At 44.0% G+C, this 41,194-nt stretch carries 35 protein-coding genes (1 of these 35 running past the window's edge); 22 read left to right on the top strand and 13 right to left on the bottom strand.

Features of this window, described 5'->3' with window-relative positions; genetic code table 11:
* From ACINWC323_RS00680 to ACINWC323_RS00710, 7 genes are all read left to right on the top strand, one after another.
* A partial coding sequence (locus ACINWC323_RS00680; protein ID WP_009509646.1) for an IS5 family transposase occupies positions 1 to 929 on the top strand: 929 nt, incomplete at its 5' end.
* Positions 930 to 1,496: 567 nt separating this feature from the next.
* A complete protein-coding gene (locus ACINWC323_RS00685) occupies positions 1,497 to 2,156 on the top strand; it encodes an amino acid ABC transporter permease (RefSeq protein ID WP_032881787.1) in 660 nt (219 codons plus the stop codon).
* The gene (locus ACINWC323_RS00690) at positions 2,146 to 2,817 is read left to right on the top strand and encodes an amino acid ABC transporter permease (RefSeq protein ID WP_005231252.1); all 672 of its coding nucleotides are present in this window, start codon (positions 2,146 to 2,148) and stop codon (positions 2,815 to 2,817) included. The genes ACINWC323_RS00685 and ACINWC323_RS00690 overlap by 11 nt, the downstream gene beginning before the upstream one ends.
* The gene (locus tag ACINWC323_RS00695) at positions 2,814 to 3,545 is read left to right on the top strand and encodes an amino acid ABC transporter ATP-binding protein (protein ID WP_009516028.1); all 732 of its coding nucleotides are present in this window, start codon (positions 2,814 to 2,816) and stop codon (positions 3,543 to 3,545) included. The genes ACINWC323_RS00690 and ACINWC323_RS00695 overlap by 4 nt, the downstream gene beginning before the upstream one ends.
* Before the next feature lie 84 nt (positions 3,546 to 3,629).
* Positions 3,630 to 4,466 (top strand): transporter substrate-binding domain-containing protein, encoded by an 837-nt coding sequence (locus ACINWC323_RS00700; protein ID WP_009515883.1) that lies wholly within the window; start codon positions 3,630 to 3,632, stop codon positions 4,464 to 4,466.
* A gap of 34 nt (positions 4,467 to 4,500) precedes the next feature.
* The gene (locus ACINWC323_RS00705) at positions 4,501 to 5,367 is read left to right on the top strand and encodes a cysteine ABC transporter substrate-binding protein (protein ID WP_009515876.1); all 867 of its coding nucleotides are present in this window, start codon (positions 4,501 to 4,503) and stop codon (positions 5,365 to 5,367) included.
* 232 nt (positions 5,368 to 5,599) lie between these two features.
* The gene (locus ACINWC323_RS00710; protein WP_009515959.1) at positions 5,600 to 7,006 is read left to right on the top strand and encodes a molybdopterin-binding domain-containing protein; all 1,407 of its coding nucleotides are present in this window, start codon (positions 5,600 to 5,602) and stop codon (positions 7,004 to 7,006) included.
* A 74-nt stretch (positions 7,007 to 7,080) separates the two neighbouring features.
* On the opposite strand, the gene ACINWC323_RS00715 is transcribed toward ACINWC323_RS00710, so the two are convergent.
* A complete protein-coding gene (locus tag ACINWC323_RS00715) occupies positions 7,081 to 8,304 on the bottom strand; it encodes an MFS transporter (RefSeq protein WP_032881785.1) in 1,224 nt (407 codons plus the stop codon).
* A gap of 150 nt (positions 8,305 to 8,454) precedes the next feature.
* Between ACINWC323_RS00715 and ACINWC323_RS00720 the strand changes: the two genes are divergently transcribed.
* Together ACINWC323_RS00720 and ACINWC323_RS00725 are read left to right on the top strand one after the other, a co-directional pair.
* Positions 8,455 to 9,231: an AraC family transcriptional regulator gene (locus tag ACINWC323_RS00720; RefSeq protein ID WP_005287111.1), complete on the top strand. Its 777-nt coding sequence runs from the start codon at positions 8,455 to 8,457 to the stop codon at positions 9,229 to 9,231.
* A gap of 91 nt (positions 9,232 to 9,322) precedes the next feature.
* Positions 9,323 to 10,474 (top strand): winged helix-turn-helix domain-containing protein, encoded by a 1,152-nt coding sequence (locus ACINWC323_RS00725; RefSeq protein WP_009515965.1) that lies wholly within the window; start codon positions 9,323 to 9,325, stop codon positions 10,472 to 10,474.
* Between the two features lie 205 nt (positions 10,475 to 10,679).
* Here the strand turns inward: ACINWC323_RS00725 and ACINWC323_RS00730 are convergent, their stop codons facing one another.
* Together ACINWC323_RS00730 and ACINWC323_RS00735 are read right to left on the bottom strand one after the other, a co-directional pair.
* Positions 10,680 to 11,930 (bottom strand): MFS transporter, encoded by a 1,251-nt coding sequence (locus ACINWC323_RS00730; protein WP_009515880.1) that lies wholly within the window; start codon positions 11,928 to 11,930, stop codon positions 10,680 to 10,682.
* Between the two features lie 63 nt (positions 11,931 to 11,993).
* Positions 11,994 to 13,145 (bottom strand): acyl-CoA dehydrogenase family protein, encoded by a 1,152-nt coding sequence (locus ACINWC323_RS00735; RefSeq protein ID WP_009515953.1) that lies wholly within the window; start codon positions 13,143 to 13,145, stop codon positions 11,994 to 11,996.
* A 329-nt stretch (positions 13,146 to 13,474) separates the two neighbouring features.
* On the opposite strand from ACINWC323_RS00735, the gene ACINWC323_RS00740 reads away from it, so the two are divergent.
* Complete coding sequence (locus ACINWC323_RS00740) at positions 13,475 to 14,692, top strand: CaiB/BaiF CoA transferase family protein (protein ID WP_009515878.1); 1,218 nt, start codon at positions 13,475 to 13,477, stop codon at positions 14,690 to 14,692.
* Positions 14,693 to 14,854: 162 nt separating this feature from the next.
* Complete coding sequence (locus ACINWC323_RS00745; RefSeq protein WP_005231232.1) at positions 14,855 to 15,700, top strand: IclR family transcriptional regulator; 846 nt, start codon at positions 14,855 to 14,857, stop codon at positions 15,698 to 15,700.
* 26 nt (positions 15,701 to 15,726) lie between these two features.
* Here the strand turns inward: ACINWC323_RS00745 and ACINWC323_RS00750 are convergent, their stop codons facing one another.
* The 6 genes from ACINWC323_RS00750 to ACINWC323_RS00775 form a co-directional block, all read right to left on the bottom strand.
* Positions 15,727 to 16,902, bottom strand: a complete 1,176-nt coding sequence (locus tag ACINWC323_RS00750; protein WP_009515925.1) for an MFS transporter — start codon at positions 16,900 to 16,902, stop codon at positions 15,727 to 15,729.
* 69 nt (positions 16,903 to 16,971) lie between these two features.
* Positions 16,972 to 17,814, bottom strand: a complete 843-nt coding sequence (locus tag ACINWC323_RS00755; protein ID WP_009515938.1) for an IclR family transcriptional regulator — start codon at positions 17,812 to 17,814, stop codon at positions 16,972 to 16,974.
* 107 nt (positions 17,815 to 17,921) lie between these two features.
* Entirely contained in the window at positions 17,922 to 19,127 is a 1,206-nt protein-coding gene (locus ACINWC323_RS00760; protein ID WP_009515994.1) for a 3-oxoadipyl-CoA thiolase, read from the bottom strand.
* 14 nt (positions 19,128 to 19,141) lie between these two features.
* Positions 19,142 to 20,665: a 3-hydroxyacyl-CoA dehydrogenase gene (locus ACINWC323_RS00765; protein WP_009515919.1), complete on the bottom strand. Its 1,524-nt coding sequence runs from the start codon at positions 20,663 to 20,665 to the stop codon at positions 19,142 to 19,144.
* Between the two features lie 61 nt (positions 20,666 to 20,726).
* A complete protein-coding gene (locus ACINWC323_RS00770; RefSeq protein WP_009515957.1) occupies positions 20,727 to 21,488 on the bottom strand; it encodes an SDR family oxidoreductase in 762 nt (253 codons plus the stop codon).
* A gap of 29 nt (positions 21,489 to 21,517) precedes the next feature.
* Positions 21,518 to 22,306, bottom strand: coding sequence for an enoyl-CoA hydratase (locus ACINWC323_RS00775; RefSeq protein ID WP_009515929.1), 789 nt, complete (start codon positions 22,304 to 22,306; stop codon positions 21,518 to 21,520).
* A gap of 315 nt (positions 22,307 to 22,621) precedes the next feature.
* On the opposite strand from ACINWC323_RS00775, the gene ACINWC323_RS00780 reads away from it, so the two are divergent.
* The 6 genes from ACINWC323_RS00780 to ACINWC323_RS00805 are packed head-to-tail and all read left to right on the top strand — an operon-like array spanning position 22,622 to position 29,077.
* Positions 22,622 to 23,776, top strand: coding sequence for an acyl-CoA dehydrogenase family protein (locus tag ACINWC323_RS00780; protein ID WP_009516008.1), 1,155 nt, complete (start codon positions 22,622 to 22,624; stop codon positions 23,774 to 23,776).
* Positions 23,777 to 23,834: 58 nt separating this feature from the next.
* On the top strand, positions 23,835 to 25,118 hold the full coding sequence (locus ACINWC323_RS00785) for an MFS transporter (protein WP_199948790.1): 1,284 nt from the start codon (positions 23,835 to 23,837) through the stop codon (positions 25,116 to 25,118).
* A 47-nt stretch (positions 25,119 to 25,165) separates the two neighbouring features.
* Positions 25,166 to 25,834 (top strand): 3-oxoacid CoA-transferase subunit A, encoded by a 669-nt coding sequence (locus ACINWC323_RS00790; protein WP_005287073.1) that lies wholly within the window; start codon positions 25,166 to 25,168, stop codon positions 25,832 to 25,834.
* Positions 25,834 to 26,487 carry a 3-oxoacid CoA-transferase subunit B gene (locus ACINWC323_RS00795; protein WP_009515912.1) on the top strand — a complete coding sequence of 218 codons (654 nt, stop codon included), beginning with the start codon at positions 25,834 to 25,836 and terminating at the stop codon, positions 26,485 to 26,487. The genes ACINWC323_RS00790 and ACINWC323_RS00795 overlap by 1 nt, the downstream gene beginning before the upstream one ends.
* A gap of 39 nt (positions 26,488 to 26,526) precedes the next feature.
* A complete protein-coding gene (dcaP, locus tag ACINWC323_RS00800; protein WP_009515877.1) occupies positions 26,527 to 27,843 on the top strand; it encodes an outer membrane trimeric porin-like protein DcaP in 1,317 nt (438 codons plus the stop codon).
* A 16-nt stretch (positions 27,844 to 27,859) separates the two neighbouring features.
* Positions 27,860 to 29,077, top strand: a complete 1,218-nt coding sequence (locus ACINWC323_RS00805; RefSeq protein WP_009515995.1) for an MFS transporter — start codon at positions 27,860 to 27,862, stop codon at positions 29,075 to 29,077.
* A 15-nt stretch (positions 29,078 to 29,092) separates the two neighbouring features.
* Here ACINWC323_RS00805 and ACINWC323_RS00810 read toward each other — a convergent pair whose 3' ends face one another.
* On the bottom strand, positions 29,093 to 29,530 hold the full coding sequence (locus ACINWC323_RS00810; RefSeq protein WP_009515990.1) for a PaaI family thioesterase: 438 nt from the start codon (positions 29,528 to 29,530) through the stop codon (positions 29,093 to 29,095).
* 326 nt (positions 29,531 to 29,856) lie between these two features.
* Between ACINWC323_RS00810 and ACINWC323_RS00815 the strand changes: the two genes are divergently transcribed.
* The 4 genes from ACINWC323_RS00815 to ACINWC323_RS00830 all read left to right on the top strand — a co-directional run bounded on the left by ACINWC323_RS00815 (position 29,857) and on the right by ACINWC323_RS00830 (position 34,250).
* The gene (locus ACINWC323_RS00815; protein WP_009515980.1) at positions 29,857 to 31,659 is read left to right on the top strand and encodes an acyl-CoA dehydrogenase C-terminal domain-containing protein; all 1,803 of its coding nucleotides are present in this window, start codon (positions 29,857 to 29,859) and stop codon (positions 31,657 to 31,659) included.
* A gap of 44 nt (positions 31,660 to 31,703) precedes the next feature.
* The gene (gene paaG / locus ACINWC323_RS00820; RefSeq protein ID WP_009515952.1) at positions 31,704 to 32,492 is read left to right on the top strand and encodes a 2-(1,2-epoxy-1,2-dihydrophenyl)acetyl-CoA isomerase PaaG; all 789 of its coding nucleotides are present in this window, start codon (positions 31,704 to 31,706) and stop codon (positions 32,490 to 32,492) included.
* A gap of 82 nt (positions 32,493 to 32,574) precedes the next feature.
* The gene (locus tag ACINWC323_RS00825; protein ID WP_009515909.1) at positions 32,575 to 33,330 is read left to right on the top strand and encodes a class II aldolase/adducin family protein; all 756 of its coding nucleotides are present in this window, start codon (positions 32,575 to 32,577) and stop codon (positions 33,328 to 33,330) included.
* Complete coding sequence (locus ACINWC323_RS00830; protein ID WP_009516010.1) at positions 33,327 to 34,250, top strand: 2-hydroxyacid dehydrogenase; 924 nt, start codon at positions 33,327 to 33,329, stop codon at positions 34,248 to 34,250. The genes ACINWC323_RS00825 and ACINWC323_RS00830 overlap by 4 nt, the downstream gene beginning before the upstream one ends.
* A gap of 109 nt (positions 34,251 to 34,359) precedes the next feature.
* Here ACINWC323_RS00830 and ACINWC323_RS00835 read toward each other — a convergent pair whose 3' ends face one another.
* Positions 34,360 to 37,830, bottom strand: a complete 3,471-nt coding sequence (locus tag ACINWC323_RS00835) for an indolepyruvate ferredoxin oxidoreductase family protein (RefSeq protein WP_009515968.1) — start codon at positions 37,828 to 37,830, stop codon at positions 34,360 to 34,362.
* 202 nt (positions 37,831 to 38,032) lie between these two features.
* On the opposite strand from ACINWC323_RS00835, the gene ACINWC323_RS00840 reads away from it, so the two are divergent.
* Positions 38,033 to 38,971, top strand: a complete 939-nt coding sequence (locus tag ACINWC323_RS00840) for a LysR family transcriptional regulator (protein ID WP_032880486.1) — start codon at positions 38,033 to 38,035, stop codon at positions 38,969 to 38,971.
* A gap of 236 nt (positions 38,972 to 39,207) precedes the next feature.
* Here ACINWC323_RS00840 and ACINWC323_RS00845 read toward each other — a convergent pair whose 3' ends face one another.
* Together ACINWC323_RS00845 and ACINWC323_RS00850 are read right to left on the bottom strand one after the other, a co-directional pair.
* The gene (locus ACINWC323_RS00845) at positions 39,208 to 40,110 is read right to left on the bottom strand and encodes a hydroxymethylglutaryl-CoA lyase (protein ID WP_009515910.1); all 903 of its coding nucleotides are present in this window, start codon (positions 40,108 to 40,110) and stop codon (positions 39,208 to 39,210) included.
* Positions 40,107 to 41,194 carry the 3' portion of an acetyl/propionyl/methylcrotonyl-CoA carboxylase subunit alpha gene (locus tag ACINWC323_RS00850; RefSeq protein ID WP_009515977.1) on the bottom strand. The gene runs 904 nt beyond the window's last position, so the window shows 1,088 of its 1,992 coding nt (coding positions 905–1,992); its start codon lies beyond the right edge, outside the window; the stop codon is at positions 40,107 to 40,109. The genes ACINWC323_RS00845 and ACINWC323_RS00850 overlap by 4 nt, the downstream gene beginning before the upstream one ends.

Genomic DNA, 41,194 nt, shown 5'->3' with positions numbered 1-41,194 from the left:
AGAAGCCTACACACAAAATCTACCGCACAACCAATTGGCCCGCATATAACCGAGCACTCATTAATCGCGGAAATATTGCCCTTTGGTTTGATCCTGCTACGCAATGGTATGCTCCATCAAAAGGCAAACAAGGGCGAAATCAAACCTACTCCGACGCAGCCATCCAATGCTGCTTAATGATTAAATCCTTATTCCGTCTATCTTTACGTATGGTCACTGGCTTTGTGCAAAGTCTGATTAAACTTTGCGGATTAAATTGGACCGCACCAGATTACAGTACGCTTTGTAGAAGACAAAAGCATATTGATATTGCAATCAGCTACCAAAAAAGTAGCGATGGGCTGCATCTACTCGTAGACTCTACAGGGATGAAGTTTCTAGGTGAGGGCGAATGGAAACGCAAGAAACATGGAGCTGAATATCGTCGCCAATGGCGTAAACTACATATTGGTATAGATGCCAAAACCCTACAAATACGCGCTATTCAGCTCACAACCAATAATGTCTGTGATTCACAGGTGCTTGGTGATTTACTTAATCAGATTCCACAAGATGAGCAGATTGACTCTGTTTATACCGATGGAGCTTATGACACCAAGCAATGCCGTCAGGTCATTGCAGATCGGCAAGCACATGCGGTGATTCCACCTAGAAAAAATGCGAAACCATGGAAAGATACAAAGAGTAGCTCGCTAGAGCGAAATGAATTACTTCGAACAATTAAACGTTTAGGTAGGACACTATGGAAAAAATGGTCAGGCTATCATCGCCGAAGTTTGGTTGAGACTAAAATGCACTGCATCAAATTATTAAGAGATAAACTCAGTGCAAGGAGCTTTGATAGCCAAGTCAATGAGGTTCATGCACGTGTAGCAGTCCTCAACAGATTTACGGAATTAGGTCGACCACTTACCCAAGTTACGCCTTAAATTTGGCTCAATTAGGGGCGCTTTGCCTTTCAAATCTTTGTGCAACAAAGCCATTTTAAGGCTAAATTTAATGTGTACTTATGTGTTTTTCTTTGTATAGGAGAAATTATATTTTGGTTCTTGTTTTTTAAAATAGGTGGTTCTGATTTCTATAAAAGACCAACTTTTGTTAGTGTGATGATTAGTTCACTTATATTTACTCTAACTTTTCCTCGGTATCTATCATGGTTGCAAAGAATAGATGTCAATAAATGGGTCGCTCCATTTTTTTTAAAACAAGAGCGAATTATCTCTAAGATGTTATCTTGGATAGCAATGGTACTGGGTGGTTTATTTATATTTCTGTTCTATTTGTGTATTTAATTTAATAGTTAAATCTGTAAATTCTTGGAAAATCCCCAGCATTTCTTATAAATTAAATTTTGAGATAACTCATCATTCCAATTTCAGCAAAGCTTAGCAAATAATAATATTTTATGTGAATTTTCAACCAGATTAGACTCATCCAAAGATAAATAACAACAATGTATTTATCAAAAGAATCAATTTTTCATTCGGATGTTTTCTTTGGATTGGCAGTATATACAGAGTGTGCTGCCGCAGTTCTATGCGGCCACCCTCATGACCTTAAAAATCTCCTTTATCGGTATTGTACTCTCTATTCTGCTTGGGCTGATCTGTAGCATCATCAGCACATATCAGGTTCGGATACTCAATAAAATTGTCAAAGTCTATATCGAGGTTTCCCGCAATACCCCTTTGCTCATTCAGCTATTTTTTCTCTACTACGGTTTGCCCAAGATTGGCATCAAACTGGATGGTTTTAGCTGTGGTGTGATTGGCCTGACTTTTCTTGGCGGTAGCTACATGGCAGAAGCTTTCCGTGCGGGTTTACAGTCCGTTGCGCAAGGGCAAATTGATTCGGCCAGAAGTGTAGGATTAAACGCCGTGCAAGTCTTTAAATATGTGGTATTTCCCCAAGCGTTATCGCTGTCCATTCCTGCCATTGGCGCAAACTGTTTATTCCTGATTAAAGAAAGCTCGGTCTTGAGTGCAATAGCAGTGGTAGAACTGCTGTTTGTGACCAAAGACCTCATCGGAATGGATTACAAAACTACCGACGCTTTATTTCTGTTAATCGTGGCTTATCTGATGATTTTGCTACCAGTTTCAGCGCTGACCAGTTATCTGGAATATCGCAGTCGCAAGGTGAGCCATGGGACTTGAGTATTTATTTCAGCCGAGCCATGTCGAACGTTTGCTGTATGGCTTGTTGCAAACCATTGAAATTGCCTTTTTATCGGTATTTTTATCTGCCATTTTCGGTACCATTTTTGGGGTGATCATGACCTCCAGAAATTTGCTGGTCAAGATCCTGTGCCGTTTCTATCTGGAAACCATTCGGATTGTGCCGATTCTGGTACTGTTATTTGTGTTCTATTTTGGTCTGGCGACATGGTTTAACTGGCAGTTGTCATCGTTTTGGGTCTGTATTTTTGTCTTTACCTTATGGGGAACTGCGGAAATGGGAGATCTGGTTCGTGCTTCCATCACTTCGATCGATCAGCATCAACGTGATACAGCTTATGCCGTAGGTCTAAATCATGTACAAACTCTGGTTTATGTGATTTTCCCGCAAAGCCTAAAACGGGTTACCCCGGGCGCACTGAATTTGTTTACTCGAATGATCAAAACCAGCTCTCTGGCAGTATTGATCGGTATGGTGGAAGTCCTGAAAGTGGGGCAGCAGATTATTGAAAATTCATTATTGACGGTTCCTAGCGCATCGTTATGGATCTACGGTTTTATCTTTCTTCTTTATTTCCTGATTTGTTATCCATTATCGCTTTTAGCAGCGCATTTAGAAAAAGTGTGGGAAAACGCATGACTTTGTTATCTATACGGCATTTACATAAATTTTATAAGCAAAGTCAGGTATTGCATGGCATTGATCTGAATGTGCAACAAGGTGAAGTGGTGGTGATTCTGGGGCCATCCGGTTGTGGAAAGAGCACCTTGTTGCGCTGTATCAATGGGCTGGAACCGATTCAGCAGGGAGAAATTCAGCTCAAAGATGTGGGCGTGCTTGGGCAGGACTTGCCTTGGGATCGCGTACGTCAGCAGATTGGCATGGTGTTTCAGAACTATGAACTGTTCAAGCATATGAATGTGATTGATAACATTCTGCTGGGTCCGCTAAAAGCACAAAAACGCCAACGTGAAGAAGTGGAACAACTGGCAGATCAGTTATTGCAGCGCGTGGGCTTACTGGATCGTAAATATGATTATCCATCTAATCTATCAGGTGGGCAGAAACAGCGGATTGCCATTGTCCGTGCCTTGGTAATGCAGCCCAAAGTCATTTTACTGGATGAAATTACTGCGGCCTTAGACCCGGAAATGGTACGCGAAGTACTGGATGTGGTACTGAAACTGGCACAAGAGGGCATGACCATGCTGATTGTTACGCATGAAATGGGCTTTGCCCGCAAAGTGGCAGATCGCATTATTTTTATGGACAAGGGCCAGATTATTGAGCAAAGCACCCCTGAGGATTTTTTTCAGCATCCGCAGACGGAACGGGCCAAAACTTTTTTAAATATTTTGAATTATTAAAAGCAAGCAGAGGACGTGATGAGATTACATTTAGTCGCCGGACGATCTGGCAATACATCGAAAATAAAAACAGTAAGGCTTGGCATGAGCTGTGTGCTGGTGGCAGGCATATTAACAGGGTGTAATCAACCGGCTTCATCAGAACCCAAAACGAGTACAGCAGACAGCTCCTTGGAGCAGATCAAGAAAAATGACGTGCTACGGGTGGGGGTGTTCGCAGATAACCCACCGTTTGGTTATGTGGACAGTGCAGGAAAAAATCAGGGCTTTGATGTCGCCTTGGCGAAGCGTGTGACCAAAGATTTGCTCGGAGATGAAAATAAAATCCAGTTTGTCGTCACAGAGGCAGCCAACCGGGTTGAATTTTTAAAGTCAGACAAAGTCGATGTAGTCTTTGCCAGCTTCTCTGTGACACCCGAACGTCAACAGGTGGTGGATTTTTCCCAACCTTATTTAAAGGCATCACTAGGCATTGTTTCACCTAAAGCCAAAGCCATTACCGATGTAAAAAGTCTGGAAGGTAAAACTTTAATTGTGAATAAAGGTTCAAGCTCGGACAGCTATTTCACTAAAAACTATCCGAAAGTGAATTTGTTGAAGTTTGAACAAAATACCGATGCGTTTAATGCACTCACCGATGGTCGGGGTGATGCGATTTCCCAAGACAGTACCTATGCTTTGGCATGGGCTGCCAAGAATCCGGATTATGTGGTCGGCATTCCACAGATTGGCAATGAAGATTTTATTGCCGCAGGCGTGAAAAAAGGCAATACCCAATTGCTGCACTGGCTCAATGATGAAATCAAACAACTACGCAGCACGGGGGAAGTTCAAAAGATTTATGACCAAACCTTAAAGCCGATATACGGTAAAAAAGTAAATCCTAATATCTTTTTAGATGTCGATTTAGCGAAGCAATAACATAAATGAAAAGGTTAAAAATAGAGGTAACGATATGCAGACAATAACATTCTCAAATATTCAAAAACTGTTGCTGGCTTCTGTATTCAGTCTGGGTCTCACCGCATGTAACAAGACGCCACAGTCAGCAGAAAAATCAGCGGATAGCTCAGCTCAGGTTTCCAGTATCGAACAGATCAAGAAAAATGGTGTGGTACGTATTGGGGTGTTTAGCGATAAGCCGCCTTTTGGTTATCTGGATGCGCAAGGTAAAAACCAGGGTTTTGATGTGGAAATTGCCAAGCATGTGGCCAAGGATTTATTGGGAGATGAAAACAAGGTTCAGTTTGTGCTTACAGAAGCTGCCAATCGTGTTGAATATTTGAAAGCCAATAAAGTCGATATTATTTTTGCCAATTTCACCGTGACCCCTGAACGTAAGCAAGTGGTGGATTTTGCCAAGCCTTATTTAAAAGTCGCCTTAGGTGTGGTGTCTCCAAAAAATAAACCGATTACGGATATTGCTCAATTAAAGGATCAGACTTTATTGGTGAATAAGGGCACCACAGCGGACTCTTTTTTTAGCAAACAACATCCTGAAATTAAGCTGCAAAAATATGAGCAAAATACCGAAACCTTTGATGCGCTAAAAGATGGTCGCGGTGCTGCTCTGGCCCATGACAATCTATTGGTACTGGCCTGGGCGAAAGAAAATCCAAATTACACCGTCGGCATTACCAATCTGGGTGAGCAAGATTTAATTGCACCTGCTGTACAAAAGGGCAATAAAGAATTGCTGGATTGGTTAAACCAGGATTTAGAAAAGTTGGCTAAAGAGGGGGTTATTCATCAAGCTTATGAAAAAACTTTAAAACCTGTTTATGGTGAGGGTATCCCTGCCAAAGATTTGATTATTGAATGATTTAAATTACCTTCAATGCTATAAAAATATATGTTTTAAGTGCTTATATATTAAGCGCCATTTTTTTGGTAAATCATTTAAAATGCCCTGGCTTTTTTGCTGGGGCTTTTTCTTTAATATTTTTTATTCTTCAGTATGAAGGGATAATGATATTTTAAAAAGTTGTCATATTTTTATCATTATAAATAATAGAGTCGTACTCACTTTATCAGTACGCTGCGGAATAATATAGATGTTCAATCGATTGTCTGTACCTGAAAACCTTCCCTGTAGATTAACGGATGCCTTTTACCGCATTCATCAATATTTACCAAAAGGAAATGTAAAACAGCAGGTTAAGCTGGATGATGCGCTTAATCAGATCAATACCGATGATCTGTATGCATTACAGGATTTTCCCCTGCATAATTTTTCTGCCTATGAAGGCTGGGGCATTGATTCGAATATCACTCAGCAGGTTAGTTCAAAAAATCTGGTGATAGAAAGAGATTTGTATTTCTGGACACAGCAGTTATATCACTCTATTAATCCTTATAAACTCGATCTGGACAGATACATAATCAAGATCCCTAAATTTACCAGACTTCCTGAAGGGGTAGATACTATTATTTTAGAACAGGATAAGCGCTTAGATTTCTCTGGTAAGAGCAGCGGTGTAAAAATAAAAAAAACAATTGCGCCGATACAAGGTGTTATTCAACAAGGCAGTGTGTTTAAACAAGGCGATTTAATCCTTGCAAAAAACCAGAAAATTACACCTGAACGCTTAGTCGCACTCAGACGTGCGGGTATTACAGAGCTTTCTATTTGTCGACACCCTAAAATCCTGATTGTTAATATGTTTCCTTTCGATCAAGCGGGGGAAGTCAGTGAAGAATGCTTATACCTCAAAGATTTGTTAAAAACATGGGGGTATGGCGAGGTTGAGATTAAACCGCATAAACCGGCACGTTATGACGGGGCATTTAATTATCATCAAGAAGCTGGGCATCCCGCATTAGATGGAAGCTTGACTTCCGCTTGGGACGAATATCATCAGTTTTTTGATGAGCAAATTCCTGAGTTTGACATTATTTTATGCTGGTCATCTTTAAATCATTATGGTTCTGGATTAGGGCTTTCAAAGCTGGCTAACTTTTATCAAGGCAATGGTGATGGTCCCGTTACGACCTGTTGTGTGCCAGCCAGTGAATTCCGGATTTTTCAGAGTAATGACCGAAGCCCTAGACTCACTCAGGTCGTAAACCGTTATGGTGAACGTGGGCAGTTAAGGGAAATACGTACCGAGATCACTGAAGATCGAACGACAATTATCAGCCTGCCAGGCAAAATGCATGATGTTGCGTTGTTGATGCACGTATTTGTGAAATATATTTTAAATAAGCATGATCCTGATTTTTTTGAGAATTTGTACTTGCAAGGCAGGATCGACCAGCAGCTTGAGCCTGATCCAAAATATAGAACATTATTATGGGGACGCTACCAGTTTGAAGCAGATGGTCAATATTCGCTACAGGTCATTCCACAACAAGCTTTTCAGATTGATGGTTTTGCTGCTGCCAATTGCATTATCATTGTTCCATTTGCAGAGCCGCCGATTCAGTCTGGTGAAGCCGTGTATTTTATTAAAATAGATTAGGTCTGAATCACTTTAATGTTTTACAGGTCAGACAACAGTCGAGAGTGGCTGTTGTCTGATAGGGAAGATAAAAATTACTTTTTAGTGTTGGGTAATAACGCAGTCATAAAGCCTAACAAAGGTAGGAAAGAACAAAGTTTATAGACCCAGACAATGCCATGTGTATCCGCCAAATGGCCTAAACCTGCTGCGCCAATTCCGCCAATGCCAAACATCAGTCCAAACATTAAGCCTGCGACCATGCCCACTCGGCCGGGTACCGCTTCCTGTGCATAGACCACCAACGCAGAGAAAGCAGAAGACATCACTAGACCAATGATAATCACCAGAATGGCAGTTGCCGTTAGGCCGACATAAGGCAGCATCAGGGCAAATGGCGCAATCCCCAGGAAAGACACCCAAACTACAGCTTTACGTCCGATACGGTCACCGACTGGACCACCTGCAAAAGTACCGAGTGCAACAGCACCTAAAAATATAAACAGGTAGAGCTGAGAGGTTTGAATTGAAACATTAAATCTTTCAATGAGGTAAAAGGTAAAATAATTGGTAATGGCTGCGATATAAATAAACTTGGCAAATAGTAAAATACAGATCACTGCCATGGCCTGAATCACCTGTTGACGCGTCAAGGTCGACATAGCACGTTGACTGGCGAGGCGTTGTACTGGTGCTTGTTTAACCAGCCATTTGGTTACGCGTAACAACACGAAAATAGCTAAAGCAGCGACTAAAACAAATAAGCCAATTGCACCTTGTCCGTGAGGAATAATCACGGCAGCAGCGACTAAGGGGCCAAGGGCTGAACCGGTATTTCCGCCAACCTGAAACATGGATTGCGCCGTACCAAAACGGCCACCCGAAGCCGTGCGCGCAATACGAGAAGCTTCAGGGTGAAAGGTGGATGAACCCACCCCAATCAGTGCCGCAGCAAAAAGTAGGCTGTGATAACTGCCTGCTGTTGCCATCAGTCCAATGCCAATGAGCGTGGCAAACATCCCGGCAGGGAGTAAATATGGTTTAGGATGTTTATCGGTATATAGGCCGATCCACGGTTGTAATAATGAGGCCGTGATTTGATAAACCAAAGCAATCCAGCCAATCTGCGCAAAACTCAATGAAAATTCTGCTTTGAGCAGGGGATAACTTGCAGTCACCACCGCCTGAATCGAGTCATTTAAGAGATGGGCAAATGCGACTGCACCGACAATACCTAACACGAATTTTTGTGGTTGATCCTGTGGTGGACATTGCGCTTGTGGACCTGTGTTCTCAAGCGTCCCTGTATGATTTGCCATGCGTGCTCCAACATGCTGTTTTAGCTTAAATCGTGCTATTGAAGAAGGTTTGTTTTTCAGCATTTATATCCTAAACTGAACTGAAAGCGGCCCACAATCATATTTGGGACATATAGTATCGAGTTCAGGCCATTTTGAAGGACCAAGGCAATGCGTAATATTCAGGTCAACGATTTTGAAGATGTCGCCCGTAATGTGATGGCGACGGGCAATGATTATGTGGATGGCCAAATTCTGGCAAGCCATCGTCATGCCCGGGGACAATGCCTGTATGCGATCACAGGGGTATTAACCGTCACGACCAGTAAAGGCAGCTGGGTGGTGCCGCCAAAACGGGCACTCTGGATTCCCGCTGGAATTGACCACGAGGTACACATGGGGGGACTCACCAAAACACGCAGCGCTTATATACTTCCAGACATTGCAAGCAAGGCAGGCTTGCCTGGTGATTGTGCGGTGATCAATGTATCGCCGTTATTACATGAACTGTTATCTAGCGCTGTAGATTTGCCTGCTGAATATGAACTGGGCGGGCGGGATGACTATTTGATGCAACTGATTATTGCAGAAATTGCCTTGATGCCTGAATTGCCGTTGAATGCACCTTTGCCACAAGAGCCACGTCTGGCAGCATTATGTCTGCAACTATTAAAAGCACCGAGCTTAGATCATGATCTGGATGAGATAGCCGAACGGGTCGGGATGAGCCGTCGTAATTTCACCCGAATTTTTCGGCAACAGACGGGGATGAGTTTTAGCCATTGGCGGCAACAGGCTTGTTTACTCAATGCCTTGACGCGTATGGAGCTGGGACAGTCGATTACCGAGGTGGCAATTGCGCTTGGTTATAGCAGTAGCAGTGCATTCACAGCAGCATTTAAACGTTCTTTAGGACAGGCACCACGCTTTTATATACAGGCCAAATGATCAGGCCGGATGTGTTAATGTATAGGGGCTGGGTTGACTCAATGCATGAGCCTTCCTCTGGATTCACGAAAACAATATAAATGATAAAACTATGCTTTCATTATTAAAAGCTTTGGCCTTGTCTCATCAAGGTCTGCACAAAAATGACATATTCGGTGAGGGATTATCCGGAACCCTGAACGCGATTGAACATCTGGGTTATGTGCAAATTGATACCATTTCAGTGGTTGAGCGTGCCCATCACCATGTCTTGTGGAGTCGGGTGCCTGATTATCAGCTGGATCATTTAAATCAGCTGGTGCAACAGCAACAGATTTTTGAACACTGGGCGCATGCAGCTTCTTATCTGCCGATGCGGGATTATCGTTATGCCATACCGTTGATGAATGCAATCCGAAATGGCGAAAGCCGCTATTTCAGAGCAGATCAGCGTTTGATGAATGAAATTCTGGCACGGGTCAGGGCAGAAGGTAAAATTCAGCTCCGACAGATGGAAAAGCAAACGCGGGAAGGTTCCGCTGGCTGGTGGAATGCCGGACCAAGCCGGAAAGCGCTTGAACAGTTATTTATGCAAGGCGACCTGATGATCTGTGAGCGTAACGGGATGGAGAAAGTCTATGACCTGACGGAGCGCTGTATACCTCAGGGCATCGATCTCAGCACACCGACCTTGCATGAATATGCCGATTATCTATTACAAATGAATATACGGGCCCATGGCGTATTTACATGGAAACAGTTATTACATTTAAAGGGAAAAGAGCTGCGTCATGTAATGCGTACTGTTCTGGATGACTATATTGATGCGGGCTTGGTGAAGGTTGTGCAACTCGAAAATGGACAGACGGTTTATGCTGCCAGCGCCATATTGGAACATCAGCCCATCATTCAGCCGGAACTAAAAATATTGTCTCCTTTTGATAATCTGGTGATTCATCGGGAGCGCTTGGATTGCTTATTTGACTTTAATTATCGCATTGAATGCTATGTCCCGGCAGCTAAAAGACAATATGGTTATTTTTGTTTACCGCTGTTGTATGCAGATCGCTTTGTGGGTCGTATCGATTGTAAAGTGCATCGTCGTGAAAAGCGACTGGAAGTCATTGCTCTGCATTTGGAAGATCAGAATATGCAGGATCGGGAGGCTTTTATCAACGCTTTAGAGCTGGAATTACAGCGTTTCGCTGAATTTAATCAGTGTACGGTGATTGATGTAGAAAGGATCCGCCATTTAATGCGTTAACACATGCAATTGATAGGTTTGCTTTTTTTAAACCTAGCCCTCGAGAGGACTAGGTTTACCTAAAAAGTTCAATCTTAGAGTGATCAATACTCTAACGTTTTGGGTAAGAAGAAGATGAATTCTCCTGCATGAATACAGAACAGATCAGTATATTCAAGCCATCAACGCGTATGTACGCTACCCCATGATGTTCAGTAGTATTCTCTTAAGAGTTCTGTGGATCATATTGTTTTTCCTTGATAAACAGTGCCGGAATCACACCACAGATCAGGTAGGCTGCACCCATGACCACAAAACCCAAACCGATCGAACCGCCAGAGGCTAAAAAGCCGATGGTTGCTGGCGCAATTGCGGCACCTAAACGACCGACATTGTACGCACCGCCAATCGCGGTACCACGGATAGCAGTCGCGAAACTCTCAGTCATATAGGTTGCATTTACGCCGTATGGGATGCCATATAAGAAGCCGAATGTGACCAGTAAAAACAGAATATTGTCTGGAGAGTTATAAAACACAATCAGCGGGAGAAAAATCGCAGTGCCAATTGCCCCAAAGGCATAGGTAAAACGGCGACCCAGTTTATCTGCCATCATACCTGCCAGTACTTTACCCAGAATCATGGCAGTATAAGTGCCGACCATATACGTGGTCATTTCCTTAAACTTCATGCCCAGTTCACTTTCCAGATAGGACGGCATCCAGTTATTTACGCCGTAATAACCGAACTGTAGGAAACCTGCGGTTAAAGCCCACAAAATAAACATGTTCCGATTGCGTTTATCTTGAAAGATCAGTTTGAAGGCAGAAGTTTTTTCGGTATTTGCTGGGGCATTTGACTGTTTTAAACGGGACTGCTGCCATGCTTCAGGTTCTGGAACAAGCAGATGCATCAATACGGCAATCATGACCGGGACAATCGCGACATAAAACAGCATACGCCAGCCATGATCAGGAATAATCCAGCCAGCCAAAAGCGTTGCCACAATATATCCCACAGTCCAGCCAGCCTGTAAGGTGCCGAGTACAGTGGTACGATAACGGGTGGGAACATATTCTGCCATCAGGGTATTACAGGCAATATAAAGTGAACCCAGACCAAGTGAAGCAAAGAATCTTAATATTCCGAATTGCATAAAGCTTTGGGTAAAACCCAAGCCACACGTTAATAGCGAAAAGGTGAGAATAGAAATCACAACGATGCGGACGCGTCCGAATTTATCACATGCCCAGCCGCCAAAAATCCCGCCAATCGCCATACCTGCCAAGGTAAAACTCCCCAGCATTCCGGCCTGAACCGAGCTTAAGCCAAACTCTGCCTTGATACTGTTTAAGCTATAAGACAGCAGCATCAGATCGGCGCCATCGACCAGTAGAGCCAGAAAGGCAAAAATAAAAGCAATTTTCCAGGTGCGGGCCTGTACAGCGGAAACGGGTAAATTGTCGTGTGTAGCCATAATCCATTACCTACATTTGATTTTTTAAAGCACCTTAAGTCGTTTAAAGTGCTGGGGAGTTGATTAAGACGCCGCCCGGATCATGTTTCGGGCAATAATCATTTGTTGAATTTGCGTGGTACCTTCATATAAACGGAACAGGCGGACATCACGGTAAAAGCGTTCGATGGCATACTCACTGATGTAGCCGGCGCCGCCATGAATCTGTACACAACGATCCGCCACGCGACCGCACATTTCAGTGGCAAACATTTTGGCGCAAGAGGCTTCTGTACTGACGTTTTGCCCGTGATCGCGTAAGCGTGCTGCATCCAGCACCATACATCGGGCTGCATAAATTTCGGCTTTAGAGTCAGCCAGCATGGCTTGAATCAGTTGAAATTCGGCAATCGGCTGCCCAAACTGTTTACGCTCAATTGCGTAATTCAATGCATCATCCAGCATCCGTGTCGCTGCTCCGACACTGAGCGCTGCAATATGCAGTCGGCCTTTATCCAGAACTTTCATCGCCGTTTTAAAACCAACGCCTTCTACGCCACCAATCAATGCCGAAGCGGGTACGCGACAATTTTCAAAAATCACATCACAGGTATGTGCACCTTTTTGTCCCATCTTTTTATCGCGTTTACCGAGAGAAATCCCCGGGGTGCTGCTGTCCACAATAAAAGCAGAAATTCCACCTGCACCTTTAATATCCGGACTGGTTCGCGCCATCACTGTAAATACACCTGCATGCGGTGCATTGGTAATAAAGCGTTTGGTTCCATTTAAAACATAGCAATCGCCGTCTTTAACTGCAGTTGTTTTTAGGGCGGCAGCATCCGAGCCGGCCTCCGGTTCGGTCAAGCAAAAAGAGCCGATCACTTCACCGTGTGCTAAACGGGGTAAGAAAGAAGATTTTTGTGCTTCAGTCCCATCAATAATGAGTCCACTAGAACCAATGCCATTATTCGTTCCAATAAGAGAACGAAAGGCAGGAGAGGTACGACCAAGTTCGAAGGCGATATAGACTTCTTCTTCCATGGTCAGCCCAAGTCCGTCGTATTCTTCTGGAATGGTTAAACCGAATAATCCGAGAGCTTTCATTTGCTCAACGATATCTTCAGGAATTTCATCCGTTTCAGCGACTTCATTCTCATGAGGAATCAAAACACCTTCAACAAACTGCCGAATCATATCGACCAGCTGGTTCAGCGTTTCCTGATCACGAATCATAGTCATATCCTTTGTACATACAGCTAAAAACAGCCATACGGTGTTCGTAAAATCATCAATATTGATGTGATAGTAATCAAAGAAAAGCCGCAAAACAATATATTTTGAAAATAAATTTCGCAATGCGATATATTATTTGTATTTTGTTTTTTATAATCTGTTGATTTAATTCATCTATATTTATTGGAAATTAATCATATTTTTTAATGGAAAATTAGGGTTTGATTTTTTAAAAGCTTGTTTGTATATTAAAAATGTATATCGCTATGCGAAACTTTTGTTAAATAAGTTTTCATCTGGGAAATAAGCTGTCAATTGAAGGGATAAACATGGGTGCTTTAAATGGAATTCGTGTACTTGATTTGAGTCGGGTGCTGGCTGGACCGTGGTGTGGCCAAATACTTGCGGATCTGGGTGCAGAAGTGATCAAGGTAGAACGGCCAAAGCTTGGAGATGATACCCGATCTTGGGGACCACCCTGGATGAAGGATAATTCAGGACAAGACACGCAAGAGGCAGCTTATTATCAGTCGACCAACCGGAACAAGCTCTCGGTGGCGATTGATATTGCCAGCCCTGAAGGACAGGAGCTGATCAAGGCTTTAATTCAGGATAGCGATGTTGTCATTGAAAACTATAAGGCGGGTTCGCTAAAAAAATATGGTCTGGATTATGCCGCTTTATCTGCAATCAATCCTGGTCTGGTCTACTGTTCAATTACCGGTTTTGGGCAAAATGGCCCACGTGCAGAAGAGCCCGGTTATGATTTTATTATCCAGGGCATGGGCGGGTTAATGTCCATCACCGGTGAAAAGGATGATTTACCGGGTGGCGGTCCGCAAAAAGTCGGGGTGGCGTTTTCGGATCTGGCGACCGGGCTTTATTCAACCATTGCCATTCAAGCTGCGTTGCTTAACCGTCATGAGACAGGTTTGGGACAGTATATTGATATGGCGCTGCTTGACGTACAAATTGCCACCATGGCCAATCAGGGTATGAATTATCTTTCCTCAGGAAATATCCCCAAGCGTTATGGTAATGCACACGCCAATATCGTGCCTTATCAAGTGTTTAAAGCTGCTGATCGGGAGTTTATTATTGCCTGTGGCAATGATACCCAGTTTATTCAGTTGTGTAGCAGTATCGGTTTAGCTAATTTACCGAATGATCCCCGGTTTCGACGCAATGCCGACCGTATCCGCTATCGTGAGGAAATCATCGGAATTTTATCCAAACATTTTTTAAGCAAGAGTGCCGATGATTGGGTTGCTGCCATTCATGCCGCCAAAGTTCCGGTGGGTGTGATCAATAATCTGGAGCAGGCTTTTCAGGAGCCACAGGTGCAGGCAAGGGAAATGCTGGTTGAGATGCAGCATCCGCAATGCGAAAAGCTGACCGTGATTGGATCGCCGATTAAACTTTCAAGAACGCCAGTCGAGTATAAAACTGCACCGCCTTTATTGGGACAACATACCGATACGATTCTTAGCCGGATACTTTCACCGGAAAAACTGCAGCAACTCAAGCTGAAAGGAATTGTTGGATAAAGCATGTACCCATGTCAAAATGCATCTATATTTTGGCATGGGTAGTGGATGACTATTATTTTGCTTGCTTGGATAAAGCAGAAAATGCTTTTCACTGTTTATTATAGAAAAAATAGATTATAATTTTCGCAGTGCGAAATAAAGAAGTAGATTGGTAGAATCATGAATGATGCCGTAGATGCAGAACAGACAGAAAAATTATTAGCGCCTTTAAGGCATGAACTATTGCATCCGATTGAAGACATGCAGGATGAAAATGACCGTCAATTTATCACGGCTTTAGCCCGCGGTTTAGAACTTCTCCGTTGCTTTACCCCCAAGCATCAACATCTGGGCAATCAGGAACTGGCGCAGATGACGGGTTTACCCAAGCCAACCATTACCCGTTTGACCCATACCTTATCGCGTTTGGGCTATATCAAGCAGGTGCCAAATTCAAGTAAATTCCAGCTCTCGGTTGGGGTATTAGCTTTTGGTTATTCCATGCTGTCCAATGTGTCGATCCGCTCAATTGCACATCCTTATATGAAAAATCTGGCGGACTATGCCGGTGCTGCAGTTGCCATGGCTACACGTGATCGCCTGAATATGATCTATCTGGATGTGGTACAGGGTAAAGGCAATATGACCATGCGCCGTCAGGTGGGGACCTACTTACCCATTCATCTGAGTTCAATGGGACGTGCCTGTCTGGCTGCCATGCCAGAAGATGAACGGGAGTTTTTGCTGGATGCGATTCGTAGCAAGCATAAAGAGGACTGGATCAAGATTAACCGTGATCTGGATAAGGCCTTTAAGGATTATCAGGACTTTGGCTATTGTTTTTCCGTAGGTGAATGGCATAAGGATGTCAACTCGGTCGCTGTACCCTTGGTTCATGAACAGCATGGTTTGCTGGTGTTTAACTGTGGTGGGCCAAGCTTTATCATGAACCGTGAAAAACTTGAGGAAGATATTGCACCACGTTTATTACATATGGTGAATAATATCCGTACCGAGATTAGTTAAGTCTTATCGCTTTAAAAAAGCCAGCATCATTCACTATGCTGGCTTTTGGCATCCCGAATACAGAAAAATAAACATAAAACCGCAAAAACAAGTCCCAGAATACAAACGCCTGTCCAGCCAAAATGTTTCCAGGCATAGCTTCCTGCCGTAGTGCCGAGCGCTCCACCTGCAAAATACCCTGTCATATACAGCGCATTAAAGCGTGAACGTAATTCCTGATTCAGCTTGAATACAATGCTCTGGTTGGTGACATGAACAGCCGATAGTGCTGCGTAGAGCAGAAGTAAGCCAAGGACATAAAAGAGAAAATGATAGGGAAGCAGGAGAAAGAACAGCCAGCTTAAAATCAGGCCAAGACCACAATAAACCGAAATTTTATGGACATAGCCCTGATCAATAAACTTGCCTGAAAAATTCGCAATAAAGGTTCCCAGAATACCGACGAACCCAAATAAACCAATACTAAAATCACTAAAAAAATAGGGCGCAGGCGCTAACAGCAGCGACATGGTGGTAAAAATCAGGCTGACACAGGCAAAAGTACACCCCCCGATATAGGTGCGTGTTCTAAGGCGAGGACTATTGAGAAAAATCTGTGGCAGTGAACGTATGCTGGAAAGATAGTTCTCGGATTTGGTTGGGGGAAACAATCCAATATTACGGTACAGGATAATGGCAATGGCCAGTAACAGAAATCCACTCAGCAGGTAAATTACATGCCAGTCAAACAGGGTAGACATCAGCCCGGAAAGGGAACGCGCCAGTAAAACCCCCATCATCAGGCCACTGAGTAGGAAGCCCACTACACGTCCGCTCTGCTGGATCGGAACCAGACTGGCGGCAAGGGGTAATAACAGCTGTGCCGAACTGGAGAACAGGCCGGTAATGATCGTTCCCAAGATTAAAAGATAAATATTAGCAGCAAAACCACTGAGAATCAGTCCGAATGCTGCCAGTAACATGAAGCTAAACAGCAGCTTACGTTTTTCCAGAATATCGCCTAAAGGCATCAGGAAAAGCAAACCACAGGCATAGGTGATCTGCGCCAGCGTGGGCACCCAGGCCGTGGTGGTTTCATCCAGATTCATGCTCAGGCCAATCGAATGAATTAAGGGCTGGCTAAAGTAATTGCCGCCGGTACAGATACCGGCTGCAATTGCCATCAGGATGATGGTCGGGGTATAGAGTGCATTTTTCATCATGTCTATTGTCACAATGAAATTGGCATTTTAATCCTCAACCATGATCAGGCATCGCTCAATCTGGCTGTATTAATGCGTTTCACTCAAGGCATCTTGAATGTTATGCACCATATGAATTAAACGTGGTCCAATTTCACCTTCGAGTTTTTCCGGATTTAAATGGAAACTTGGGGCGCCGCAGTTAAACACATAAAGACCATGTTTCGAGCTGACCAGAGGCACAGCGACCGAGTTCACTTCTTTATGCCATTCGCCTAGAGACAGGCAGTAGCCATAATCCTGATAATCACGGAATGCCCGTTCCAGAGAACGTTTGATTGCAGGCCAGTTTTCAGGATTTTTCTGTTTAAGCGCATCAAGTAGAAAATTACGTTCACGTTCAGGAGTTGCGGCTAAACAAGCCCGTCCCATCGAACTACTGTGCAGTGGTAAGGTTGATCCGATCGGGCGACGCATATTTAATGCGGTTTCGGTCTGGACCACATCGATATACACCATATTCAGGCGGTCACGTGTGGCCATGGCCACAGGCGCCTGAACATACTGGCTCATCTCTTCCATATATTGATGCGCAATATTACGGATGGAGATATTGGACAGGGCGGCATAACCGAGAGATAAAACCCCAATATCCAGTGTATATTTGGTTGAGCCCGGCAATTGTTTCAAATAACCCAAGGACACCAAAGTATTGGTAATCCGGGCAATGGTGGGTTTGGGTAAACCCGTCATCTTGGCCAGTTCCTGGTTACCCAGCACTTGATTGTTGACCGAAAAACAGCGTAACAGTTCTAAACCACGTGCCAGAGAGGCAATAAATTGCGGATTATTTTCCCGATGAATATGTGAAATCGGATCTAGGCGTATCTCATCAAAATTTATGGGTTGTTCAGTTTCTGATTTCTGAGACATTCGATCCTCAAATATAATAAAGCAATAGCTTGCCATTATATTTCGCTCTGCAAAATAAATCCATTCATCACTGTGTCGTTGTGATGAATGGAGTGTCAATGACATGATTATGAGACGTTTTCAATCACCATGGCTAACCCTTGACCGATACCTATACATAGGCTGACCACAGCATATTTCTTGTTACGGCGTATTAGTTCACGTGAAACTGTTAAGGCAAGACGGGCACCAGAAGCACCGAGTGGATGACCAACAGCAATCGCACCTCCGTTCGGATTGACACGTGGATCATTAAAATCAACATTCAAGCCTTTTAGGCAGGATAAAACCTGTGAAGCAAAGGCTTCATTGATTTCAATAATATCCATGTCATCTAAAGTAAGCCCTGCACGCGCAACTGCTTTTTTAATCGCTTCGATCGGACCTGCACCCATAATGCGTGGCTCAATCCCGGCCGCTGCTGCTGACAAGATTTTTGCCATTGGTTTTAGGCCATATTTTTGACCTGCTGCTTCTGAACCAATCAAGAGGGCTGCTGCACCATCATTAATCCCTGATGCATTACCCGCAGTCACTACGCCACCTTCAAACAGCGGTTTTAGTTTGGTGAGGGCTTCAACCGTAGAGCTTGGGCGAGGATGTTCATCTTCTGAAACCAGTTTAGGCGGTAATTTTTTACCCTGAAATACCTCAATCGGCGTAATTTCATCGGCAAAGAAACCTTCTTCCTTGGCTTTTTGATATTTGGCTTGAGATTGGGCCGCAAACAGATCCGCCTGTTCACGGCTGATACCAAACTCGACCGCGACGTTGTCTCCTGTTTCCGGCATTGAATGACCGCCGTACTGGGCAGTAATCTTTTTATTGGGAAAGCGTGAGCCAATGGTAGTGTCATAAATTTTTGCATCACGGCTATAAGCACTTTCCGCTTTACCCATGACAAAAGGTGCACGTGACATACTTTCTACACCACCTGCGATATACAGATCGCCTTCACCACAGGTAATGGCACGTGCCGAGTCAATTACGGCACCTAAACCACTGGCACATAAGCGGTTGACTGTCTGGCCCGGCACAGTGACAGGTAGGCCTGCCAGTAATAGCGCATTTCGTGCCACATTACGACTATCTTCACCCGCCTGATTGGTATCACCTAAAATGACATCTTCAATATCAGCACCCGGAACACCCGTTTTTTCTAGCAACTTTTGAATAACGGTTGCGGCAAGATCATCGGGGCGAATGGAGGCAAGTTCACCGGCATGACGGCCAAAGGGACTACGTAAACCATCATAGATATAGGCATTTAACATGGAGAAATTCCTTTTCAAGACTCGTAAGTAAAAGTAAGAGGTAAATGAAGTGCGACACGGCGTTGTAACCATGGGCTAGGGCGGTAACGTGGGTCATAAGTCAGTGAGGAGATGCGATTTAGGATCAGCAGAATTTTTTCACGACCGAGATGGTCACCCCATTCAATTGGGCCAAATGGATAGCCTAAGCCAAGACGTACTGCCGCATTGATATCATCAACCGTTGCAATATTTTGCTGGGCAATATCGCAGCCTAAATTAATGACCATTGCTAAAACACGTTGTGCAACAAAGCCAATACTTTCATTAATCACACTGACCAGATTTCCATCTAAATTGAAAATAGAGTGAGCTACTTGACGATATTCAGGTTTGGTAATCAGTGAAGGCATTAAGGTGCGGTGTTTACCAATGCCATAAAGCATGTCTATAGCAACAGCTTGTTCAGGATTAACCCTTAAGCGTATAGCTGCTTGGGTGGTATCTTCACCGTAACAAGCGAGCAAACATAAGCTATCTGTTTGAGGTTCGGGATTGGTGTCTATGTCGATATTTTGCTGGGTTAAATAATCTTCGAGCTGTTTTTTATCTTCAGGAAAATCGGCTGCAATCCAAACTTTTGGATATTGCGCTAAACGCTCTACAAACTGGGCAGGTTGTTCACCTGTTTTTTCACCTGTTGCATAATTATAAAAACCTTGTTTGACCTTACGTCCAAGCTGTTTTGCTTCCAGCATTTGTTTGGTCAGTGGATTGGGTTTGTAGCGGGCTTCTTCATAATATTGATGATAAATCGACTCCATGACCGGATGGGAAACATCCAGTCCTGTGAGATCCATCAGTTCGAATGGTCCCATTCTAAAACCGACACCATCGCGTAAAATACGATCAATTTCACTGATGTCACAAACATTTTCATTTAAAATTTTGAGTGCTTCCGTGCCATAAGCGCGACCAGCATGGTTAATAATAAATCCAGGCGTATCCTTAGCCACGACAGCACGATGACCAAATGCGCGAGACAGCTCAACTAATGCGTCAATAATCGCCGGATCGGTTTTCAAGCCTTGAATGACTTCAACCACTTTCATGAGCGGAACGGGATTAAAGAAATGAAAACCGGCCACACGTTCAGGTTTATTACAGTTCGCGGCAATTGCAGTAATCGAAAGAGAGGAGGTGTTGGATGCTAAAATGGTGTGTTCAGAAACCACTGCTTCAAGCTGCTGCATCAAACTTTGTTTGATATCCAGACGTTCAATAATCGCTTCTACAATCAGGTCACAGTCTTTTAACTCTTCCAGTTGATGCGCAACAACTAAGTTCTTGTTTGCTGCTGCCGCCTGTTCAGTTGTAATTTTATTCTTATCCACCAGCTTCTGGAAAGTTGCTGCCAGTTTATCTTTTGCCTGTTGAGCTGCACCTGCTTTGGTATCGTATAGATAAGTGATATGGCCTGACTGGGCAGCAATTTGGGCAATTCCGCTGCCCATAATCCCGACACCAATCACAGCCATGCTTTTAATATCATAAGTCATGTCGATCATCCTGATGATTAATCTATATTTGAAATTAAACGGAAAAATAGGGTTGGGTGATTTAGCTTAGGCATTGCTTGTCACCATCAATCGGTAAAATCTGGCCTGAAATTGAACGTCCGCTATCTGAGGCCAGAAACAGGCATAAATCTGCAATATGTTTTGGATCGACAAAGTATTTGAGTGACTGATTTTTCAATGCGTTTTGAGTCACTTCTTCAAGTGAGGTATGGGCTATATCGGCACGGGCCTGTAATACACGCTGAACCCGATCACCATCGACCGCACCCGGAAGAATGGCGTTGACCCGAATATTGTCAGGACCAAGTTCCATAGAGAGCGTTTTGGTAAAACCGATCAGGCCCCATTTTGAAGTGGAATAGGCCAATCGGTATGGATAGCCTAAGCGACCAGCAATAGACGACATATTAATAATTACGCCTGCCTGTGCTTGCTTTAAATAGGGAATGGCTAACTGGGTAATTAAAAAAGTGCTATTCAGGTTTAAATTAATCACCGTGTTCCAGTCTTCAAAACTTAGCTCATCTGCGGCAACAGTCGGACCTGAGATGCCCGTGTTATTGACTAAAATATCAATTCCGCCAAGTTTTTGAACTGCTTCGCCAAACATCAGTTTAATTTGTTTTTGATCAGCCAAATCACAGCTATGTATGTGCAGTTTTGGATAGTCTTGTTGAAACTGTTCTAGGCTTTTAGTACTAATATCACAAACAAAAACTTCATCATGATTATTTAAAAATGCTTCGGCAATGTATCGTCCAATCCCGGAACCACCTGCACTAATCAATACTTTTCTGCTCATTTTCATTCCTTTGTGATTATCGTTTTAAATTATTTACCTTGATAAGACGGTTTTCGTTTTTCAATAAAGGCTTGAATACCCTCATTTTTATCTTCAGTCGAAAATAAGAGCTGGAATGATTTACGTTCGAGTGCCAGTCCGGCATTCAGCGGAATATCTTCACTCATCAAGGCGACTTCCTTGATTTGTTGTAAGGCAATAGGAGGCATTTTGGCTAGGCTTTGCGCCATTTGAATCGCAGTTGCAATGGTCTGGTCATCTTCAGTGACTTGTGAAACCAGGCCTATGCAATAAGCTTCTTCTGCCTTGACCATTGCACCTGTCATGATCATGCGCATGGCATGAAATTTCCCTACAGCGCGAAATAAACGTTGGGTACCACCAGCACCTGGCATTAAGCCGACTTTAATTTCAGGTTGACCAAAGGTTGCGCCTTTACCAGCGATAATAATGTCAGCATGCATTGCCAGTTCACAGCCACCACCAAGCGCATAACCATTTACCGCAGCAATGACAGGTTTCGGACATTGGGCAATTGCATTCCAGTAGCGCTCGGTATGGCGAAGTAACATTTCAGTTGATGTGGCTGTTGCCATTTCTTTGAGATCTGCTCCCGCCGCAAACACTTCTTCTCCCCCTGTTAGCACAATGGCATGAATATCATCATTGAAACTTAACTCGGTGAACGCCTGAGCCAGTTGCTTGCGGACTTCTGTATTCAGTGCATTTTTGGCATCGGGACGGTTAATTTTGACAATCGCCACTTGCGGAGTGGAATAATCAAGCTCAATGAAATTGTTCCCAGTTATTTCCCTCATTTTTGAATTCCTTGTTTCGCAGATCAAAACTATATTGTTTTAATCATGCTTATTTTGAAATTTATTTCAAGCATTTTTTATTTGTCTCCACTGTGTTCTAGGGTTTTATTTAGGTAAGTATTTGATATTTAGTGCTGGTTGATTTTTAAATTTCGTTTAACGAAATTAATTTCCAAAAAAACTTGAAATTTGGGTTTTTATTCTCGTACTATGAAACACATCCGCAGTAAACAAGATTTAAAACATCGTCTCTGCAATCAGATGGGAAGTAGCTCTGAGGAATACGATGCAAGTACATAAAAAGGGAGATCACAGATGATCCGTGATGAAGGGATGTTGCAGCAGTTGCTTACAACAATTCGCGACTTTGTAAAAAATGAATTGATTCCGCGTGAGCATGAAGTTGCTGAGCAGGACAAGATTCCTGATGACATTGTGCAGCAAATGCGTGAGCTGGGTTTATTCGGACTCACGATTCCGGAGGAATATGGCGGTTTAGGAATCACCATGGAAGAGGAGGTCAATGTTGCATTTGAACTTGGACAAACCTCACCTGCATTTCGTTCCTTGATTGGGACCAATAATGGTATTGGTTCTAGCGCGATTCTGATTGATGGTACAGAAGAACAGAAGCAAAAGTATCTGCCACGCTATGCCAGCGGTGAAATTATTGGTTCATTTTGTCTGACTGAACCCGAAGCCGGTTCAGATGCTGCTTCTTTAAAAACCAGTGCAGTCAAAGACGGTGACTTTTATATTCTAAATGGCACCAAACGTTTTATTACCAATGCACCCCATGCGGCGACGTTTACCGTTATGGCCCGCACCAATCCTGACATTAAAGGTGCCAGTGGTATTTCTGCTTTTTTAGTTGAAGCAAATACACCAGGCATTAGTCTGGGCAAAATCGATCAGAAAATGGGGCAAAAAGGTTCTCATACCTGTGATGTGATTTTTGAAAATTGTCGTGTACCTGCGACTGCACTGATTGGTGGCGTCGAAGGCGTTGGTTTTAAGACCGCCATGAAAGTTCTGGACAAAGGTCGGCTACATATTGGCGCGTACAGTGTGGGTGTAGCAGAACGTATGCTGGACGATGCACTACGATATGCCATCGAACGTAAGCAGTTCGGTCAACCTATTGCAAACTTCCAGTTAATCCAAGCCATGTTGGCCGACTCAAAAGCCGAGATTTATGCAGCCAAATGTATGGTGCTGGATGCAGCTCGCCGCCGTGACCAAGGTGAAAATATTAGTACTGAAGCGTCTTGCGCAAAAATGTTCGCCACTGAAATGTGTGGGCGCGTGGCGGATCGCTGTGTGCAGATTCATGGAGGTGCGGGTTATATCAGTGAATATGCAATTGAGCGTTTTTACCGCGATGTACGCCTGTTCCGTTTATATGAAGGAACGACGCAGGTTCAACAATTAATTATTGCAAAAAACATGATTCGGGAAGCGACGACCTAATAAAAAATCAAGTGCCATGAGGCAGGGGATGCCTCATATTCTTGCTGAGGATATGGACATGACAACAGATACAGCTACACAAAAAATTGATCGCGGGGAAGCGATTCAAACACCTAAAAAGATTTGGATTACCGCATTTATATTCGCTTTTTTAACATTGTTATGTGACGGGGCAGATTTGGGTTTTTTGGCATTGAGCCTGACCAGTCTTAAAACAGAATTTCATTTAACGGGTGTACAAGCTGGAACATTAGGCAGTTTAACACTTTTAGGTTCAGCAATTGGTGGCCTGATTGGTGGTTGGGCCTGTGACCGCTTTGGTCGGGTCCGCATCATTGTATTCTTTATTGCTTATTCTTCAGTTTTAACTAGTGCGCTGGGTTTTACTGATTCTTATATGCAATTTGCAGTTTTAAGAACTTTCGGGGCGATGGGCTTAGGTGCGCTCTATATTGCCTGTAATATTTTAATGTCAGAAATGGTGCCAACAAAACATCGCTCGACTGTTTTGGCTACTCTTATGACGGGTTATACCTTAGGTTCTTTGTTAGCGACTTTATTAGCAGGTCATATTATTCCTGAACATGGCTGGCGTTTCCTTTATTGGATTGCAATTACGCCTGTGGTGTTATCAATTTTAATGCACTTTTGTGTACCTGAACCTGAGTCTTGGAAAAAAGCACGTCAATTAAAAGCGCTAGAAGTCGCTCAAAGTAACCAACCTAAAAAACGTCAAAACCCATATCTTGAAATTTTAAGAGATAAGAAACACGGCACCATGTTTGTACTTTGGATTATTAGTACAGGTGCATTGCAGTTCGGTTATTACGGCGTAAGTAACTGGTTACCGGCTTATTTAGAGTCTGATCTTGGTATCAAGTTTAAAGAAATGGCCATGTATATGGTCGGTACTTTCCTGATTATGATGTTTGCCAAAGTGATTGCAGGGATTGTTGCCGATAAATTAGGACGTCGCGCTGTATTTGCCTTTGGAACCATTGGTACAGCCTTATTTATTCCAGTCATTGTCTACTTAAATACACCAACGAATATTTTATGGATGATGCTGTTCTTCGGTTTCCTTTACGGTATTCCTTACGCAATTAATGCCACCTATATGACAGAAAGTTTCCCGACCTCTATTCGGGGCTCGGCAGTGGGTGGCGCTTATAACATTGGTAAAGTACTTTCTATTTTCTCTCCATTAACAATTGGTTTTCTATCTCAAAATGGCTCGATTGGTTTAGGTCTATTAGTGATGGCGGGTGCTTACTTTATCTGCGGCGTAATTCCATTGTTATTTATTAAAGACCGGCTATTTAACCCGCAAAAAGCAGAGTAATGGCTTGCGCTGTTACTTCAATTGAAGGATGAAAAGGGATACGTGAGATGATAAATAAAATCACAGCGAATATCGAACCGATTTTAAAAGCAATTCCAGATGGTGCAACCATCATGACCAGTGGCTTTGGGGTTACAGGTCAACCTGCAGAGCTTATCGAAGCCTTAATTGATCTGGGAAAAAAAGAGCTGACCATTGTCAATAACAATGCCGCTTCCGGTGATCGGGGATTAACAAAATTGATCATCGCAGGTTGTGTGAAAAAGATGATTAGCTCATTTCCAAAGTCAGCAGGGTCAACAGTATTCCAGGACTTATATCGCGCAGGAAAAATCGAGCTGGAACTGGTACCACAAGGCAATCTAGCATGCCGTATCCAGGCCGCAGGTGCAGGTTTGGGGGCAGTTTTTACCCCGACAGGTTATGGAACCAAAATTGCTGAAGGCAAAGAAACCCGCAGCATTAACGGTAAAAACTATGTGCTCGAATATCCGATTGATGCTGATTTTGCCCTGATTTATGCCGATAAAGCCGATCGTTGGGGCAATTTAACCTACCGCAAGGCGGCACGAAACTTTGGGCCGATTATGGCCAAGGCTGCAAAAACCACTATTGTTCAGGTTAACGATACGGTTGAGATAGGAACACTCGATCCAGAGTGCATTATTACCCCTGGAATCTTTGTACAACATGTTGTGAAAGTAGGAGATATCTAATGTCAGTTCAAAAACGCTCTCGTGAAGAGATTGCCATGTTGATTGCACAGGATATTCCTGAAGGTGCATATGTCAATCTGGGCATTGGCCTTCCCACCAATGTCGCCAAGTATTTGCCAAAAGATAAGGAAATCTTTTTACATTCTGAAAATGGTGTACTGGCCTTTGGGCCGCCGCCACAACCAGGTGAAGAAGACCAAGATTTAGTTAATGCCGGAAAAGAACTTGTCACTTTGTTAGACGGTGGATGCTTTATGCATCATGGTGATTCGTTCGACATCATGCGTGGCGGGCATCTGGATATTTGTGTCATTGGTGCCTTTCAGGTTGCGGTGAATGGGGATTTAGCCAACTGGCACACCGGCAAAGCAGATGATGTACCTGCTGTAGGTGGGGCAATGGATCTGGCGGTGGGCGCTAAAAGTATTTATGTGTATATGGAACATGTGACTAAAAAAGGTGAGGCAAAAATTGTTGAAGCACTCACATATCCCATTACTGGCGAGCAATGTGTCGACCGTATTTATACCGATTTATGCATTATTGAGCTCAAAGATCAGCAAGCCTATGTCAAGGAAATGGTACCCGGTTTAAGTTTTGAACAATTACAGGCGCTGACAGCCTGTCCATTGATTGATGCGCGAGTGGCTTAACTGAAGCACACGGAAACAAGTATCTTAAAGGATTAAAAGATGAAAAAACTCATTTTAGCGACAGCCTGTGCTGTGGCTTCAGGGACTATTTTTGCCAATACGGCAACCACGACAGAACAAAGGATCAATCTGTTAGAAACCGAATTGCAAAAATTAAAGGCAGAGCTGCAAGCACAAAAGCAGACGCAAAATAATTTGCAGGTTAAACAGGCAAAAATTGAAGAAAATGTAGAAAAAAATATCACTGCCGAGACGGCAAAGCCGATTGCACCGTCATGGGTGACCTGGACCGATAATGTAAAGGTGTATGGAATCGCTCGGCTGGATGCTGCAGTTGATTTTAAATCCTCACCCGATTCAGGTGGAAGAACCACCAGCAGTATTTATCGGACTCCATTTGAAAATGATAAACGCGCGAATCATTCCCGTTCCGATGCAAGTATTAATGCCAGCCGATTGGGAGTGTATTTCAATAGTCCGGACAAGGCGGTCACAGGCAATGTCGAAGCTGATTTCTTTGACAGTTCCAATATGGGAACGGGAGATGGCAAGTTCCGTATTCGCCATGCCTATTTTACCTATAAAGACTGGACCTTTGGTCAAACCTGGTCATTGATGTCCAATATGGAAACCCGAACCGAGTCTGTGGACTATACTCAGTTTATGGGGACGTCTTATACCCGTACACCGCAAGTGCGTTATGACTGGAAAATTGATCAGAATCACGACCTGAAAGTTGCTTTGGAGCATACCGGGTCACGGGTTTCGGCTTTTCCTTCATTGACGGGTCGATATACCTTTAAGCAAGGCCCTCTGACTGCATTGGCGCAAGGTTTCGTGAACGAAAAATCAGTCGATGTAGCCAAAGATACGGTCAAGAAAGTCAGTTGGGGCGCTGGAACAGGATTAAAATACCAATTTGATCCGCAACAGTCTGTTCAGGCGAATTATCAATATATTGTAGGGGATCAGAAGTTCATGCCTTATACCACGCAAAGTGGTTTGGCAAATGCAACTGCATTGAATGCGGCAGGTGATTTCTCTTTAGATCAGGATAAAACCGATTTGCTGATGAATAAACTGCATAGCTTTAATATTGGTTATTCATATAAATTCAATGATCAGTGGCGTAGCAATCTATCTGCTTCTTTATTTGAATATGATGACAATACTGAATACGCCAAGCTGAATCAGGATGCGAATAAACGCTTAACCGATTATGCTGCCAATATCTTTTACTCGCCTGCCGAGCAAATTGATATCGGGCTCGAATATCATCAGGGCAAACGTGAAGTATTTGACGGCAGAACGGCGGATGTATCGCGTCTTAACTTTGTATCGATGTACAAGTTCTAAAAATAGGACAGGCTAAATGGAAAAAATGGTTCGGCCCGACACAGACACGATATTGTCAAAAAGTTTTATTTTCATCATGGCAGTGACATGTGGCCTTTGTGCAGGGTCGAACTATTATAACCAGCCTCTGATTTATTCAATTGCTCAAGCCTTGCAAGTGAATGCAGAGCAGGTGGCGTTTACCATCGTCATTGGCCAACTGTCTTATGCAGTTGGTCTTTTTATTCTGGTTCCGCTTGGGGATTTTTTTGAAAAGCGGCGCTATATCTGTGTGTTGATGTGCTGCACCGGATTTGCCCAAGTGGGCTTGTCGTTTAGCCAGTCCTTGCCAGTACTGTATGGGTTCACCTTTTTAGCGACTTTCTTTTCGATCGCAACACAGGTGCTGGTCCCATTTGCCTCAGGATTGGCGAGACCTGAAAAAAGCCCGCAAATTGTGGGGACCTTAATGAGCGGTTTATTTCTGGGGATTTTACTGGCCAGATCGGTTGCGGGGTTATTATCTACAATCTGGTCGTGGCATGCCGTCTATTTATTAAGTGGTTTGTTGATTTTAGCGTTTGCAGCCGTGATGTGGTTAAAGTTACCCGATGCCCGAAAATCCCATCAATTAACGGTTCTACAAATTTATCGTTCTTTATTTTCTTTGGCGACACATCAACCCCATTTACTCCGTCGTGGTCTGGCGGGTGGTATTGGCTTCGGTATTTTGGCACTTATTTTTACCACCATGACCTTTATTCTCGCCAATGCGCCATACCACTTTAATGACTTCCAGATTGGTCTATTTGGTATCGTTGGACTGGCAGGTGTTTTTGCAACGCCGTGGGCGGGAAAGCAGATTGCAGCAGGTGGGGAAAATCGGGTTGCGCTGATCTGTATGTGGTTACTGATAATCGCCTGGATACCGCTGTATTTTGCCCAGCAGTCATTATTTGCCTATGCCATCGGGGTTATTCTGGCTTACTTTGGTTTGTCTGCCTTTCATGTTTTAAATCAAAATCTGGTGTACCGGATTTCCGCAGAAGCGCGTTCCCGTATTAACTCGATTTATATGACCTTGTACTTTGGTGGCGCAGCACTAGGTTCCTTCGTTGCTGTGTATGCATGGAAACATTGGGGATGGCCGGCCTGTGTAGCTTTGGGGCTCAGCATGGCTGTGATCAGTTTTATGATTGATCGTCTGGATTTTCGTGCAGTGAAGAATGCCGAGCTGGAGAAGCAAGCCTCATAAAGAGGCGCTTTCTTTCTATGCCTTACGAATAATCATTAAAGTTGCAGCAGCAAACGCATACACTTTTCCATTTTCATCTACGATTCTACCTTCAGTCGTAATGATATTTCGTCCGGCATTAATCAATTCGGCCTGCGCGTAATAAATACTATCAACTTGCATAGGACGAATCATTTTTACATTTAAATCAATGGTTCCATAGCCAACGCCATGTTCCAGTAAGGTATGTGCTGCACTCCCGGTGACAGTATCCAGCGCTGTTGCACAAAAGCCGCCATGCACACCACCCTGTATATTTCGATGTTGCTGTCCAGGAGTCACTTTATAAGTTGCTTTTCCTTTTGAGACTTCAACCAGTTCCATGGGAATAGTGTGGGCCATGGGAGAAGGAGAGACCTCACCATTTTTTAAAGCCGTTAAGAATTCAAGACCAGTATATTTCGGGTTATCCATAAATCATCCTTGCAAGTCTAAGCAATCTCATCAACATACTATAATTTAATTTTTTACGGAATGTAATTTCGTAAAACAAAATTTTTATTTTCCGCTTTATTTTTTATGGAAATGCATTTTGCATCTATATTTTTATTTATATACAGTATTTTATGGTTTTCTTGATGAAAGCCTGAATATAGTTTTTACAAAATTAAAGCTGTTAAAATGAAAATAAATTTTGCAATAAGAAATTTATTTGATATTTTTAAAGTCAGGAATAAGAAAAGTTCATTCAGGATTATCGCTTGATTGCATCTTGGTGAAAGATAGATAAGGAAAAAACCATGCCTTTATACAAAGCTCCTCAACGCGATATGCAATTTGTGCTGCATGAATTGCTTCAAACCGAACAAAACTACCAAAAATTATCTAAATATCAGGATGTCGTCAGTCGTGAACTGGTGGATCAATATTTAGAGGCTGCAGCAGATTTTTGTGAAAATGAGTTGGCTCCAATCAATCAAAATGGCGATCAGGAAGGGTGTCATTTAAACCAAGGTGTAGTCACCACCCCGAAAGGCTTTAAAGAAGCTTATGATAAATATGTGGAACTCGGTTTTACTTCACTTACAGCCGATCCTGAATATGGCGGTCAAAGTTTACCGACACTGCTGCGTATCGCGATTTCAGAAATGTTGTGTGGCTCGAACTGGGCGTGGGCGATGTATCCGGGTTTATCCCATGGCGCGATGCGTACCATTGAGCATCACGGCACTGAACAGCAGAAACAGCTATTTTTAACCAAGTTAATCACAGGTGTCTGGACCGGCACCATGTGTTTGACAGAGTCGCATGCAGGGTCTGACCTGGGGCTAATCCGGACCAAAGCGCTACCCAATCCAGATGGAAGTTATGCCATCACCGGGGAAAAGATTTTTATTTCTGCAGGGGAACATGATCTTTCTGAAAATATTATCCATATTGTGTTGGCACGTTTACCCGATGCTCCTGCGGGTACCAAAGGAATTTCGCTGTTTATTGTGCCTAAAATGAATGTTGATGATCAGGGAAATCTACAAGGCCGAAACAATGTGCTATGTAGCGCGATTGAACATAAGATGGGAATTCATGGCAATGCCACCTGCGTTTTAAATTTTGATGCTGCAAAAGGTTATCTGATTGGCCCTGAAAACCGTGGGCTCAACTGTATGTTTACCTTTATGAATACCGCCCGCATTGGCACGGCTGTGCAAGGACTGGCTGCATCCGAGATTTCTTTCCAGGGTGCTTTAGCCTACGCCAAAGATCGTTTGGCCATGCGTTCTTTAGCGGGTGCAAAATGCCCGGATCAAAATGCAGATCCAATTATTGTCCATCCTGCTGTACGCGCCATGTTAATGACCCAAAAAGCTTTGTCTGAAGGAGGGAGGGCGTTGGCTTATTTTCTAGCACAACATGTCGATATCGTGGAAAGCTCTAATGACCCAGAGCAGTGTGAAAAATCAGATCATTTACTGGCCTTGCTAACGCCTATTGCCAAGGCTTTCCTGACTGAATCGGGGAATGAGTCTGCCAAGCATGGTATGCAGGTTTTTGGCGGGCATGGATTCATTGTTGAACATGGCATGGAACAGATTGTGCGTGACGCAAGGATTTCAACCTTGTATGAAGGCACCACTGAAATTCAGTCTTTAGATTTACTGGCACGTAAAGTGCTGAAGTCTGAAGGAAAACTGTTAAAAAACATGACCGATTTAATTGAGCAGTGGGTTATTGAGCATCAGTCCAATACAGCCCTGTCAGCTTACGGGGAAAAACTCACTGAACTGAAGCAGCAATGGTTATCGCTGACCCGCGATATTGCACAAAAAGCCAAGCAAAATCCTGAAGAAATTGGTGCGGCTTCGGTCGATTATCTCTATTTTTCCAGCTATGTGGTCTTTGCCTATCTTTGGGCACGGATGGCTCAGGTTGCGCATGAACAGTTGCTTGCAGGAACGTCAGAAGAAAAGTTCTATCAGGCCAAACTCACAACGGCCAAGTTCTTCTTTCAGAAATTATTACATCGTACCCAAGCACATGCCGCTGCTATTGCATCTGGAGCTGAGGCTGTAATGGAGCTGGATGCAGCGGCTTTTGCATTCTAAGTCTGCGTGGAACGGTCTGGATTTATTTAGGAGCCTAAACAGAAATGGAATTTGAACATATTTTGCTTCGTCAACACAATCGTGTCGGCTATTTGACGCTGAATCGTCCAGAAGTGCTGAATAGTTTTAATGAACACATGCATGATGAAATTGCAGCAGCCTTAGATCTGTGGGCAGTTTCCAAGGAAATCAAAGTGATAGTCATCTCTGGCGCAGGCAAAGGGTTTTGTGCTGGACAGGATCTAAAATCACGGGGAATGGATGTTATTGCTGCGCCGGATTATGATGCAGGCGCAGCTTTAGAAAAATTCTATAATCCACTGGTACTTAAAATTACAGACATGAGCAAACCCGTCATCGCTGCGGTGAATGGTGTCGCTGCCGGCGCAGGTGCCAATCTGGCATTGGCCTGTGATTTGGTGGTGGCTAAACAGTCTGCTGCCTTTATACAGTCTTTTTGCAAGGTTGGCCTGATCCCTGATGCGGGGGGAACATGGAATTTACCGCAACTGGTCGGTTTGGCCCGTGCCAAAGGGCTGACCATGCTGGGAGAAAAGCTCTCTGCCCAGCAAGCCCTGGAGTGGGGGTTAATCTGGGAGGTCTATGAAGATGAGCTGTTCGAAGCAAATGTCACCGCATTGGCTGAACAGTTGGCCGAACGCCCCGGTAGTTCGATTGCATTGATAAAAAAAGCGTTAAATCATGCTGCAGACAACACGCTTGCTGAGCAGTTGCAGCTGGAGCGCGAATTTCAGCGTATCGCAGGACAATCAGACAACTATAAAGAAGGTGTGGCCGCATTTATGCAAAAGAGGAAACCTGACTTTAGCTAGATGCATTGACTATGCATGGCCTTTACATCTAAAAAATGAAAAAGAGTATTTGCTATCAGAAGCACTTAAATAGGGATATAACATGAGTTTAAAAGACATGGTTTCGACAAACGAATGGGACGCGCGTTGTCAGTTAGCTGCTTTATATCGATTGATTGCCTATTATCGGATGACGGATCTGATCGATACCCATATTAGTCTGCGTGTACCTGATGAGAAGGGGCATTTTCTGATTAATCACTATGGCATTCCATTTGAAAAAATGAAAGCTTCGGATCTGGTGAAAATTGATGGTGCAGGTAATATCGTAGAAGATTATGATCAAGGTAAAACAGTCAATGTCGCCGGTTTTGTCATTCATTCCGCATTGCATGCCGCGCGTGAAGATATTCACTGTGTCATTCATACCCACACTGCCGATGGGATTGCAGTTTCAGCACAGCAGCAGGGTTTGTTGCCCATCTCACAACATGCACTGAAATTTTATAAAAAAGTCAGTTATCACCAGTATGAAGGTGTCGCACTATCGACTGAGGAAAGAGTACGGCTGGTTCAGGATCTGGGCAATCATCGTGTCATGATTTTAAGAAATCATGGCCTGCTGGCAACAGGGGATAGTGTGCAGCGTGCTTTTCATGAAATTTATTTTTTAGAACGTGCATGTCAGGCCCAGATCAAGGCGCTTGCGGGTGGGGCGGAATTGCATTTTCCTTCCGAAGCGGTGTGTGAACATACAACCCAGCAGTTCGAATCTAACGGTGTTGAAAAAATTATTCTAAATGCCTGGAATGCCGCCTTGTCATTGATTGAACAGCAGCGTGAGGAATACTGTACATGATTGTAATTGCGACCACGGTGCCCAAGGTCCAAAAATGGCTTGAAGATGCATTTTTACAATATGCTCCACAAGGTTCGTACTGTCTGGCAGATAGTGAACAGGCTCAATTTGCCACTACGGCAGTTTCATGGTTTCCCGATCTGGATCATCTGGAGAAGTTACCTGAATTGAAACTGATTCATTCAATGGCCGCTGGCGTTGAGCACCTAAATCTACAAAGAATTGGGTCACAATATAAAGTATGTCGGGTGGTCGATCAGCTCCATCAACAAGGGATGTTCGATTATCTGCAATGGGGTGTTTTATATTATCAACGGTTTTTTGATCAGGCCTTTGCACAAAAGCAGCAACAACGCTGGCGACAATACCCGCAACGCGCGCATGCTGATGTAAAAATCGGAATTATGGGCCTCGGGCAAATGGGTGCCTATATGGCGAAACAGTTTGCCGCACTGGGTTATCAGGTTGCTGGCTGGTCTCGTAGTCCTAAACAGATTGCACAGGTCATATGCTATGCCGGCGCTGAAGATTTTCATCAGTTTTTGGGACAGGCTGAAATTTTGATTAATTTATTGCCACTTACGGAAAGTAATCAGGGGATTTTAGCAAAATCTTTATTTGACCAGCTTCCTGAACAGGCCTGTATTATTAATTGTGGTCGTGGTCAGCATCTGGTTGAGCAGGATTTATTAAATTATCTGGATTCTGGACATTTACGTGGCGCGATTCTGGATGTTTTTAGCAAAGAGCCCTTGGCTGAACATCATCCACTTTGGCAACATGAAAAAGTGGTGATCACGCCGCATGTTGCTTCACATGCACCCTGGTCAATTGTGGTGAATCAGATTTTGGAAAATGATCAACGGGTGATGCAGGGCCAAGCTTTATTGAATCAGGTGGTTACCTTAAAAGGCTATTAAATTGGGGAAACGGCTATTTGTGTGGATAAACATGAATGGAGACTGGTTTTTAATCGGCTGGCTGAGCCACTCCCTTTTGATGGGACTGACTCAGCCAGTGATTTATTTTTTAAGTGTTGTTATTCAGCTGAGTTGATAGCTCATCCCAGCGTTGATTTGCAGATTGCATCGCCTGCATTTTAACATGGCCAAAGCCACGTACTTCTGCTGGAAGCTCGGCAATCTGTGCAGCCACCGTCAAATCATACTGTTGTGGTGCTGCAACCAGTGCTTTTACAAAGTCAATGTAGCGATCACGCCATGCATGCTCATGTTGGCGTTCTTCCTGACGCGCAAATGGATCAAGGAAGGTTTCGCGTAACCATTGTAAGCGGGCAAGTAACATCATCGGGAAGCGCATCCAGTAACCAAAAATGCGTTTGCGTACGTTAGTGCCCAGTGTCGGTGGTGCAAGGTGATAGGATAAACGTACCCCACGTCCGAATTGTGATTCGATTGATTTTTTAAAGCTGGCTCCTGTGAGCAGGCGCGCAACTTCATACTCATCTTTATAGGCCATGACCCGATAAAGCTGTGTTGCAATCGTGCTGGCCAGTTCTTCTGGCAATACCTTTGCGGCCTGTTCTGCAAGATTTCGGTATGTATGGGCGTACGCATCATTCCAGTAGTCTTGCAAACGGACCGAACGATCATCGATCAGTTCTGGCAGTGTTTGCGGCACCTGCTGTTTAGGTAAGCTATCCAGTAGTCGCTTAGCCAGATCCGGATCGCTGGCGAGATGGCAACCTACACGGAAAGCTTCCAGATTCTTTTCGACTGCCGTACCGTTCAGTTGAATGGCTTTTTCAATGCTCTCACGCAGTAATGGAATCTGACCCGATTGCCATGCCATTCCCAGCAAGAGCTGGTTGGCAAAGATGGCATCGCCCAAGACCTGTGTCGCAATACGCGCAGCCGGTAAAGACACCAGTTTGCCCTGATCAACACGACCACGCAGACGATTGATCAAATCCGTAATCGGGGCAAACCAGTCACGTTTATTGATAAAGTCAGAGGTTGGGGAACCATCTTCATTGACGATCACCATTGCATTCGGTTTTAAACGTGACAGGGCGGCATTACTGCCTGCCACTACCGCATCGGCACCAATCAGAAGATCACATTGACCGGCGGGAATTTTGGTTGCAGAAATTTGTTCATCGTCTGAGGCCAGTTGTACGTAGGAATACACCGTACCGCCTTTTTGTGCCAGGCCAGCCATGTCCATGACGCGTGCTGCTTTACCTTCCAGATGTGCTGCCATACCGAGTAAAGCCCCGACAGTGACCACACCGGTACCACCCACACCACCGACCATGATCCGGCTTGGTGTACGATCGAGTTGAGGAAGAACCGGTCGTTCAGGCCAGCCTGGGGCAAAACCTTCAAACTTGTCGGGACGTTTCATATCACGGGTATGTACGGTCACAAAACTTGGACAGAAGCCTTCTACACAGGTGAAATCCTTATTACAACTGCTCTGGTTAATTTGACGTTTGGTGCCCAGCGCGGTTTCGACCGGTTCAATCGACAGGCAATTTGATTTTTTCGAGCAATCACCGCAGCCTTCGCAGATATCGCTATTGATATAGAGGCGTTCAGCGGGGTCCGGATACATATCACGTTTACGGCGACGACGTTTTTCGCTGGCACAGGTTTGCACATAGACCAAAGCGGTAACACCTGAAATATCACGCAATTCACGTTGCACCGCGTCCAGATCATTGCGGTGGCGGATTTCTACATTTGGCGCAAGGTGTTCTTCTGCATGAATCAACGCTGGCTCATCCGTTACGATGACCTGTTTTTTAATGCCTTCGGCATCCAGCTGACGGGTGAGTTGGGCGACACTCAAATGTCCATCGACATGCTGACCACCGGTCATCGCAACCGCATCGTTATAGAGGATTTTATAGGTGATATTGATATTGGCTGCAATGGCTTGTCGAATTGCGAGATAGCCTGAATGGAAATAGGTGCCGTCACCGAGATTGGCAAAAATATGCTTTTCATTGGTGAAATGTGATGCGCCCGCCCAACTGACGCCTTCACCGCCCATTTGCGAGAAAGTTTCCGTTCCGCGATCCAGTGACACCGCAATATAATGACAACCGATACCGCCTAAGGCGCGACTGCCTTCTGGAACCACCGTGGACGTATTATGCGGACAACCGCTACAGAAATACGGTTTGCGGTCTGCCAGATCCAGCACACGGCGGGACTCCTGTTCTGCTTTTTGCAATAAATCAATGCGGTTCTGAATTTGTTGTCTTAAATTCTGCGGTAAATCAAGTTGTAGAAAACGTGCCGCCAGCATTTTGGCAATCGGTTCGGGTTGGAACTCATAATGACCAATCAGCGGTGCTTCTTCAATGGAGGTACTCCATTCACCTTTACCATGAATGGCTTTGCCGAAGACGTGTGGGCGTTGCTGATCAGGCAGGGAATACAGTTCATCCTTGATTTGTGATTCAAGAATAGGACGTTTTTCTTCAACCACAATCAGCTCTTTTAATCCTTCAGCAAATTCACGAATTCCTTGCGGCTCTAGTGGCCAGATCAATCCAACCTGATAAACCCGTAGCCCAAGCTGTTGTGCTGTTTCATTCTCAATCCCTAGAATGCGTAAGGCTTCAATGGTGTCGAGATAGCCTTTACCGCTGGCCACAATCCCGATACGGGCATTTTCGCACGGCCAGGTGGTCTGATTCAGCTGATTGGCGCGGGCATAGGCCAGCACAGCGGGTAAGCGATGTTGATACAGGCGCTGTTCTTGCTGGATGCCATGATCCGGCCAGCGGATATTGACGCCGTCTGCAGGGAAGTCCACATCTTCTGGAATCACGGGAATGACCCGATCTAAATCCACATTGACGGAAGCAGAGGTTTCTACAATTTCACTGACCAGTTTCATTGAAGTCCATAGGCCAGCAAAACGTGACATTGCAACGGCATGTACACCCAGATCAAGAATATGTTGCACAGAGGTTGGATAGAAAATTGGAATGCCACAACCGATCATGACATGTTCAGATTGATGGGGAACGGTAGATGATTTACAGGAATGGTCATCACCAAATAAAGCGACCACACCGCCATGTTCAGCCGTTCCTGCCAGATTGGCATGACGTAGTACATCGCCGGAACGGTCTACACCGGGGCCTTTGCCATACCACCATGAAGTGACGCCATCATATTTTCCCTGACCTGCAAGATTGGCTTGCTGGGTGCCCCAGATTGCGGTTGCTGCTAAATCTTCATTGATACCGGGTTGAAAGACGACATGATGATCTTTAAGTATGCCTCCAATTTGCCAAAGGAAATTGTCATAGTTACCGACGGGAGAACCGCGATAACCTGAAATAAAGCCGGCAGTGTGCAATCCGTTCAATTCATCACGGCGAGTCTGTGCTAGAGGTAACCGAACGAGTGCCTGAATGCCTGTCATATAGGCTGAACCGTGATCACTGATATATTTATCGTCCAGTGATACATCTTTAGTAGCGATCATTTTTGGAGTAACTTTTGTCGCTATATTCATTTATATCTCCTTAGAATTCTTCGTAGTTTTGACTACTTGTTTTTTCAACATCCGGTTGAATATTTGGAGTAAGTACATCATAAGAAAAAAGATTGAACAGTTCGGGTTAAAAAAAGAACTGATCAATGTATGTACATTAATGTCATTGTGGTTGATCCAAACTGGTGCAACAATGCGTAATTTAGAAAAAGATATTTACGTTATGCGCAAAAATCTTGATGGTGGACTCTTGCATGCCATGAATGCCTTCCTGAAAGTGATTGATAGCGGGAGTTTCACGGCTGCCGCTGAACAGATGGAGCTGACAACTGCGCAAGTTTCGCGATTAATTAGCGAATTAGAAGGACGTTTAGGTACAAAATTACTACAACGATCAACCCGCCAGCACGCCTTGACCGAGATTGGTGAAAGCTATGCCGAGCAGTGCCGTCAGGTGCTTGCCATGGTGGAGGAAGCTGAAGCACAGGCAATGGGTATGGCCACCAAGCCGCAGGGCCGGTTACGGGTGCTGAGTATGGCGAGTTTCGGTCATCATTATCTGGCACCGATGATGGCGGAGTTCTGTCAAACCTATCCCGACCTGACAGTTGAATATCGAACCTCACAAAATGTACCTGATTTACTGGGTAAGGGCATTGATGTCAGTCTTTACTTGACTGAATCTCTGGCAGATTCGAGATTTGTGGCGCGTCGCATTGGTACGATTTTTTCGGTGTTATGTGCTTCGCCTGCCTATCTGGAAAAGCATGGCGAACCTCAATCACTGGATGATTTGCAGCAACATGCCTGCTTACGTCTGGTCAATCCTTCGATTACACCGCAGTGGCATCTGACCAGTGAAAATAGCTGTTCGTATCAGATTGATATCAATGGCCCACTCATTGCCGATACCCCTGAATTGCTACTGGATGTGGTGCAGCAGGATATGGGTATTGCCTTGTTGCCTACCTTTTCTTCCATCGATGCAATTCGCACAGGTCGATTACGCCGTATTTTACCAGCGTGGCGTTCTCCCGATATTGGGGTATATACCTTGCTGCCGTCACGGGATTTTGTCGATGTCAAAACGCGGACGTGGCTGGAGTGGGTTGAGCAACATGTTTCTCCAAAAATACAGCAGGATACGGATTATTTTTTATAAATGATTTGAGGTGTGGTAGTAAAGAAACCCAAAATAATAAGGATTAAAATTAAAAGTAGAAAATGCTTCTTTATAAAGAAGCATTTAACACAGAGATAAACCATAAATTTTAAAAAATTGCATGAGGCATTTAATCCCAATTTTTGAATGAAATGAGATAAAGATGAGAGAGGATGATCTGGTTTTTTGCCTAATATTAAGTCTTATACCAGATGCTGAGCTATTTTAATTTATGATTAGGCACACTTGGTTTGGCAATACGCATTGGCATAATTCGACAAGCTTTTTCGGTTGAGTACCTTGCTAATATTCTGGCTGGCCTGCATCAGTTTTTCCAGATCAATGCCCGTTTCGAAGCCCATATGAGAGAGTAGATAAAACAGATCTTCAGTCGCCACATTACCAGAGGCACCTTTGGCATAAGGGCAACCACCAAGTCCTGCAAGGGATGAATCAAAAACACGAATGCCTTGCTGTAAAGACTGATAAATATTGGCAATCGCCATGCCGTAGGTATTATGGAAATGCCCAGCTAAAACGGTGCTGTCCAGTTCAGTGAGACAGGCTTGCCAGACTTTCTGAACGCGATCTGGTGTTGCCGTTCCAATGGTTTCACCTAAAGATACTTCATAGCAGCCCATGTCATAGAGTCGTTTAACAACTTTTACCACTTGCTCCGGGGCAATTGCGCCTTCATAGGGACAATCGACAATACAGGAGACATAGCCGCGCACACGGATATGCTGTGCTTTGGCTGCACTTAGCACATCCGCGAATTTTTCAAAGCTTTCGTCGATTGAGCAGTTAATATTTTTACGGGTAAAGCTTTCCGAAGCGGCGGTAAACACCGCAACCTCTTTGCATCCGACCGCTTGAGCAGTTTCAAAACCTTTGATATTGGGGGTGAGTAGGCTAAATTGCACATCGCTAGTTTGGGGAAGTTGCTTAAATAGCTCGTCACTCTGCGCCATTTGCGGCACCCATTTTGCCGACACACAGGAACCGACTTCAATCGATTTTAGACCTGCATGAATCAGGTCATTAATAAAGTTTAAGCGTTGCTCAACGCTTAAAGCCTGCTTTTCGTTTTGCAGGCCATCTCTGGGACCGACCTCCACGATTTTGACAAACTCACTCATGCAACTTCCTCCTGTGCAGGCTGAAATTCCACAAGCTCATCTCCAGCTTTGACCTGATCACCCACCTGGAAGTAGGAATCTACAATTAAGCCGTCTTTAGGCGCACGAATGGTATATTCCATTTTCATGGCTTCAAGTGTCATCAGAATATCGTCTTTCTTTACGCTATGATTGGCGCTCACCAGCACTTGGGTGACCACACCTGGCATGGGTGCTTTTAGGTGGCCTTCATCGGCTTGGCTATCTGTTTGATTGAAGTCTTGGCGAATATAAGCAAACTTATAGCTTTGTCCATTCTGGAACAAGGTAATGCCTTGCTGACTTTGGTTAAAAGACAGCTTTTGCTGAGACCCGCCAATTTGAACAGATGCCGTATGTGCATCAATCAATTGACCGGAAATCGGATAGCTTTGACCGTTATATTCTGCGGTGAAGCCATCTTTATTTGAGGCAAATTTAATTGTAATGGGCTGATCTAAATAGTTCAGTTTAATACTGTGCTGATAAGCAATATTTAAACGCCAGAGTGGTTGAGCTTGCCAAAGCTGTTTCTGGCTTGAGCAATTACTATCGAGTTTGTTAAGAAACTCAATAAATGCTGCTGCGACGATAAGCTCAGGTTTTGTCTGTTGCGGGTTAAATAGAAAATCATGTTCACGTTGAATCAGGTTGGTATCAAGCTTGGCTTGTTTAAACGATTCGCTACGAACAATTTTTTCAAGAAAGGCAATGTTGTTGCCTAAGCCATCCACATGGAATTGGCTTAAAGCATTTTGCATTTGAATAAGTGCAGCTTCACGGTTTTTACCCCATACAATCAATTTGGCAATCATAGGGTCGTAATAAGTCGTGATTTCATCGCCTTCAACAATACCGCTGTCTACACGCACATATTGGTTTTGAGTTGGGTAATGCAAATAGTCAATTTTACCGATCGCAGGTAAAAAGCCTTTTTCTGGTTCTTCGGCGTAAATACGTGCTTCGAGCGCATGGCCGTGAATTTGCAATTGGTTTTGTAGTTTAGGCAAAGGTTCGCCATAAGCCACACGAAGTTGCCATTCAATCAAGTCTTCACCTGTAATCA

The organism is Acinetobacter sp. WC-323, assembly GCF_000314615.1.
Taxonomy (GTDB): Bacteria; Pseudomonadota; Gammaproteobacteria; order Pseudomonadales; family Moraxellaceae; genus Acinetobacter; species Acinetobacter courvalinii.
The sequence above is the reverse complement of the archived record's forward strand: the minus strand, read 5'-3'. Positions and strand labels throughout refer to the sequence as shown.

What these genes read in the sequence shown, in the direction of transcription:
- ACINWC323_RS00705 (WP_009515876.1), top strand. Translation starts at nt 4,501, where the DNA reads ATGCAGACAATAACATTCTCAAATATTCAAAAACTGTTGCTGGCTTCT.
- ACINWC323_RS00835 (WP_009515968.1), bottom strand. Translation starts at nt 37,830, where the DNA reads ATGAATATAGCGACAAAAGTTACTCCAAAAATGATCGCTACTAAAGAT.
- ACINWC323_RS00710 (WP_009515959.1), top strand. Translation starts at nt 5,600, where the DNA reads ATGTTCAATCGATTGTCTGTACCTGAAAACCTTCCCTGTAGATTAACG.
- ACINWC323_RS00725 (WP_009515965.1), top strand. Translation starts at nt 9,323, where the DNA reads ATGCTTTCATTATTAAAAGCTTTGGCCTTGTCTCATCAAGGTCTGCAC.
- ACINWC323_RS00730 (WP_009515880.1), bottom strand. Translation starts at nt 11,930, where the DNA reads ATGGCTACACACGACAATTTACCCGTTTCCGCTGTACAGGCCCGCACC.
- ACINWC323_RS00795 (WP_009515912.1), top strand. Translation starts at nt 25,834, where the DNA reads ATGTCAGTTCAAAAACGCTCTCGTGAAGAGATTGCCATGTTGATTGCA.
- ACINWC323_RS00765 (WP_009515919.1), bottom strand. Translation starts at nt 20,665, where the DNA reads ATGACTTATGATATTAAAAGCATGGCTGTGATTGGTGTCGGGATTATG.
- ACINWC323_RS00750 (WP_009515925.1), bottom strand. Translation starts at nt 16,902, where the DNA reads ATGATGAAAAATGCACTCTATACCCCGACCATCATCCTGATGGCAATT.
- ACINWC323_RS00845 (WP_009515910.1), bottom strand. Translation starts at nt 40,110, where the DNA reads ATGAGTGAGTTTGTCAAAATCGTGGAGGTCGGTCCCAGAGATGGCCTG.
- ACINWC323_RS00810 (WP_009515990.1), bottom strand. Translation starts at nt 29,530, where the DNA reads ATGGATAACCCGAAATATACTGGTCTTGAATTCTTAACGGCTTTAAAA.
- ACINWC323_RS00760 (WP_009515994.1), bottom strand. Translation starts at nt 19,127, where the DNA reads ATGTTAAATGCCTATATCTATGATGGTTTACGTAGTCCCTTTGGCCGT.
- ACINWC323_RS00770 (WP_009515957.1), bottom strand. Translation starts at nt 21,488, where the DNA reads ATGAGCAGAAAAGTATTGATTAGTGCAGGTGGTTCCGGGATTGGACGA.
- ACINWC323_RS00720 (WP_005287111.1), top strand. Translation starts at nt 8,455, where the DNA reads ATGCGTAATATTCAGGTCAACGATTTTGAAGATGTCGCCCGTAATGTG.
- ACINWC323_RS00825 (WP_009515909.1), top strand. Translation starts at nt 32,575, where the DNA reads ATGAGTTTAAAAGACATGGTTTCGACAAACGAATGGGACGCGCGTTGT.
- ACINWC323_RS00690 (WP_005231252.1), top strand. Translation starts at nt 2,146, where the DNA reads ATGGGACTTGAGTATTTATTTCAGCCGAGCCATGTCGAACGTTTGCTG.
- ACINWC323_RS00830 (WP_009516010.1), top strand. Translation starts at nt 33,327, where the DNA reads ATGATTGTAATTGCGACCACGGTGCCCAAGGTCCAAAAATGGCTTGAA.
- dcaP (WP_009515877.1), top strand. Translation starts at nt 26,527, where the DNA reads ATGAAAAAACTCATTTTAGCGACAGCCTGTGCTGTGGCTTCAGGGACT.
- ACINWC323_RS00790 (WP_005287073.1), top strand. Translation starts at nt 25,166, where the DNA reads ATGATAAATAAAATCACAGCGAATATCGAACCGATTTTAAAAGCAATT.
- ACINWC323_RS00735 (WP_009515953.1), bottom strand. Translation starts at nt 13,145, where the DNA reads ATGATTCGTGATCAGGAAACGCTGAACCAGCTGGTCGATATGATTCGG.
- ACINWC323_RS00695 (WP_009516028.1), top strand. Translation starts at nt 2,814, where the DNA reads ATGACTTTGTTATCTATACGGCATTTACATAAATTTTATAAGCAAAGT.
- ACINWC323_RS00715 (WP_032881785.1), bottom strand. Translation starts at nt 8,304, where the DNA reads ATGGCAAATCATACAGGGACGCTTGAGAACACAGGTCCACAAGCGCAA.
- ACINWC323_RS00745 (WP_005231232.1), top strand. Translation starts at nt 14,855, where the DNA reads ATGAATGATGCCGTAGATGCAGAACAGACAGAAAAATTATTAGCGCCT.
- paaG (WP_009515952.1), top strand. Translation starts at nt 31,704, where the DNA reads ATGGAATTTGAACATATTTTGCTTCGTCAACACAATCGTGTCGGCTAT.
- ACINWC323_RS00780 (WP_009516008.1), top strand. Translation starts at nt 22,622, where the DNA reads ATGATCCGTGATGAAGGGATGTTGCAGCAGTTGCTTACAACAATTCGC.
- ACINWC323_RS00815 (WP_009515980.1), top strand. Translation starts at nt 29,857, where the DNA reads ATGCCTTTATACAAAGCTCCTCAACGCGATATGCAATTTGTGCTGCAT.
- ACINWC323_RS00740 (WP_009515878.1), top strand. Translation starts at nt 13,475, where the DNA reads ATGGGTGCTTTAAATGGAATTCGTGTACTTGATTTGAGTCGGGTGCTG.
- ACINWC323_RS00700 (WP_009515883.1), top strand. Translation starts at nt 3,630, where the DNA reads ATGAGCTGTGTGCTGGTGGCAGGCATATTAACAGGGTGTAATCAACCG.
- ACINWC323_RS00775 (WP_009515929.1), bottom strand. Translation starts at nt 22,306, where the DNA reads ATGAGGGAAATAACTGGGAACAATTTCATTGAGCTTGATTATTCCACT.
- ACINWC323_RS00785 (WP_199948790.1), top strand. Translation starts at nt 23,835, where the DNA reads ATGACAACAGATACAGCTACACAAAAAATTGATCGCGGGGAAGCGATT.
- ACINWC323_RS00840 (WP_032880486.1), top strand. Translation starts at nt 38,033, where the DNA reads ATGCGCAAAAATCTTGATGGTGGACTCTTGCATGCCATGAATGCCTTC.
- ACINWC323_RS00805 (WP_009515995.1), top strand. Translation starts at nt 27,860, where the DNA reads ATGGAAAAAATGGTTCGGCCCGACACAGACACGATATTGTCAAAAAGT.
- ACINWC323_RS00755 (WP_009515938.1), bottom strand. Translation starts at nt 17,814, where the DNA reads ATGTCTCAGAAATCAGAAACTGAACAACCCATAAATTTTGATGAGATA.